Annotated in this window: 48 protein-coding genes, 1 tRNA gene and 1 pseudogene (1 of these 50 cut by a window edge); 30 read left to right on the top strand and 20 right to left on the bottom strand. The window is 68.5% G+C overall.

The genetic code is table 11. The annotated features are described in order from the left end of the window. The 3 genes in view from dusB to purH are tightly spaced (at most 17 nt apart) and all read left to right on the top strand, a layout consistent with a single transcriptional unit that may run on beyond the window. Window positions 1-668 carry the 3' portion of a tRNA dihydrouridine synthase DusB gene (gene dusB, locus WIX39_RS00250; protein WP_081271096.1) on the top strand. The gene continues 394 nt to the left of window position 1, outside the view, so the window shows 668 of its 1,062 coding nt (coding positions 395-1,062); the start codon falls outside the window, past its left edge; it ends in the stop codon at window positions 666-668. A 17-nt stretch (window positions 669-685) separates the two neighbouring features. Further along, complete coding sequence (locus tag WIX39_RS00245; RefSeq protein ID WP_007838304.1) at window positions 686-922, top strand: Fis family transcriptional regulator; 237 nt, start codon at window positions 686-688, stop codon at window positions 920-922. 15 nt (window positions 923-937) lie between these two features. After that, window positions 938-2,545, top strand: a complete 1,608-nt coding sequence (purH, locus tag WIX39_RS00240) for a bifunctional phosphoribosylaminoimidazolecarboxamide formyltransferase/IMP cyclohydrolase (RefSeq protein WP_409194304.1) — start codon at window positions 938-940, stop codon at window positions 2,543-2,545. A 31-nt stretch (window positions 2,546-2,576) separates the two neighbouring features. Here purH and WIX39_RS00235 read toward each other — a convergent pair whose 3' ends face one another. Genes WIX39_RS00235 through thiD form a run of 3 tightly spaced genes read right to left on the bottom strand, consistent with a single transcriptional unit; the run spans window position 2,577 to window position 5,323 of the window. Continuing rightward, entirely contained in the window at window positions 2,577-3,059 is a 483-nt protein-coding gene (locus WIX39_RS00235) for a hypothetical protein (RefSeq protein ID WP_409194303.1), read from the bottom strand. Window positions 3,060-3,062: 3 nt separating this feature from the next. Further along, window positions 3,063-4,343: a glutamate-1-semialdehyde 2,1-aminomutase gene (gene hemL / locus WIX39_RS00230; RefSeq protein ID WP_409194302.1), complete on the bottom strand. Its 1,281-nt coding sequence runs from the start codon at window positions 4,341-4,343 to the stop codon at window positions 3,063-3,065. A 17-nt stretch (window positions 4,344-4,360) separates the two neighbouring features. After that, on the bottom strand, window positions 4,361-5,323 hold the full coding sequence (gene thiD / locus WIX39_RS00225) for a bifunctional hydroxymethylpyrimidine kinase/phosphomethylpyrimidine kinase (protein ID WP_106936801.1): 963 nt from the start codon (window positions 5,321-5,323) through the stop codon (window positions 4,361-4,363). 111 nt (window positions 5,324-5,434) lie between these two features. Between thiD and WIX39_RS00220 the strand changes: the two genes are divergently transcribed. The 6 genes from WIX39_RS00220 (at window position 5,435) to WIX39_RS00195 (ending at window position 15,743) form a co-directional block, all read left to right on the top strand. Then, window positions 5,435-5,605, top strand: coding sequence for a rubredoxin (locus tag WIX39_RS00220; RefSeq protein ID WP_007838397.1), 171 nt, complete (start codon window positions 5,435-5,437; stop codon window positions 5,603-5,605). 84 nt (window positions 5,606-5,689) lie between these two features. Further along, window positions 5,690-6,088 carry a response regulator gene (locus WIX39_RS00215; protein ID WP_409194301.1) on the top strand — a complete coding sequence of 133 codons (399 nt, stop codon included), beginning with the start codon at window positions 5,690-5,692 and terminating at the stop codon, window positions 6,086-6,088. Continuing rightward, window positions 6,088-6,453, top strand: a complete 366-nt coding sequence (locus WIX39_RS00210; RefSeq protein ID WP_081271090.1) for a response regulator transcription factor — start codon at window positions 6,088-6,090, stop codon at window positions 6,451-6,453. Before WIX39_RS00215 ends, WIX39_RS00210 begins: the two co-directional genes overlap by 1 nt. 19 nt (window positions 6,454-6,472) lie before the next feature. After that, the gene (locus tag WIX39_RS00205) at window positions 6,473-7,006 is read left to right on the top strand and encodes a chemotaxis protein CheW (protein WP_409194300.1); all 534 of its coding nucleotides are present in this window, start codon (window positions 6,473-6,475) and stop codon (window positions 7,004-7,006) included. Between the two features lie 42 nt (window positions 7,007-7,048). After that, window positions 7,049-9,355, top strand: coding sequence for a methyl-accepting chemotaxis protein (locus WIX39_RS00200; RefSeq protein WP_409194299.1), 2,307 nt, complete (start codon window positions 7,049-7,051; stop codon window positions 9,353-9,355). A 184-nt stretch (window positions 9,356-9,539) separates the two neighbouring features. Beyond that, window positions 9,540-15,743, top strand: coding sequence for a hybrid sensor histidine kinase/response regulator (locus WIX39_RS00195; RefSeq protein ID WP_409194298.1), 6,204 nt, complete (start codon window positions 9,540-9,542; stop codon window positions 15,741-15,743). 46 nt (window positions 15,744-15,789) lie between these two features. Here WIX39_RS00195 and WIX39_RS00190 read toward each other — a convergent pair whose 3' ends face one another. Continuing rightward, window positions 15,790-17,289 (bottom strand): cryptochrome/photolyase family protein, encoded by a 1,500-nt coding sequence (locus tag WIX39_RS00190; protein ID WP_081268860.1) that lies wholly within the window; start codon window positions 17,287-17,289, stop codon window positions 15,790-15,792. Here WIX39_RS00190 and WIX39_RS00185 point away from each other — a divergent pair, their 5' ends adjacent. The 6 genes from WIX39_RS00185 to WIX39_RS00160 all read left to right on the top strand — a co-directional run bounded on the left by WIX39_RS00185 (window position 17,290) and on the right by WIX39_RS00160 (window position 22,122). Then, window positions 17,290-17,889, top strand: a complete 600-nt coding sequence (locus WIX39_RS00185) for a YqgE/AlgH family protein (protein WP_081268859.1) — start codon at window positions 17,290-17,292, stop codon at window positions 17,887-17,889. Between the two features lie 8 nt (window positions 17,890-17,897). Then, window positions 17,898-18,353, top strand: coding sequence for a Holliday junction resolvase RuvX (gene ruvX / locus WIX39_RS00180; protein ID WP_409194297.1), 456 nt, complete (start codon window positions 17,898-17,900; stop codon window positions 18,351-18,353). Beyond that, on the top strand, window positions 18,350-18,847 hold the full coding sequence (pyrR, locus tag WIX39_RS00175) for a bifunctional pyr operon transcriptional regulator/uracil phosphoribosyltransferase PyrR (protein WP_081268857.1): 498 nt from the start codon (window positions 18,350-18,352) through the stop codon (window positions 18,845-18,847). The genes ruvX and pyrR overlap by 4 nt, the downstream gene beginning before the upstream one ends. Then, window positions 18,847-19,809, top strand: a complete 963-nt coding sequence (locus WIX39_RS00170) for an aspartate carbamoyltransferase catalytic subunit (protein ID WP_409194296.1) — start codon at window positions 18,847-18,849, stop codon at window positions 19,807-19,809. Before pyrR ends, WIX39_RS00170 begins: the two co-directional genes overlap by 1 nt. 139 nt (window positions 19,810-19,948) lie before the next feature. Continuing rightward, window positions 19,949-21,235 carry a dihydroorotase gene (locus WIX39_RS00165; RefSeq protein ID WP_409194295.1) on the top strand — a complete coding sequence of 429 codons (1,287 nt, stop codon included), beginning with the start codon at window positions 19,949-19,951 and terminating at the stop codon, window positions 21,233-21,235. Between the two features lie 140 nt (window positions 21,236-21,375). Further along, entirely contained in the window at window positions 21,376-22,122 is a 747-nt protein-coding gene (locus WIX39_RS00160; protein ID WP_409194294.1) for a lysophospholipid acyltransferase family protein, read from the top strand. 292 nt (window positions 22,123-22,414) lie between these two features. On the opposite strand, the gene WIX39_RS00155 is transcribed toward WIX39_RS00160, so the two are convergent. Then, window positions 22,415-23,506, bottom strand: coding sequence for an AraC family transcriptional regulator (locus WIX39_RS00155; protein ID WP_409194293.1), 1,092 nt, complete (start codon window positions 23,504-23,506; stop codon window positions 22,415-22,417). 159 nt (window positions 23,507-23,665) lie between these two features. Further along, a complete protein-coding gene (locus WIX39_RS00150; RefSeq protein WP_081268852.1) occupies window positions 23,666-24,463 on the bottom strand; it encodes an IclR family transcriptional regulator in 798 nt (265 codons plus the stop codon). A 185-nt stretch (window positions 24,464-24,648) separates the two neighbouring features. Between WIX39_RS00150 and WIX39_RS00145 the strand changes: the two genes are divergently transcribed. From WIX39_RS00145 to WIX39_RS00090, 12 genes are all read left to right on the top strand, one after another. Beyond that, on the top strand, window positions 24,649-26,415 hold the full coding sequence (locus WIX39_RS00145; protein WP_106936807.1) for an FAD-dependent oxidoreductase: 1,767 nt from the start codon (window positions 24,649-24,651) through the stop codon (window positions 26,413-26,415). 54 nt (window positions 26,416-26,469) lie between these two features. After that, on the top strand, window positions 26,470-27,246 hold the full coding sequence (locus tag WIX39_RS00140; protein WP_285414118.1) for an SDR family NAD(P)-dependent oxidoreductase: 777 nt from the start codon (window positions 26,470-26,472) through the stop codon (window positions 27,244-27,246). A gap of 55 nt (window positions 27,247-27,301) precedes the next feature. Beyond that, entirely contained in the window at window positions 27,302-28,501 is a 1,200-nt protein-coding gene (locus WIX39_RS00135) for an ABC transporter substrate-binding protein (protein ID WP_106936809.1), read from the top strand. Window positions 28,502-28,532: 31 nt separating this feature from the next. Further along, window positions 28,533-29,456, top strand: coding sequence for a branched-chain amino acid ABC transporter permease (locus WIX39_RS00130; protein ID WP_081268848.1), 924 nt, complete (start codon window positions 28,533-28,535; stop codon window positions 29,454-29,456). Beyond that, the gene (locus WIX39_RS00125; RefSeq protein WP_106936810.1) at window positions 29,453-31,243 is read left to right on the top strand and encodes a branched-chain amino acid ABC transporter ATP-binding protein/permease; all 1,791 of its coding nucleotides are present in this window, start codon (window positions 29,453-29,455) and stop codon (window positions 31,241-31,243) included. The genes WIX39_RS00130 and WIX39_RS00125 overlap by 4 nt, the downstream gene beginning before the upstream one ends. Before the next feature lie 20 nt (window positions 31,244-31,263). Beyond that, the gene (locus WIX39_RS00120) at window positions 31,264-31,974 is read left to right on the top strand and encodes an ABC transporter ATP-binding protein (protein WP_106936811.1); all 711 of its coding nucleotides are present in this window, start codon (window positions 31,264-31,266) and stop codon (window positions 31,972-31,974) included. A 31-nt stretch (window positions 31,975-32,005) separates the two neighbouring features. Further along, window positions 32,006-32,980, top strand: coding sequence for an MBL fold metallo-hydrolase (locus WIX39_RS00115; RefSeq protein WP_106936812.1), 975 nt, complete (start codon window positions 32,006-32,008; stop codon window positions 32,978-32,980). 141 nt (window positions 32,981-33,121) lie between these two features. Next, window positions 33,122-34,048, top strand: coding sequence for a DMT family transporter (locus WIX39_RS00110; protein WP_409194292.1), 927 nt, complete (start codon window positions 33,122-33,124; stop codon window positions 34,046-34,048). Window positions 34,049-34,060: 12 nt separating this feature from the next. Further along, on the top strand, window positions 34,061-35,245 hold the full coding sequence (locus WIX39_RS00105) for an NADH:flavin oxidoreductase/NADH oxidase (RefSeq protein ID WP_409194291.1): 1,185 nt from the start codon (window positions 34,061-34,063) through the stop codon (window positions 35,243-35,245). Further along, window positions 35,242-35,967, top strand: a complete 726-nt coding sequence (locus tag WIX39_RS00100; protein WP_409194290.1) for an EthD family reductase — start codon at window positions 35,242-35,244, stop codon at window positions 35,965-35,967. The genes WIX39_RS00105 and WIX39_RS00100 overlap by 4 nt, the downstream gene beginning before the upstream one ends. 145 nt (window positions 35,968-36,112) lie before the next feature. Then, window positions 36,113-36,376: a hypothetical protein gene (locus WIX39_RS00095; RefSeq protein ID WP_409194289.1), complete on the top strand. Its 264-nt coding sequence runs from the start codon at window positions 36,113-36,115 to the stop codon at window positions 36,374-36,376. Between the two features lie 32 nt (window positions 36,377-36,408). Further along, window positions 36,409-36,726, top strand: coding sequence for a hypothetical protein (locus tag WIX39_RS00090; protein WP_106936816.1), 318 nt, complete (start codon window positions 36,409-36,411; stop codon window positions 36,724-36,726). Between the two features lie 17 nt (window positions 36,727-36,743). On the opposite strand, the gene WIX39_RS00085 is transcribed toward WIX39_RS00090, so the two are convergent. The 11 genes from WIX39_RS00085 to WIX39_RS00035 form a co-directional block, all read right to left on the bottom strand. After that, window positions 36,744-38,423, bottom strand: a complete 1,680-nt coding sequence (locus WIX39_RS00085; protein ID WP_409194288.1) for a methyl-accepting chemotaxis protein — start codon at window positions 38,421-38,423, stop codon at window positions 36,744-36,746. 122 nt (window positions 38,424-38,545) lie between these two features. Next, entirely contained in the window at window positions 38,546-39,217 is a 672-nt protein-coding gene (locus tag WIX39_RS00080) for a site-2 protease family protein (protein ID WP_409194287.1), read from the bottom strand. 82 nt (window positions 39,218-39,299) lie between these two features. Further along, window positions 39,300-39,548, bottom strand: a complete 249-nt coding sequence (locus WIX39_RS00075) for a hypothetical protein (protein ID WP_081268838.1) — start codon at window positions 39,546-39,548, stop codon at window positions 39,300-39,302. A gap of 360 nt (window positions 39,549-39,908) precedes the next feature. After that, window positions 39,909-39,983 (bottom strand) — tRNA-Arg (locus tag WIX39_RS00070). A gap of 78 nt (window positions 39,984-40,061) precedes the next feature. Continuing rightward, window positions 40,062-40,691 (bottom strand): hypothetical protein, encoded by a 630-nt coding sequence (locus tag WIX39_RS00065; RefSeq protein WP_409194286.1) that lies wholly within the window; start codon window positions 40,689-40,691, stop codon window positions 40,062-40,064. An 85-nt stretch (window positions 40,692-40,776) separates the two neighbouring features. Then, window positions 40,777-44,868 carry a translocation/assembly module TamB domain-containing protein gene (locus WIX39_RS00060; RefSeq protein WP_409194285.1) on the bottom strand — a complete coding sequence of 1,364 codons (4,092 nt, stop codon included), beginning with the start codon at window positions 44,866-44,868 and terminating at the stop codon, window positions 40,777-40,779. 10 nt (window positions 44,869-44,878) lie between these two features. Further along, window positions 44,879-46,816: an autotransporter assembly complex protein TamA gene (locus WIX39_RS00055; protein ID WP_409194284.1), complete on the bottom strand. Its 1,938-nt coding sequence runs from the start codon at window positions 46,814-46,816 to the stop codon at window positions 44,879-44,881. A gap of 67 nt (window positions 46,817-46,883) precedes the next feature. After that, window positions 46,884-48,071 carry a vWA domain-containing protein gene (locus tag WIX39_RS00050; protein WP_081268833.1) on the bottom strand — a complete coding sequence of 396 codons (1,188 nt, stop codon included), beginning with the start codon at window positions 48,069-48,071 and terminating at the stop codon, window positions 46,884-46,886. A 25-nt stretch (window positions 48,072-48,096) separates the two neighbouring features. Continuing rightward, window positions 48,097-48,684, bottom strand: coding sequence for a GNAT family N-acetyltransferase (locus tag WIX39_RS00045; protein WP_106937675.1), 588 nt, complete (start codon window positions 48,682-48,684; stop codon window positions 48,097-48,099). 26 nt (window positions 48,685-48,710) lie between these two features. Further along, a complete protein-coding gene (locus WIX39_RS00040; RefSeq protein ID WP_081268832.1) occupies window positions 48,711-48,956 on the bottom strand; it encodes a hypothetical protein in 246 nt (81 codons plus the stop codon). A gap of 4 nt (window positions 48,957-48,960) precedes the next feature. Then, window positions 48,961-49,815: an AAA family ATPase gene (locus WIX39_RS00035; protein ID WP_106936822.1), complete on the bottom strand. Its 855-nt coding sequence runs from the start codon at window positions 49,813-49,815 to the stop codon at window positions 48,961-48,963. A gap of 160 nt (window positions 49,816-49,975) precedes the next feature. On the opposite strand from WIX39_RS00035, the gene WIX39_RS00030 reads away from it, so the two are divergent. Further along, complete coding sequence (locus tag WIX39_RS00030; protein ID WP_081268830.1) at window positions 49,976-50,668, top strand: c-type cytochrome; 693 nt, start codon at window positions 49,976-49,978, stop codon at window positions 50,666-50,668. A 69-nt stretch (window positions 50,669-50,737) separates the two neighbouring features. Here WIX39_RS00030 and pcaG read toward each other — a convergent pair whose 3' ends face one another. Further along, window positions 50,738-51,346, bottom strand: a complete 609-nt coding sequence (pcaG, locus tag WIX39_RS00025) for a protocatechuate 3,4-dioxygenase subunit alpha (RefSeq protein ID WP_081268862.1) — start codon at window positions 51,344-51,346, stop codon at window positions 50,738-50,740. Window positions 51,347-51,363: 17 nt separating this feature from the next. Then, window positions 51,364-52,089, bottom strand: a complete 726-nt coding sequence (gene pcaH, locus WIX39_RS00020) for a protocatechuate 3,4-dioxygenase subunit beta (RefSeq protein WP_081268829.1) — start codon at window positions 52,087-52,089, stop codon at window positions 51,364-51,366. Window positions 52,090-52,193: 104 nt separating this feature from the next. Here pcaH and WIX39_RS00015 point away from each other — a divergent pair, with 104 nt between their 5' ends. Continuing rightward, on the top strand, window positions 52,194-53,183 hold the full coding sequence (locus tag WIX39_RS00015) for a LysR substrate-binding domain-containing protein (RefSeq protein ID WP_409194283.1): 990 nt from the start codon (window positions 52,194-52,196) through the stop codon (window positions 53,181-53,183). Window positions 53,184-53,288: 105 nt separating this feature from the next. Here the strand turns inward: WIX39_RS00015 and WIX39_RS00010 are convergent, their stop codons facing one another. Next, window positions 53,289-53,723: a DUF1841 family protein gene (locus WIX39_RS00010; RefSeq protein ID WP_081271722.1), complete on the bottom strand. Its 435-nt coding sequence runs from the start codon at window positions 53,721-53,723 to the stop codon at window positions 53,289-53,291. 301 nt (window positions 53,724-54,024) lie between these two features. Here WIX39_RS00010 and WIX39_RS00005 point away from each other — a divergent pair. Continuing rightward, window positions 54,025-57,157: pseudogene (locus tag WIX39_RS00005) on the top strand (hypothetical protein); the annotation flags it as partial.

Here is a 57,157-nt window from a genome sequence, read left to right as displayed (position 1 = left end):
ATGCAGCGCGGCCCTTCAATGTGCCGGTCACGCTGAAGATGCGCACCGGCTGGAGCCACGACCACCGCAACGCCGTGAAGCTGGCGCGCGACTTCGAGTCGGCCGGCGTGCAGATGCTCACGGTGCACGGCCGCACGCGGGAGCAGGGCTACAAGGGCCACGCCGAATACGACACCATCGCCGCCGTGAAGGCCGCGGTGCGCGTGCCGGTGGTGGCCAACGGCGACATCCGTTCGCCCGAGAAGGCGCGCGACGTGCTCGCGGCCACCGGCGCCGACGCGGTGATGGTCGGCCGCGCCGCGCAGGGCCGGCCGTGGATCTTCCGCGAGATCGCGCACTTCCTCGAAACCGGCACGCACCGCGCGCCGCCGCTGGTGGCGGAAGTGCGCCGCTTGCTGCTCGACCATCTCGTGGAGCACTATGCGCTGTACGGCGACTACAGCGGCGTGCGCACTGCGCGCAAGCACATCGGCTGGTACGTGCGCACCCTGCCTGAGGGCGAGGCGTTTCGCGCGCGCATGAACACCATCGAGGACTGCGGCGAGCAGCTGCGCGCGGTCGGCGACTATTTCGACGGGCTGGCGGACCGCATGGAACGCATGCCCGTGCAGCACGAGGCAGACAGCGAGCTGTCTGGTGAAGAGGAGGCGGCCTGCGCCGTCGATTGAGAAGAAGAGAAGAAGCAATGAGCAAGAAACACATCGAGGACTGCGTGCGCACCAGTCTGGACAGCTACTTTCGCGATCTGCGCGGCACCGAACCCGACGGCATGTACGAAATGCTCGTGCGCGTGGTCGAGAAACCCCTGCTCGATGTCGTGATGACGCGCGCCGAGGGCAACCAGTCGAAGGCCGCGCAATGGCTCGGCCTGAACAGAAACACGCTCCGCAAGAAATTGGTCGAGCACAAACTTTTGAAATAACTCCACGGCATATCCATGGCTCAGACTGCACTCATCTCCGTATCCGACAAGACCGGCATCCTCGAATTCGCCCAGGCGCTGCATGCGCTGGGCATCAAGCTGCTGTCCACCGGCGGCACCGCCAAGCTGCTGGCCGACGCCGGCCTGCCGGTGACCGAAGTCGCCGACCACACCGGCTTTCCCGAAATGCTCGACGGCCGCGTGAAGACGCTGCACCCGAAGATCCACGGCGGCCTGCTGGCGCGCCGCGACCTGCCGGCGCACGTGGCGGCCATCAAGGAACACGGCATCGACACCATCGACCTGCTGATCGTCAACCTCTATCCGTTCGAAGCCACCGTGGCCCAGCCCGGCTGCACGCTCGAGGACGCGATCGAGAACATCGACATCGGCGGCCCGGCCATGGTGCGCAGCGCGGCCAAGAACTGGAAGGACGTCGGCGTGCTGACCGACGCCTCGCAATACGCCGTGGCGCTTGCCGAGCTGAAGGCCGACGGCAAGCTCAGCGACAAGACCAAGTTCGCGTTCTCGGTGGCCGCGTTCAACCGCATCGCCGACTACGACGGCGCCATCAGCGACTACCTCTCGGCCATCGACTTCGACGCCAGCATCGGCCAGGGCGCGCCCAAGCGCTCGCTGTTCCCTGCGCAGAGCAACGGCCGCTTCGTGAAGGTGCAGGACCTGCGCTACGGCGAGAACCCGCACCAGCAGGCCGCGTTCTACCGCGACCTGCATCCGGCGCCCGGCTCGCTGGTGTCGGCGAAGCAGCTGCAGGGCAAGGAACTCAGCTACAACAACATCGCCGACGCCGATGCGGCGTGGGAATGCGTGAAGAGCTTCGACGTGCCGGCCTGCGTGATCGTGAAGCACGCCAACCCCTGCGGCGTGGCGGTTGGCAAGGACGCGGCCGAAGCCTACGGCAAGGCCTTCAAGACCGACCCCACCTCGGCCTTCGGCGGCATCATCGCCTTCAACCGCCCGGTCGACGGCGCCACCGCGCAAGAAATTGCCAAGCAGTTCGTCGAAGTGCTGATGGCGCCGGGCTACACCCCCGAGGCGCTCGAAGTGTTCCAGGCCACCAAGGCCAAGCTCAACGTGCGCGTGCTCGAAATCGCGCTGCCCAAGGGGGGAACCACCGACTGGGACAACGGCCGCAACGCCATGGACGTCAAGCGCGTCGGCTCGGGCCTGCTGATCCAGACCGCCGACAACCACGAGCTGTCGATCAACGACCTGAAGGTGGTCAGCAAGAAGCAACCCACGCCGCAGCAGCTGCAGGACCTGCTGTTCGCATGGAAGGTCGCGAAGTACGTGAAGAGCAACGCGATCGTCTTCTGCGCCAACGGCATGACGATGGGCGTGGGCGCCGGCCAGATGAGCCGCCTCGACTCCGCGCGCATCGCCAGCATCAAGGCCGAGCACGCCGGCCTCTCGCTGAAGGACACCGCAGTGGCCAGCGACGCCTTCTTCCCGTTCCGCGACGGCCTGGATGTGGTGGTGGACGCGGGCGCGAGCTGCGTCATCCAGCCGGGCGGCTCGATGCGCGACCAGGAAGTGATCGACGCAGCCGACGAGCGCGGCGTGGTGATGGTGCTGTCAGGCGTGCGCCACTTCAGGCACTGAGCGGCGGAAGCCGAGGTTCGGCGACCGCGGTTTACTCGTGGTTGCCGAACCGGTACTTCAATTGAAAAGTGACGGCGCCGTAGAGCCGGTTCTTGATCGTCGGTACGTAGGCGATGTTCAGGCCCCAGTTCTTGCCTTCGATGGCGGCCACCGGCAGGATGGCCGGGAACCAGTTGCCGTTGCGGTAGTTGGGGTAGCCGTCAAAGCCGCCGACCACGGCGCCGAACTTCACGCCGTAGAACTCGATGGGCAGCACATACAGCCCGAGGTAGTTCGACTGCCGGCGGTCGCTGTTGCGGAAGGTGCCCGCCGTGACACGGTACGTGTCGTTCAGCGGGTACTCGAAGCCCAGGCCCTGGTTGACGTTTTCCAAGCCCTTGCCGCCGTCGAAGTGCGCCGAGTAGAAGCCGGGGTTGATCCAGACGTTCTTCAGGTCGAAGGAGTCCTGCGCTGACGCGAGGCCGGGAATGAGAAGAGCGATGCTCAAGACCGGCAGCGTGCGCAGGGAGTTCATGGGCTAGGGGGTTCTGAAGATTTGTCTTGCGGCTTCGATGGTGGCGGCGATGTCGTCGTCGCTGTGGGCTGCGCTCACGAAGCCTGCCTCGTAAAGCGCGGGGGCAATATACACGCCGCGATCGAGCAAACCGTGAAACAACGCATTGAATTTCGCGTTGTCGGTTGTCATCACGGTGGCATAGTTTTGCGGCAGGTCTTTCATGAGGAAGAAGCCGAACATGCCGCCTTCGCTGTCGGCATTGAAGGGCTGTCCCTCGGCGGCCGCGGCGGCCTTCAGGCCGTCGACCAGAGAGCGCGTCTTCTTGCCCAGCGCTTCGTAGAAGCCGGGCTTGGCGATTTCCTTCAGCGTGGCGAGGCCGCAGGCCGTGGCCACCGGATTGCCCGACAGCGTGCCGGCCTGGTAGACCGGACCCAGCGGCGCGAGCTGTTCCATGATCGCGCGCGGCCCGCCGAAGGCCGCGAGCGGCATGCCGCCGCCGATGACCTTGCCCAGCACCGTGAGGTCGGGCTTGATGCCCAGCACGCCTTGCGCGCCATGCAGGCCCACGCGAAAGCCCGTCATCACTTCATCGAACACCAGCAGCGCGCCGTGCTGCGTGCACAGCTCGCGGCAGCGCCTGGCGAACTCGGGCGTCGCGCGCACGAAGTTCATGTTGCCGGCAATGGCCTCGATCATCAGGCAGGCGATGTCCTTGCCGTGCAGCGCGAAGGCTTCTTCCAGCTGCTGCAGATTGTTGTACTCCAGCACGATCGTGTGCTGCACCACCTCGGGCGGCACGCCGGCCGAGGTCGGGTTGCCGAAGGTGGCGAGGCCGGAGCCGGCCTTCACGAGCAGCGCATCGGCGTGGCCGTGATAGCAGCCCTCGAACTTGACGATGCTCTTGCGCCCGGTGGCGCCGCGCGCCATGCGCAGCGCGCTCATGGCGGCCTCGGTGCCCGAGCTGACCAGGCGAACCATTTCCATCGACGGCACCAGCGCAAGGATGGCCTCGGCCAGTTCGATCTCGCGCTCGGTCGGCGCGCCGTAGGAGAAGCCTTCGAGCACCGCCTTCTGCACCGCCTCGACCACGGCCGGGTGACCATGGCCCAGGATCATCGGACCCCAGGAGCCGATGTAGTCGATGTAGCGCTTGTCGTTGGCGTCCCAGAAATAGGCGCCTTGCGCGCGCTGGATGAAGCGGGGCGTGCCGCCCACGGCCTTGAAGGCGCGCACGGGCGAGTTCACGCCGCCGGGGATCACGGCGCGGGCGCGTTCGAAAAGGGTGTCGTTGCGGTCGGTCATCGGGTCGGGTTGATCAGTCAGTGTCGGGTGTCGTGGGGGGGAAGAGCGAAGTCGGGCGGCGCGTCCGGGTCTTCATCGTCTTCGTCGTCTTCCGGTTCGGCCCAGAAGAGGCGGTCGGGCAGCACGTGGCCCATGCCGGGGCGAAAGCCCGCGTCGAGGCAGCGGTCCATGTAGGCCAGCGCTTCCGTGGTCGCGGCCACGAGGTCGGTGCCGCTGGCCAGCAGGGCGGCCAGCGCGGCCGACAGGGTGTCGCCGGCGCCGGTGAACACGGCTTCGAGGCGCTCGTACTTTTCGCTCGTGAGCACCGACTGCGGCGAGGCCAGCACGTTGTCGATGAACTGGTCCGGCAGCACGAGGCCGGTCACCAGCGTGTAGGCCACGCCGAACTCGCCGGCGGCCTTGGCAATGTCGCGCGCGGTGGGCGGCCGCTCGCCGCTCCAGTCCGGCAGCAGCCAGCGCCACAGCGTGCTGTGGTTTCCTACCAACACGGTCGTCTGGGGCAGAACGAGTTCGCGGAAGGCGTCCAGGTAGGGCTCGATCAGGTTTTCGTCCCACCACGACAGGTTGGGCATGTAGGCCACCACGGGCACGTCGGGGTAGTCGGCGGCGGTCTCGGCGATGGTGCTCAGCGCGTCGGGCGTGCCGACGAAGCCCACCTTGATGAGCTGGACCTCGACGTCCTCGAGGATCGAGCGCGCCTGCTCGGCGATGGCTTCCTCGTCGAAGGCGAAGTGGTCGAAAATCTCGGCCGTGTCCCGGGCGTAGGCGCCGGTGACGACCGGCAGCACGTGCGCCCCCACCGAGGCCATGGCCAGGGCGTCCGCGCCCAGTCCGCCCGCGCCGCTGGGGTCGCTGGCGTTGAACACCAGCACGCAGGGCGGATTCAGGTCGCGCTCGGCGACCTCGTCCTCGGCCTGCGAGGGGTCGTTAAGATCGCCGGGTTTGCGGGCGTTATCTGCTGGAAGTAAGTAGATGGTCATACGCCGGGCTCCATCCCCTGGATGGTGGCATAGGCGCGACGTTTACAGTCCGCTAATGAGATACGCATAGATACACTCGTTGCATTTAATGAACAAGGACTTTAAGCTCCGATGAATACGAAAACTTGGATGTGCCTGATTTGTGGGTGGATCTATGACGAAGCTGTTGGTGTACCAGAGGACGGTATCGCGGCAGGCACGGCCTGGGCCGATGTTCCGATGAACTGGACCTGTCCCGAGTGCGGTGCGCGCAAGGAAGACTTCGAAATGGTGGAAATCTGAAAGCATGGCATAGATAGAGCTACGCGGTCTGCGTCGGTGTTCGGCGCGGCGGGCTTCCAAGTCTCATGAGCAGGAGCGTTTGCAATGGGCCCGAGTGGATCTGGTTACAAGGTGCTGGTCATCGACGACAGCAACACCATCCGGCGCAGTGCCGAGATTTTTCTGAAGCAGGGCGGGCACGAGGTTCTTCTCGCTGAAGACGGTTTCGATGCGCTCTCCAAGGTTAACGACCACAAGCCGCACCTGATTTTCTGCGACATCCTGATGCCGCGGCTCGACGGCTACCAGACCTGCGCCATCATCAAGCGCAACGCTCATTTCTCCAACGTCCCCGTCGTCATGCTGTCTTCGAAAGACGGTGTATTCGACAAGGCGCGCGGCCGCATGGTCGGCTCCCAGGACTACCTGACCAAGCCATTCACCAAAGACCAGCTGCTGCAGGCCGTGCAGCAGTTTGGCATCGTTCAACAGGAAGCGCAGTAATGCCCATTCGCAAAATCCTCGTCGTCGACGACTCCAAAACCGAGCTCGTCTTCCTCACCGACCTCCTCCAGAAGAATGGCTTTGCCGTCAAGACCGCCGAGAACGCGGACGACGCCATGCGCCGCCTCGAGGAAGAGCACCCCGACCTGATCCTGATGGACGTCGTGATGCCCGGCCAGAACGGCTTCCAGCTCACGCGCGCGATCGCACGCGACCCGAAGTACGCCGCCATCCCGATCATCCTGTGCACCAGCAAGAACCAGGAAACCGACCGCGTCTGGGGCATGCGCCAGGGCGCGCGCGACTACATCGTGAAGCCGGTCAACGCAGCCGACCTGATGTCCAAGATCAGCGCGCTGAACTGAGCGAAAGCCTGCCCAGTCCATGGCGAATCGCGATGCTCTGAGAGCCTTCCAGTCCCGGCTGGCGAGCCGCCTGCAGGCCGCCCGCACCACCGGCGTGGCCGCCACGTGGCTGGCGGTCGAGGCGGGCGAGGGCAAATACCTTTTCCCGCTGGGGCATGCCGGCGAGATCTTTCCCTGGACCCCGCCGCAGCCCGTGCCCTACACGGAGCCCTGGTTCCTCGGCGTGGCCAACCTGCGCGGCGGCCTCTACGGCGTGGTGCAGCTGTCGGCATTCGCCGCCGGCGGCCCGGGCACGCAGGCCGCCTCCGAGGCGGCGCGCATCCAGTCGCGGCTCGTTGCCTTCAACGAGCTGCTCGAAGTCAACTGCGCGTTGCTGGTCGATCGACTGGCGGGGTTGCGGGGCGCGGAAGCCTTCATGGCCTCCGAGCCTCCCGGCGCAGAAGCACCTGCCTGGCACGGGCATCTGTACACCGACGCGGCAGGGGAGCGCTGGCAGGAAGTCAACCTGCAGGCGCTTTCGCAGCAACCCCAGTTTTTGAGTATTGGTGCGTAGTGCCCCGGCACGCAGCACCCGAAACCACCTGAAGGACCGACCGTGAGCTCGATCGCCGACAAGTTCAAGAAATTACTGCCCGTGACCAACGGGAACGACAAGGCCCCCGTCGACGGCTCCGGTGCGATATCGCTCGACGATGTCGACACGGTCCAGGTTCCGGACGAAAAGACAGTGAGGCTCGCCAGGAAGAGCGGCACGGCCGACACCAGCTTCGGCGAGGTCGAGCTGCCCGGCGGCGGCGACGCCGCCAACGAGCCCGGCGCCGCCGCGCTCGACGCCGTGCCCGACGCCTCGGGCGGCCGCGTGGGCGCCGCCCCCGCCAGGCAGCAGCGCATCCTGGCGATCATGCTGGCGGTGGTGGTGCTGTTGCTGCTGCTGGTGGCCGGCTCCGCCATTCTTCGCGCCGAACGCCTGGCACAGCAGGTGGCGGCCACCGGCCAGGCGCTGATGCAGTCGCAGCGTCTTGCCAAGTCGATCTCGCAGGCCCTCGTCGGCAGCGCCTCGGCGTTCGTCGAAGTGAAGGACAGCGCGGACGACCTCACGCGCCGCGTGCAGGGCCTGACCAACGGCGACGATTCGCTGCGGCTGGAGCGCGTGGGCAACCAGTACGACGAGGAGATGAACAAGATCAATCCCCTCGTCGCCCGCGCCGACACCAGCGCCAAGGCCGTGCTGGCCCAGCGCCAGATCCTGACGCAGGTGGGCGCCGCCTTGCGCGACATCAACCAGCAGTCGTCCACGCTGCTCGAAATGACGGAAACCGTCGCGTCGCTGAAGATGCAGCAGAACGCCACGCTGCCTGAAATCTCGGCCGCCGGCCAGCTCGTGATGCTGACCCAGCGCATCGGCAAGTCGACCAACGAATTCTTCACCGTCGAGGGTGTGAACCCCGACGCCGTGTTCCTGCTCGGCAAGGACCTGAACACCTTCCAGGAAACCACCCGCGGCCTGCTCGACGGCAATGCGCAGCAGCGCTTCCCCGGCTCGAAGGACCCGCAGACGCGCGAGCAGCTCGAAGCCATCCTGAAGACCTACGAGCAGATGCGCACGCAGGCCTCCGCCATTCTGGGCAACCTGCAGGGCCTGGTGGCGGCGCGCGAAGCGCAGGCTTCCATCCTGACCGACAGCGAACCGCTGCGCAAGTCGCTCGGCGGCCTGCAGGACAAGCTCTCGGCGCGCACCGGCCTGGGCGCCGGCACCATCGTGCTGCTGTTCGTGCTGTCGCTGGCCGCCCTGGCACTGGCCGGCGCCATCGGTTTCGTGCAGGTGCGCGAAGGCCGCGAACGCGCCGCCGTCGCCGAACGCGAGCGTCTGGCCGCCGAGCAGGCTTCGGAAGAAGCCGGCCGCGTGAACAACGCCAACCAGGCCGCCATTCTTCGGCTGATGAACGAACTGCAGACAGTGGCCGAAGGCGACCTGACGCAGGAAGCCACCGTGACCGAGGACATCACTGGCGCCATCGCCGACTCGGTGAACTACACGGTGGAAGAACTGCGCCTGCTGGTGGGCAACGTGCAGAACACGGCGACCCGCGTGGCGCAGACGACGTCGCAGGTGGAAAGCACCTCGACCGAGCTGCTGGCCGCCTCGACCGAGCAGCTGCGCGAGATTCGCGAAACCGGCCAGTCGGTGCTGACCATGGCCGAGCGAATCAACGGCGTGTCTTCCCAGGCGCAAGAGTCCGCCACGGTGGCGCGCCAGTCGCTGCAGGCCGCATCGTCGGGCCTGCAGGCCGTGCAGAACGCCATCGGCGGCATGAACTCCATCCGCGACCAGATCCAGGAAACCTCCAAGCGGATCAAGCGCCTGGGCGAGTCGTCGCAGGAGATCGGTGAAATCACCGAACTGATCTCGGACATTACCGAACAGACCAACGTGCTGGCCCTGAACGCCGCCATCCAGGCCGCATCCGCCGGTGAAGCCGGCCGGGGCTTCTCGGTGGTGGCGGAAGAAGTTCAGCGACTGGCCGAACGCTCCGCGGACGCCACGCGCCAGATCTCGGCGCTGGTGAAGGCCATTCAGACCGACACGCAGGATGCCGTGGGCGCCATGGAGCGCTCCACGCAGGGTGTGGTCGAAGGGGCCAAGCTGTCCGACAACGCGGGTACCGCGCTGTCCGAGATCGACCGCGTGTCGCGCCGCCTCGCCGACCTGATCGAGCAGATTTCGCAATCCGCCTCACGCGAAGCCGATTCGGCCAACGTGGTGGCCGCGAACATCCAGCACATCTTTGCGGTGACGGAACAGACCGGAGAAGGTACGCGTACCACGGCCCAGCAGGTGCGCGAACTCTCGCAGATGGCCGAGGAACTGCGCCGCTCGGTAGCCCGCTTCAAGATTGCGTGATGACGCTCTCCCCCAGCCTTCGCGCACTTCGTGTCGCTTCGCCAACCCCCTTCCGGGGGCAACACCGGCGGCCCGGCAAAGCCGGTTCCGCGGTGTTCCTTGAAGTGGCCGCGATGGCTTTGTGCATTCAGGGCGCGCAGCGCCCTTCGGAAAACTGACAGCTAAAGAACGGCGAGCACCCAACGTGTCGATTCAAACCCCTGCCACGGCCCCCCTCGCCGGCAACGTGCCGGCCACCGAAGACCTCGGGCCGCTGGCCTGGGTGCTTGGAGAAATCCAGAAATCCCTCGACGGTGTCGGCAAGTCGTTGCGGCGCTTCGTGCGCGACCTGGGCTCGCCGGAGGAACCCGAGAGCGGCCCGCTGCAGATGGCCCGCCAGCAACTGCACCAGGCCGTCGGGGCGCTGCAGATGGTGGGGCATGCGTCGCCCGCGCTGGTGCTCGGCGCCATCGAGTTCGCGGTGCAGGGCTTCATTGCCGACCCGCGGCGCTGCACCGAAGCCGCGGTTCACAAGATCGAGCGTGCCGGCTTTGCCGTCACCGATTTCCTCAACGCCCTGCTGGCCGGCAAGCCGGTGTCGTCTGTGGCGCTGTTTCCGCAGTACCGCGACGTGCTGGAGTTGGTGGGCAACGAGCGCGTGCATCCCGCCGACCTCTGGGGCACGGCATGGCGCTGGGTCGAGATCAAGCCCGCGCTCACGCAGGCCGCGGTCGCCTACGACCCGTCCGTGCGTTCGCGGCTCGACCGCGAAGTGCTGCAGCTGGTCAAGTCCGGCGACACGCAGGCCGCGCGCCGGCTGCATGCGCTGTGCCTGGGGCTCGGCCGTGGCGCGCTGCTGCCGCGCGTCGCCAGCTTCTGGACGCTGGCCGCGGGCTTCTTCGAGGCGCTGGCGCTGGGCCTGATCCCGGCCGACGCCTACGTCAAGCGCGCCGCTTCGCGCGTGCTGCTGCAATACGCCACGCTCGCGCGCGGCGACAGCGTGGTGTCCGACCGCCTCGGGCAGGACCTGCTGTTCTTCTGCGCCCAGGCCGTACCCACCGCGCGCGATGAAGCGCCCACGCTGCGCACCGTGCGCAGCGCCTGGGGCATCGCCAACGAACCGCGCGTCGACTACACCGTCGAGCAGTTCGGCCGCTTCGATCCGCTGGTGCTCTCGCAGGCCCGCAAGCGCATCGAGACAGCCAAGGAAATGTGGTCGGCGCTCTCGGGCGGCGACGTATCGCGCACGCGCCAGGTGGCGGACACCTTCGCGCAGCTCGGCGAATCGCTGCAGAAGCTGCATCCTCCGAGCCTGCCGATGGTGCATGCGCTGACCCACGCGGTCGAGGCCTCGCTGCGCGCCGGCCGGCCGCCGGACACCGAACTGGCGATGGAAGTCGCCACCTCGGTGCTCTACCTGGAAGCCGCGCTCGAAGACCTCGACCCGAGCGACCCCCAGCTCACGGCCCGCACGCTGCAGCTGGCCGGCCGCATCGAGCGCGTGCAGGGCGGCGGCCATTCCGAGCCGCTCGAGCCGTGGATGGAAGACCTCTACCGCCGCGTGAGCGACCGCCAGACCATGGGCACCGTGGTCGACGAGCTGCGCAGCCACCTGAGCGAGCTCGAGAAGTCGCTCGACCAGTACTTCCGCCGGCCGGCCGAAAAAGGCCTGCTGCGCACCGTGCCGACGCAGCTCATGCAGATGCGCGGCGTGTTCTCGGTGCTCGGCCTCGACCAGGCCGCGCACACCGTGCAGCGCATGCGCGACGACGTCGAGGCGATGCTCGTCAGCGCCTCGCCGGCCGAGGAAATGGCCGGCTTCGACGCGCTGGGCAACAACCTCGGCGCGCTCGGCTTCCTGATCGACATGCTGGGCTACCAGCCCGCGCTGGCCAAGCGCCTGTTCGTGTTCGACGCCGAGGCGGGCGAGCTCAAGCCGCTGATGGGCCGCCAGGCCACCGACAGCCCGGCCGCCGACAGCGCCGCCGCCGGCCAGGCCCCGGCCGCCGAAGCCGTGCTGAGCATCGAGGAAGTCGACGCCCAGATCGCCTCGAAGCTGGCCGCGCTGGCCACGCCCAACCGCAAGGCCAAGGTCTCGCCGATCGAGGAATTCAGCAACAAGGCCGACAGCTGGACGAACAAGATCGCCGGCCCGTCGGCGTTGCCCGACACCGAAGTCACCGAGCTCGAAGAAGACGACCTGCAGAACATCTTCCTGGACGAGGCCCGCGAGGTGGTGCAGAACGGCCTGGAGGCCATTGCCGAACTCGCCAGCTATCCGGACGACACCGAAGAGCTCACCATCCTGCGCCGCGCCTTCCACACGCTGAAGGGCAGCTCGCGCATGGTCGGCCTCACCGAATTTGGCGATGCCGCCTGGTCGCTGGAACAGGTGCTCAACACCTGGCTGGCAGACCAGCGCGCGGCCACGCCCGAGCTGCTGTCCGGCACCGAAAGAACCCTGCGTGAATTCAGCGAATGGGTCGAGGCCATCGCGGCCGGCCAGCCGCATTCGTGGCAGGCCGCGCCGTTCAGCCGCGTGGCCAACGCTCTGCTGGCCGGCGAACCCGTACCGCCGCCGGTGCGCGTGGCCGATGCCGAGGCCCTGGCGGTCGCGGCGCGCCACATCGCCGCCGAGGCGCCCGTGGCGGCGCCGGCCGTGGCGCCGCTGCCGATGCCGGCGCTTCCGGACCTGCCCGACCTGTCGCTGACGCCGGAGCCGGTGTCGCCCGCGGCGCATGCGGCCCCCCAACCTGCACGGGACACCGCACAGGAACCCGCGCTCGAACCCCTCGATTGGGCCGAGCCCGCGCCGCCTCCCGAGGCCGACGACGATTTCGCGTCGACCGACTTCCTCGATTTCGAAACCCGGCAGACCACCGAACCCGCGCCGCTGCTGAGCCTGCCCAGCGGCGACGAGTTCGACTTCCTCGCGCCAGCCAAGACGCAGCCGCGCAGCGAGCCCGAACCGGTGGTGCCGCCGCCCGCCGAGCCCGAGCTGCAGGCCGAACCCGTGGCCGGCGTCGAGCCCGAATCGCCTGCGGCGCCCAGCCTGCCCGACCTCGCCTGGGAGCCCGAACTGGAGCCCGTGCCCGTTCAGGCTCGGGAGCCCGAAGTCATCGAAGCGGTGGAGCAGCCGCACGAAGAACAAGAAGCGCCGCAGCCGCAGTTGGCGGCCGAGCCCGAACACGAGCCTGCAGTTGCGGCTGAGCCGGAGCTCGTCGCAGTCGAGCCAGAGCCAGAGCCCGAGCCCGAAGCGGAGCCAACACCCGAGCCCGAGCCGGTCATCGCCGAAGTGCTCGCGCCCATCGTCGAGGCGCCTGCCGCGCCCGTCGAGCCGCAGATCCTCGTTGCCGACGAGCTGCCGGAGCCGGTCGAGGCCCAGGCTGCCCACGAGGTGCCACAGCCGCACCAGGCCGTCGAGGAAATCGCCGTCTCCTCGAGCGCCGAAGACCAGGTCAAGGTGATCGGTCCGCTGCGCATCGGCATCGCGCTCTACAACGTCTACCTCAACGAAGCCGACGAATGGTCCCGCCAGCTGGCGACCGATGTCGGGGAATGGGCGCTCGAATCGCACGAGCGCCTGCCCGACTCGACCGTCGCGCTGGCCCACTCGCTGGCCGGCAGCTCGGCCACCGTCGGCTTCCACAGCCTGTCGGGCATGGCCCGCCTGTTCGAATCCGCGCTGCAGCACCTGCAGATGCAGGGCAGCGGCACGCGCGAGCAGGGCATGGTGCTGGTGGCCGCGGCCGACGAGCTGCGCCGCCTGCTGCACCAGTTCGCGGTCGGCTTCCTGCGCGATCCGTCCGAAGGCACGCTGCAGGCGTTGCGCGACATCGCCAATTCGCCAATGCCGACCGAAGTCGCCATGCGCGCCGAAGCCCGGCCGCTGCAGCAGGTGGTTTCCACCGACAGCGTCGCCGACGTGGCGCTCGACGACTCCGAGGACGCCATCGACCTGGCCGACGCGGTCGACGTCGACCTGTTCCCGATCTTCGAGGAAGAGGCCGCCGAACTGCTGCCCCAGCTGGGCGAATCGCTGCGCCAGTGGGCGCACCACCCGGACGACAGCGCGCCCCGCGCCGCGGTGCTGCGCACGCTGCACACGCTCAAGGGCAGCGCCCGCCTCGCCGGCGCCATGCGCCTGGGCGAACGCGCGCACCGCATGGAGTCCGAGATCGAACTCCTGGGCTCGCAGGGCGCCGAGCGCGCCGACGTCGAGAAGCTGCTCGGCCGCCTCGACGCGCTGCAGGCCACATTCGACGCGCTGCGCGCGGCCGACGACGCCACGCAGGTCGAGCTGGCCCAGTTGGTGGCGAGCGCCAGCGCCTCCGCGCCGGCTGCCCAACTGGTGCAGGTCGCGCCCGAAGCCGGCGTGCCCGCCAACGACGAGAACGCGGCGCCCGTGCCGGGCGACGAGGACGACACCGCCGAAGACATCGCGCCGGCCACGGCGGCGTCCGCCCTGCAGCCGCGCCCGGCGCCCACGTTGCTCGCACCGCTGCGCGCCGTGTCGAGCCAGGCCGTGCGCATCCGCACCCAGCTGCTCGACCGCCTGGTCGCGCAGACCGGCGAGGTCATCATCACGCGCTCGCGCCTGGAGGCCGAACTGGGCCAGCTGCGCGGCTCGCTCGCCGACCTCACGGGCAACCTGGACCGCCTGCGCCAGCAGCTGCGCGACATCGAAGTGCAGGCCGAAAGCCAGATGCAGTCGCGCCTGGCGCAGGCCAAGGATTCGCAGCAGAGCTTCGACCCGCTGGAGTTCGACCGCTTCACCCGCGTGCAGGAGCTCACGCGCATGATGGCCGAGTCGGTGAACGACGTGGCCACCGTGCAGCGCACCCTGCAGAAGACGGTGCAGGCGACGGAAGACGACCTCAGCGTGCAGGCGCGCCAGACGCGTGAACTGCAGCGCGGCCTGCTGCGCACGCGCATGGTGGAGTTCGAGGGCATTTCCGACCGCCTCTACCGCGTGGTGCGCCAGGCCTCCAAGGACACCGGCAAGCAGGTGCGCCTGGACATCGTCGGCGGCTCCATCGAAATGGACCGCGGCGTGCTGGACCGCATGACGCCCGCCTTCGAGCACCTGCTGCGCAACTGCGTGGCCCACGGCATCGAGGACGCGGCTGCGCGCGAGAAGGCCGGCAAGGACGCCAGCGGGCTGATCGTCATCGACCTGCACCATGAGGGCAACGACGTCTCGGTGAGCTTCCGCGACGACGGCGCCGGCCTGGACAACAAGCGCATCGCCGAGCGCGCCCGCGTGCTGGGCCTGATCGGCGCCGACCAGGAGCTGTCCGCCGAGGAAGCCACCGAGCTGATCTTCAAGCCCGGCTTCTCGACGGCGGGGCAGGTCTCCGAGCTGGCCGGCCGCGGCATCGGCATGGACGTGGTTCGCGCGCAGATCGCCGCGCTCGGCGGCCGCATCGAAACGCACAGCACGCCGGGCCAGGGCACCACATTCAAGCTGGTGCTGCCGCTGACCACCGCCGTGACGCACGTGGTGATGCTGCGCGCGGGCGATGTGTCGATCGGCGTGCCGTCGAACCTGGTGGAACTGGTGCAGCGCGTGAGCGGCACCGACCTGGAAGCGGCCTACCTGCACAACAGCCATCCCTTCGGCAGCGAGCAGGTGCCGTTCTACTGGGCCGGCGCGCTGCTGCAGGCCTCCGCCCGCAGCGAACACGCGGCGGCCAAGAACAACACGCTCGTGGTCGTGCGAAGCGCGGCGCAGCGCGTGGCGCTGCACGTGGACGAAGTGCTGGGCAACCAGGAAGTCGTGGTGAAGAACCTCGGCCCGCAGCTCGCGCGGCTGCCCGGCCTGGCCGGCATCTCGGTGCTGGCCTCGGGCGCAGTGGCGCTGATCTACAACCCGGTGGCGCTGGCGGCGGTGCACGGCGAGCAGGCGCGCGAGCGCCAGGCTGCCGCGCTGGCGGCGGCACCGGCCCGCACGGGGTCGGCCGAGGCGCAGCAGGGCGTGCCGCAGGAGCCGGCGCTGCTGGCACCGGTGGCGCCGCAGATTCCGCTGGTGCTGGTGGTGGACGACTCCATCACCGTGCGCCGCGTCACGCAGCGCCTGCTGCAGCGCGAAGGCTACCGGGTGTCGCTCGCGGCCGACGGCCTGCAGGCGCTCGAACGGCTGCAGCAGGAGCGCCCGGCGGTGGTGCTGTCGGACATCGAGATGCCGCGCATGGACGGCTTCGACCTGGCCCGCAACATCCGCGCCGACGCCGGCCTGGCCGAGCTGCCGATCATCATGATCACCTCGCGCATCGCCGAGAAGCACCGCGACTACGCGCGCACGCTGGGCGTGAACCACTACCTGGGCAAGCCGTATTCGGAAGAAGAACTGCTGCGCCTGGTGCGTGCGTACACGAGCGAGCCGGCGCTGGTGGCGGCTGCCGCCTGAGGTTCGCGCCTGCCCGGAAACGGAAAGGGGCCTCGCGGCCCCTTTTTCATTTCTGCAGCGCCTTGGCCCGCGCCACGCCGTAGCGCTGCAGCGTCTTCTCGCGCGCCTCGGCGTGGTCGACCACCGGCTTGGGATAGGTCTCGCCGAGCTTGATGCCCGCCGCCTCCAGCTCCACCGGCGACGCCATCCACGGCGCGTGGATCGCCGCGTTCGACAGCCCCGCCAGCTGCGGCAGGTAGCGGCGGATGAACTTGCCTTCGGGGTCGAAGCGCTCGCTCTGCGTCACCGGGTTGAAGATGCGGAAGTAGGGCTGCGCGTCGCAGCCGCTCGAGCTGGCCCACTGCCAGCCGCCGTTGTTGGACGCCAGCTCGAAGTCGTTCAGGTGCAGCGCGAAGTAGGCCTCGCCGCGCCGCCAGTCCAGCCCCAGGTCCTTGCACAGGAAGCTCGCCACCACCATGCGCAGGCGGTTGTGCATGTAGCCGCTCTGGTTGATCTGCAGCATGGCCGCGTCCACCAGCGGGTAGCCGGTGCGGCCCTGGCACCAGGCGTCGAACAGCTGGTCGGCATGCTTGCCGTGGTGCCACTGGATCTTGTCGTACTCGGGGCGGAAGCTCTTCGACTCGCCGCCCGTGTGCACGTGCGGGAAGTGCGCCAGGATCTGGAAGTAGAAGTCGCGCCAGATCAGCTCGCTGAGCCAGGTCGCCGCCCCGGCATTGCCCTGCAGCGAGAGCTGGTGCGCCAGGCTCGCCATCTGCCGGATCGACACCGTGCCGAAGCGCAGGTGCACGCCCATGTAGCTGGGGCCGCGCACCGCCGGGAAGTTGCGGGCTTCGTCGTAGCGGTCGATGCGCTCGAAGAAATCTTCGAACAGCGCGCCGGCGCCCTTGGTGCCGGTCGGCATTTCCAGCGTCGACAGGTTGCTTTTCTCGAAGCCGATCTCGCGCAGCGTGGGCACCGGCTCGCGGTAGGCCTCGGGTGGCGGCGCCAGCGCGTCGGCATGGCCGCGCACCGGGTACGACTTGAGGAAGAACGAGTCGACCTTGGCCAGCCAGGCCCGCTTGTAGGGCGTGAACACCGTGTACGGCTGGCCGGTCTTGGTCATGACCTCGTCGCGGTCGAAGACGGTCGAGTCCTTGTAGGTGTGGAAGGTGACGCCCGCGTTGGCCAGCGCGCCGAACACCTTGGCGTCGCGTTCCAGCGCGTCGGGCTCGTCGTCGCGGTTGGCGAACACGGCCTGCACGTCGAGGTCGCGGGCCAGCGCCGGGATCTCATGCGCGGCCAGCCCGTGCCGCACGATGAGCCCCCCGCCCAGCGCGCGCAGCTCGGCTTCCAGCTCCACCAGGGATTCGCGGATGAATTCCACCCGCCGGTCGACGGTGGGCAGCGGATCCAGGATCGCCTTGTCGAATACGAAAACGCAGACGACCTGACGGCAGGCTCGCAGCGCGCGGTAGAGGGCGGCGTTGTCGTCCACGCGAAGGTCGCGGCGGAACCACATGAGCCCTTTGGGATAGGTCTTGTCGACGGCCAGTAAAATCGGAGGCATATGGCTGCCGATTCTGCCCCGATGAACCTCACGCATCACTTTTTGATAGCGATGCCCGGGATGGAAGACAAAACTTTCAACCGCAGCGTCGTGTACCTCTGCGAACACAGCGAGCGCGGCGCGCTCGGGCTGGTGATCAACAAACCCAGCGACATCAACCTCAAGGTGCTTTTCGAGAAGATCGAACTGCACCTGGCCCGCCCCGAGCTGGGCGAGGCCCCCGTCTTCCAGGGCGGCCCGGTCCAGACCGAGCGCGGCTTCGTGCTGCACGAGCCCGTCTTCACCCAGGCCGAGAAGCCCGAGGAATCGGTCTACGCCTCCACCATGACCATCCCCGGCGGCCTGGAGATGACCACCTCCAAGGACGTGCTGGAGGCCCTGGCCACCGGCGCCGGCCCGCGCAAGGTGCTGGTCTCGCTGGGCTATTCGGCCTGGGGCGAGGGCCAGCTCGAGTCGGAACTGGCCGAAAACAGCTGGCTCACCGTCGGCGCCGACCCGGCCGTGATCTTCGACACCCCGGTCGACCAGCGCTACGACAAGGCGCTGCTGCTGCTTGGCCTGGAGGCCTGGAAGCTCTCCCCGCTGGCCGGACACGCCTGAACGCCGTCATGCCAGACGCTCCCGCTCCCGGCGCTCCCGCTTCTTCCGTCCCTGCCGCCCCTGCCGCCGTCCCCGCCCATTTCCAGACCTTCCTTGCCTTCGACTACGGCCTGAAGCGCACCGGCGTGGCCAGCGGCAACCGGCTGCTGGGCACCGCCACCCCGCAGGCGACCATCAAGGCCGAGGGTGCCGACGCCCGCTTCGCGCAGGTCGAGGCGCGCATCAAGGAATGGCAGCCCGACGCGCTGGTGGTCGGCGTTCCCTATCACCCCGACGGCGCCCCGCACGAGAACACGCGCCGCGCGCAGAAGTTCGCGCGGCAGCTGCGGGGCCGTTTCAATCTCCAGGTGTTCGAGGTCGACGAGCGCTACAGCACCACGGAGGCCCTGTCGTCAGGCGCCCGCGATGCCGATGCCGCCTCCGCCTGCATCATCCTGGAGCAATTCCTGAGGAGTCTCACGTGAGTTCAATTCCCGATGCCGAAGCGCTTTACAAGACGCTGCTTGCCGGCGTAAAGACGCTGATGCGCCCTGAAACCAGGCTGGTCGGCATCACCTCCGGCGGCGCCTGGCTGGTCGAGCGGCTGCAGAAAGACCTGGGCCTGCCCGGTGCGCCGGGCGTCATCTCGTCGGCCATGCACCGCGACGACTTCGCCCGGCGCGGCCTGTCGGCCAGCGCGCAGACGGCGCTGCCCTTCGACGTGAACGGCACCGACGTGCTGCTGCTCGACGACGTGCTCTACACCGGCCGCACCATCCGCGCGGTGCTCAACGAGCTGTTCGACTTCGGCCGCCCGGCCTGCGTGCGGCTCGCGGTGCTGGTCGACCGCGGCGGGCGCGAGCTGCCGGTGGCCGCGGACTTTGCCGCCACCACGCTTACGCTGCCGGCCACCCAGCTGCTGGCACTGGCGCGAGCCGACAGCGGCGCATTCAGCCTCAAGGTGGAGGAAAGCAAGTAATGCTCTACAAGCGAAACCCCCAGCTCAACAAGCACGGCGAGCTGATCCACCTGCTGTCGATCGAGGGCCTGCCCAAGGACATCGTCACGCACATCCTCGACACCGCCGCCAACTTCACCAGCGTGAGCGACCGCGAGGTGAAGAAGGTGCCGCTGCTGCGCGGCAAGAGCGTGTTCAACCTGTTCTTCGAGAACAGCACGCGCACCCGCACCACCTTCGAGATCGCGGCCAAGCGCCTGTCGGCCGACGTCATCAACCTCGACATCGCGCGCTCCTCGGCCACCAAGGGCGAGTCGCTGCTCGACACCATCGCCAACCTGAGCGCGATGGCGGCCGACCTGTTCGTGGTGCGCCACAGCGAGTCGGGCGCGCCGTACCTGATCGCGCAGCACGTCGCGCCGCACGTGCACGTGGTGAACGCCGGCGACGGCCGCCACGCGCACCCGACGCAGGGGCTGCTCGACATGTACACGATCCGCCACTACAAGAAAGACTTCTCGAACCTCACGGTCGCGATCGTCGGCGACGTGCTGCATTCGCGCGTGGCGCGCTCCGACATCCATGCGCTCACCACGCTCGGCTGCGCCGAGGTGCGCGTGGTCGGCCCCAAGACGCTGGTGCCCGCCGACATGGCCGGCATGGGCGTGCGCGTGTTCCACACGCTCGAAGACGGCATCAGGGACTGCGACGTGGTCATCATGCTGCGCCTGCAGAACGAGCGCATGAGCGGCGCGCTGCTGCCGTCGTCGCAGGAGTTCTTCAAGACCTTCGGCCTCACGCCGGAGAAGCTGCAACTGGCCAAGCCCGACGCCATCGTGATGCACCCGGGCCCGATCAACCGCGGCGTGGAGATCGACTCCGCCGTGGTCGACGGCAAGCAGAGCGTGATCCTTCCGCAGGTCACTTTCGGCATCGCGGTCCGCATGGCCGTCATGAGCATCGTCGCTGGCAACGAAGCATAGACATGTTGCTCGCCCCCAGTCTTCGCGCACTTCGTGTCGCTTCGCCAACCCCCTGCCGGGGGCAACACCAGTGGCCCGGCGAAGCCGGTTCCACGGTGTTTCCCGAAAAGGCCATGACTGTCACCGGAAGCACAGACGCATGAACATCCTCATCACCAACGGCCGCGTCGTCGACCCCGCATCGCGCACTGACAAAAAAGCCGACATCGCCATCGCCGACGGAAAGATCGCCGGCATCGGCGCCGGCGTTCCCGCCGGCTTCAAGGCCGATCGCACCATCGACGCCGCGGGCTGCATCGTGGCGCCCGGCCTCGTCGACCTGGCCGCACGCCTGCGCGAGCCCGGCTACGAGCACGAAGGCATGCTCGAAAGCGAAATGGCCGCGGCCATCGCCGGCGGCGTGACCAGCCTCGTGTGCCCGCCCGACACCGACCCCGTGCTCGACGAGCCCGGCCTGGTCGAGATGCTCAAGTTTCGCGCCGAGAAGCTGCAGGGCGCCCGCCTGTTCCCGCTGGGCGCGCTCACGCGCAACCTGGCCGGCGGCGTGCTGACCGAGATGGCCGAGCTCACCGAGGCCGGCTGCATCGGCTTCGGCCAGGCCGACGTGCCGCTGGCCGACACGCAGGTGCTGCAGCGCGCGCTGTCGTACGCCAGCACCTTCGGCTACACCGTGTGGCTGCGCCCGCAGGACCGCGACCTGGGCAAGGGCGTCGCCGCCAGCGGCCCGCTGGCAACGCGGCTGGGCCTGGGCGGCGTGCCGGTGTCGGCCGAGACCATCGCCATCTTCACCATCGTCGAGCTGATGAAGGCCACCGGCGCCCGGGTGCACCTGTGCCGCATTTCCAGCGCGCGCGGCGTGGCGCTGGTGCGCGAGGCCAAGGCGCAGGGGCTGCCGCTGACCTGCGACGTGAGCATCAACTCGCTGCACCTGGCCGACACCGACATCGGCTACTTCGACAGTCGCGCGCGCCTGAACCCGCCGCTGCGCCAGCAGGGCGACCGCGATGCGCTCTCGGCCGCGCTGGCCGACGGCACCATCGACGCGCTGGTGTCCGACCACACGCCGGTCGAGGCCGACGCCAAGACGCTGCCGTTCGCCGAAGCCGAAGCGGGCGCCACCGGGCTCGAGCTGCTGCTGCCGCTCGCGCTGCTGTGGAGCGAGCGCAGCGGTGCCGGCATTGCGCGCGCCATCGAGGTCGTGACCTCGGCGCCCGCCCGCCTGCTGGCCGCGGCCGACGCGGGCACCGGCATCGGCCGCATCGTGGAGGGCGGCGTGGCCGACCTGTGCATCGTCGACCCGGCGCTCGAGTGGCAGGTGCGGCCCGACGCGCTCAAGAGCCAGGGCAAGCACACGCCGTTCTCGGGCTATCCGATGCAGGGCCGCGCGCGCCACACGCTGGTGGCGGGCCGCGTAGTCCACGGCTAGAAATGAAGCTCACCCCCAGTCTTCGCGCACTTCGTGTCGCTACGCCAACCCCCTTGCAGGGGGCAACACCGGCGGCCCGGCAAAGCCGGTTCCGCGGTGTTCCGCGATCACGCATTGAAAGCTGAGAGGACGCACGCCCTATGCTTCATTCCCTGAAGGCCTGCGCGCGCCTGCTGCACGCGGTGGCGCACGCGCTGGCGGGCTGGTGGACCATCCGCCACAAGTTCCCAAGTCTTCCGCAGGAAGAGCGCAACGCGCGCGTGCAGGCGTGGTCCCGGCGCATGCTGCAGATCATGGGCATCACGCTCAAGGTGCAGGGCACGCCGCCGGCCGGGGGGCCTGTGCTGCTCATCTGCAATCACCTGTCCTGGCTCGACATCACCTGCCTGCATGCCGCGCGCCACGTGCGCTTCGTGTCGAAGTCCGACGTCAAGCACTGGCCGCTGATCGGCACGCTTTCCACCGGCTCCGGCACGCTCTACATCGAACGTGAGCGCCGCCGCGACGCGCTGCGCGTGGTGCACCACATGACCGAGGCGCTTCGCGGTGGCGACCTGATCGGCGTGTTCCCCGAAGGCACCACCAGCGACGGGCGCGGCCTGCTGCCGTTCCATGCCAACCTGCTGCAGGCGGCCATTTCAGCGGGCGCGCCGGTGCTGCCGGCCGCGCTGCGCTTTGCCGATGCCGCCACCGGCGAGACCAGCCAGGCGCCGCGCTACATCGGCGACGACAACCTGCTCGCATCGCTGTGGAACACGCTGCGCGCGCCGCCGCTGCTGGCCATCGTGCGCTACGGCGAGCCGCAGCCGTCGCACGGCCGCGACCGCCGCGAATGGGCCGTGTCGCTGCACGAAGACGTGCAGCAGCTGCGCCGCGAAACCCACTGATCCGCCGGGCATGGCCCAAAAAAAGCGCTCCCGAAGGAGCGCTTAACGGCGCGGATGCGCCGCGAGGAGGAACTTTCTCTCGAGCAACCGGTAATGTGGGAAGTTTCCTTGGAGGGTCAGAGGATGCCGAAGATCTTCAGGCCGATGATCACGACCAGCGGCACGCCGCAAAGCCAGAGGATGATGCTTTTCATTGTTCAGGTCTCCAAAGCCAACTAAGTAAGGCTGAAGATTCGCCGCGGCAGCGGCGGGCACATGCGGGAGAAAGCTAGACAAGTGCGTGGGCGAGTGCCTACAGATGCTCGGGGTCGTCGTCCGGCGGCGCGCCTGCTGCCCGCTTCGGCCTGAAGTCGCCGGGCTGCCGGCTGGTCCAGCGCCTGAAGGCCTGGCGGAAGTTGGACCCGTCGCTGAAGCCCAGCCGCGCCGCGATTTCTTCCTGCGTCAGGTCGGTGTCGCGCAGGTAGGCAATGGCCTGGTCCTTCAGCACGTTCGAGCGAAGTCCGCGAAACGACGTGCCGGCTTCCTGCAGCCTGCGCCGCAAGGTGCGCGGATTCATCTGCAGCTCGCCCGCGATGTCGTCGATGTCCGGCGCGGGCTTTTCCGCGTACTGTGCCGCAAGCAGCTCGCGCACGCGCGCCTCGATGCTGCCCCGCAAGGAGAGTTTCTTCAGCAGCACTTCGCAGCCGGCGCGCACCATCGCCATGCTGACCGCATTGGCGTGCGGCAACCTGTGCTCGAGCAGGGCCGGATCGAAATGGAAGCCGTCGTGCGGCTGGCCGAAGTGCACCGGACAGCCGAAGAAATGCTCGTACAGCGAGGCATGCGCGGGCGCGTCGTAGCGCAGCGATATCGCGAGCGCCCTGAAGCCGGGGCCGAAGGCGATCTCGGACATCCGGTAGCCCATGCACAGGGCGAACTCCATGCTCATCTGGTATTCGGTGCTGTGCGGGTTCGAGACCAACAGCGGGGTGTAGGTCCACCAGGCGCTGCCGCCGGCCTCGTGCAACTCGAAGGCGACCATCGGGCCCAGCACCCACTGGTACCTGACCACGAACTCGGCCAGTTCCCGATAGGTGCGCGCGCTGCTCATGCCCATGCCCCATACGCCCAGCGAAGCCAGGCTGACGCGCCGGCCCGCCTCGAACGGCGCTTCGGGTCCCGGCGACAGCGCCACCGCATTGCGAAGAATGGTCTGCATCTGCGCATACGAGACCTTCCTCGAATGCGACATCAGCTCGCTTTCGTCGATTCCGGTGCCGTGCAACAGCTCCGATGCCGAGGCGCCGCTCTGCGTCAGCGCCATCACGCAGGCGGCCGTGCCGTGCATGGGATAGCAGCGGTCGTCGGGCGGGGCGACCAGGTTGCGGCGGGTTCCGAACCTCATGAGTGTGTTGGCGGATTCGTTGGTGGATGAACGACTCCGATTAAAGAAGACTTCGAACGGCCGCGTTCGATTCGCGGCTGCAGAAAGTCACACTCACGCTACCAATTGCGAAGAATTGGCGCTAAAAGTTGATCATTGGTAGTTAACGTGAGGTTAACTTCAGCTGGCCTCGTCGATCGGCACGAAGCCGAGCCTGCGCGAGATTTCGAGCGCGCAGGCTTTCAGCGGCACGGCCACGCGCCCGTTCCAGTCGCTGTCGAAGGTGGCTTCCGGCCCCATGGCCGTGATGCCAAGCACCAGGTTGTTGGTCGAGTCGAACACCGGCGCACAGAAAGCGTCGATGCCGGGAATCGGCTGGCCCAGCGTGCGCGACATGCCGTGCAGGCGGGTTTCGACCAGCAGCGCCTCGATCTGCGAGTGCGACAGCTCGGTGGTGGAGCCGCGGCCGTCGGCCGGGCGGGTGCGCGCCAGGTCTTCGAGCATCATCTTCTCGACCACCTTGGGCGGCAGGTAGGCCGCGAACAGCCGCCCGGTGGCCGTGTAGGCCAGCGACATGACGGTGCCGGTGCGCAGGTTCACGTGCAGCGGGTGGATGGGTTCCTCCAGCCGCACGACGGTCGGCCCGAAATTGCCCCATACGGCCACCGCGATGCTCTGTTCGGTTTCCGAGGCCAGCGCCTCGATGAGCGGCGACGCCTCCTTGATCGGGTCAAGCCGCTGCAGCTTGGCAAGACCCAACTGCAGGGCCAGCGGCCCCAGTTCGTAGCGGCCCGCGCCGTCCTGAACGACGAAGCCCACCTTCAGAAAACTGACGAGGTAGGGGTGTGCCTTGCCCACGGGCACGCCCGCGGCCTTGCCCAGGTCGCGCAGCGCCATCGGCGCGACGTGCCGACCCAGCGCCACGAGCAGCTGCGTTCCGATTTCGACTGACTGAATGCCACGTCTTGGCTTTTCCATAGGGCGCCCGGCGTGGGGAATGAGGGTGGGGGCGAGTATATCCATCAGGGTTTCTACTGATATTGTCACAGACAATCGATGATGACTGATCATCTGATAGTAACTAAACGACTTGACCATATCAATAACGCTGCCTAAACTCCGCCGCAACTTAAGTCGTACACAAACAGGCGAAACAGGCAGAGATGGAACAGAACACTTTTGAATGCGACGTGCTGGTCGTCGGCAGCGGCGCCTCGGGCATGTCCACCGCCATCACGGCGGCTTCGCAGGGGTTGAAGGTGCTGGTGGTCGACAAGGAGCCGCGCTTCGGCGGCACCACCGCGCGCTCGGGCGGCTGGCTTTGGATTCCGGGCACGCGCCTGGCCACGGAGCAGGGCATCCACGAGCCCGAGGGCGCCGCGCTCACCTACATGAAGCACGAGACCACCACGCACTTCGATGCGGCGCGCGTCGGTGCCTTCCTCGACATGGGCCCCAAGGCCATCGACTTCTTCACGCGCAACACCTGCGTGCAGTTCGACATGCCGCCCGTGTTCCCCGACTACCACGCCGAAGCGCCCGGCGGCCAGCAGGGCGGCCGCTCGATGGTCACGCGCCCGTTCGACGGCCGCGAGCTGGGCAAGCGCGTCAAGCTGCTGGCGCCGCCGCTGCCCGAGCTGACCGTGTTCGGAATGATGTTGGGCTCGGGCCCCGAGATCAAACACTTCATGCGGGCGTTCAAGTCGCCCACCTCGTTCTGGTACGTGACCAAGCGGCTGACCCGCCACTTCCTCGACGTGCTGGGCCACGGCCGCGGCATGACGCTGACCAACGGCAACGCGCTGGCCGGCCGCCTCGCCAAGGCCGCGATGGACCTGGACATTCCCGTGTGGCTTTCTTCGCCGGTGAAGAAGCTGGTGGTCGAGTACGACGGCGTCTCCGGTGCCGTGGTGCAGCACGAAGGCAAGAGCGTGCGCGTGGTCGCCAAGCGCGGCGTGGTGCTGGCCTGCGGCGGCTTCCCGTACGACGTGGAGCGCCGCAAGCAGCTGTTCCCGCACGCACCGACCGGCAAGGAGCACTACTCGCCTTCGCCTTCCACCAACACCGGCGACGGCCTGCGCCTGGCCGAAGCCGTGGGCGGCCGCGTCGACGGCACCATTCCGCATGCCGCCGCGTGGGTGCCGGCTTCGGTCACCACCCGCCCCGACGGCACCAAGGGCGTGATGCCGCACTTCATCGACCGCGCAAAGCCCGGCGTGATCGCGGTCACGCCCAAGGGCAGGCGCTTCGCCAACGAAGGCAACTCGTACCACGACTTCGTGCAGGCGATGGTCAAGGCCTGCGAAAGCGACGGCGAACCCGAAGTCACGGCCTGGCTGCTGTGCGACCACAAGGCGCTGCGCAACTACGGCCTGGGCTGCGTCGCGCCGGCGCCGCTGCCCATCGGCCGCCACCTGAAGAGCGGCTACCTCAAGCGCGGCGCCACCGTCGGCGAACTGGCCAGGGAAATCGGCATTGCGCCGGCCACGCTCGAAGCCACCGTGCAGGAGTTCAACAAGGGCGCGCGCACCGGCGACGACCCCGCCTTCGGCAAGGGCAGCAAGGCCTACAACCGCTACCAGGGCGACGCCAACGTCACGCCCAACCCGTGCGTCGCGCCGCTGGAGAACGGCCCGTACTACGCCATCAGGCTGGTGGTCGGCGACATCGGCACCTTCGCCGGCCTCGTCACCGACGAGAAGACCCGCGTGCTCGACGCCAACCGCCAGCCGATCAAGGGCCTCTACGCCGTCGGCAACGACGCGGCCAGCGTGATGGGCGGCAACTACCCCGGCGCGGGCATCACGCTCGGCCCGGCGCTGACCTTCGGCTACGTGGCGGGCCTGCAGCTCGCGCAGGCCGAGGCCGCCGCGGCGGTGCAGCTGAAGGTGGAGCAGCGCGAAGCCGTGCCCGTGAGCCGCAAGGCCTGAGCCCTCCCGCAATCGAAGCATCCGCATTCCGTACATACATAGAAGGAGACACCGATGGCCTTTCCCTCCAACGTCGCGCCGCGCCTGCTCGAAGGCCGCCTCGCCCTCGTCACCGGCGCGGGGCAGGGCAACGGCCGCGCGCTCGCGCTCGGCCTGGCGCAGGCCGGCGCGCGCGTGGTCGTGACCGACATGAACGAAGCCACCGTGCGCGAGACCGCGCAGCTGGTGCGCAACGAAGGCGGCGAAGCCTGGTCCTTCGTGCTCGACGTGACCGTGCCCGAGGCCTGCCATGCGCTCGCCGAGCGCGTGGGCAAGGAGATCGGCAACGTCGACCTGCTGGTGAACAACGCCGGCATCATCATCCGCGAGACCACCGCGAGCCCGAACGCCGCCGCCAACTGGAAGAAGACCATCGACGTGAACGTGCACGGCACCTTCAACACCACGCTGGCCTTCATTCCGGTGCTCAAGCAGACGAAGGGCTCGATCATCAACATCGCCTCCATCGCCGCCTATGCGGGGCAGGGCGCGAGCCTGGGCTACTCACCGTCCAAGGGCGCCATCAAGATGCTGACGCAGTCGCTCGCGCAAGAGCTGGCGCCGGCCGGCGTGCGCGTCAACGCGCTCGCGCCCGGCGTCATCGAAACGCCCATGACCGCCGCCACGCGCGACAACCCGGGCCGCCTCGAATCGTTCATGACGCGCATCCCCATGGGCCGCGTCGGCCAGACCGAAGACCTCGTCGGCCCGGTGATCTTCCTGGCCAGCGACATGTCGCGCTACGTCACCGGCATCGTGCTGCCGGTGGACGGCGGCTTCCTTGCCGTCTGAGCCGCCTGCGCTTTCCCTTCGCTTCCCCGTCCGTCAATCCATCAGGAGACAAAAAATGAAAACCCTTCGTCTGTACAAGACCCTGCTCGCCGCGGCTGCGTTCGCCGCCTTCACCGCCGGTGCGTCGGCGCAAGACATCAAGCTGGGCTACAACGGCGACCTGTCGGCATCGCCCTCGGCGCAGAGCGGCCAGGCCGCGGTGCTGGGCATGGAAGCGGCCATTGCCGACATCAACGCCGCCGGCGGCGTGCTGGGCAAGAAGCTGGCGCTGGTCACGCGCGACGACGTGTCGGCTCCGCCCAAGTCGATCCAGAACATGAGCGACCTGATCGACAACGAGAAGGTGGTCGCCGTGTTCGGCCCCACCAACTCGGGCAACGCGATGGCGTGGAAGCACATCGCCAACCAGAAGAAGATTCCGGTGCTGGGCAACGTGGGTTCGGGCACCGACATCACCAAGCCCATGAGCCCCGGCGCCGACAACTACATGTTCCGCGTCTCGATGGTCGACCGCGAACAGGTGGCCGCGCTCATGGCCTACGTGAAGAAGAACGCCGCCGGCTCCAAGGTGGTGGGCCTCATGGCCGAGACCACCGGCTACGGCCAGGGCGGCCTGAAGGACATGGAAGAAATCGCCAAGCTGCAGGACATCAAGATCGCGGCCACCGAGCGCTTCGGCGTCGGCGACACCGACATGACCTCGCAGCTGAGCAAGATGAAGGCCGCCAACGTCGACACCGTGGTGGTGTGGGCGCAGGGCACGCCCATCGCGCAGCTGGTGCGCAGCATGGAGAAGATCAACTACTTCCCGCTGACGCTCACCTCCTGGGCCGCCGACAACATCACCTTCTACGACGCGGCCGGCAAGGCGCTGGCCGAGAAGCCGATCTTCATGCGCACCGTGAGCGAGACCCGCACGCCCGCGCAGCAGAAGCTGTTCGACCGCATCGGCAGCAAGCTGAAGGCGCCGGGCTCGTTCTCCTTCGCGCTGCACGGCTATGACTCGATGCAGCTGCTGGCCCAGGCCATGAAGCAGGCCAACAGCACCGACGGCGCCGCCGTGCGTGCCGCGCTCGAAGACCTGAAGACGCCGGTGCAGGGCGTCCTCAAGACCTACGACAAGCCCTTCAGCAAGACCAACCACGAAGCCCTGACCGCCAAGGACCTGGTGTGGATCCGCTGGAAGGACGGCAAGCTGCTGCCCTACAGCGACGCGCTGATCGACGGCCTGAAGCCGGCCGACTTCAAGCAGTAAGCAAAGCAAGAAGCAAGAAGAGACACAGACCATGGTTGTAGCGCTCCTGCAGGCGCTCATCAGCGGGCTCGCCGTCGGCGGTGCCTATGCGCTGGTGGCGCTCGGATTCAGCATCACGTTCACGACGACCAAGACGCTGAACTTCTCGCACGGCGAGTTCGTCTCGGCCGGCGCGTTCATCGGCATGAGCGCTCTGTTCCTGGTGCTGGGCAAGCCTTTCGACTCCACCACCTTCGGCGACGCCATTCCCGGCGCGGGCGCGCAGCTCTTCGCGCTGGTGGCCGCGCTCGGCGTGATGGGGCTGCTGGGCTGGCTGCTCTACGTGCTGGGCGTGCGTCCGTTCGCGGGCCGCCCAGGCATGGCGTGGGTGATGAGCACGCTGGGCTTCGGCGTGATCCTGCAGAGCGTGGGCCTGGCCATCTGGGGCCCCAAGCCCGTGGTGGTGCCCGCGCCGGTGGGCGACACCGTGATCCGCATGTTCGGCGTGGGGGTACGCCCGCAGGAGCTGCTGACGCTGGGCGTGGCGGTGGTCGTGATGTTCGGCTTCGACCGCGTCATGAACCGCACCATGGTCGGCAAGGCCATGCGCGCGGTGGCGCAGAACGGCAACGTGGCCAGCCTGATGGGCATCAACACCAACGCGATGATGATCGGCGCCTTCGTCGTCAGCTCGGCGCTGGCGGGGCTCTCGGGCTTCCTGCTCGCGCCCATCGCGCAGGCATCGCTCTTCATGGGGCTGACCGTGGGGCTCAAGGGCTTCTCGGGCGCGATGATCGGCGGGCTGAGCAATCCGCGCGGCTGCGTGATCGGCGGCTTTTTGCTCGGCGTGCTCGAGTCGATGGTCAACCTGTGGCAGGCGCAGTGGCGTGAGGTGGCGGTGTTCGCGCTCGTCATCCTGGTGCTGGCCTTCCGGCCCACGGGCCTGTTCGGCCGCTCGACGGTGGAGAAGGTATGAAGCGCCTCGCCCACCCCGCCGGCGTGGTCGCGTTCGCGGCCGTGCTGATCGGCATCGTGTCGATGTCCGGCAACGACTACTACCTGCGCATCGCCTTCATGATGTGCGTCTACTACCTGTGCGCCGCCGGCATGAACGTGCTGGTGGGCTACGCGGGACAGAAATCGCTCGGCCAGGCCGGGCTGTTCGCGGCCGGCGCCTACGGCGTGGCGCTGCTGACTTCGCGCACCGACATGGACCCGTGGCTCGCGCTTGCGCTGGCCGCCGTCATCTCCGGCCTGTGCGGCGTGCTCATCGCGCTGCCTTCGCTGCGCGTGAAGGGGCCGTACCTGGCCATGGTCACGCTGGCCTTCGGCATCGTGGTGGAAAAGCTCGTGGGCGAATGGACCGACGTGTTCGGCGGCGCGCAGGGCATCTACGGCATCCGTCCGCTCACCTGGAAGGGCGCGCCGCTGGACACCACGCAGTGGGTCATCCTCGGCATCGTGCTGTGCGCGGCGCTGCACCTGCTGCTGCGCAACCTGCTGGGCGGGCGCTTCGGCCGCGCGCTGCTGTCGCTGCAGGCGGACGAGATCGCCTCGTCTTCGGTGGGCGTGCGCGTGTACCGCGCCAAGGTCATGGCCTTCGTGGTCGCGGCCGTCACCTGCGGCATCGCGGGCGCGCTGGTGGCGCAGCAGAACCAGTACATCAACTCCGACTTCATCACCTTCCACCTGTCGATCTTCATCCTGCTGCTGGTGCTGTTCGGCGGCGCGGGCTCGATGTACGGCCCGCTGGTGGGCGCGGTGCTGCTCACGCTGACCGACGCGCTGCTGGCGCGCTGGCCCTCGGCGCAGCACTTCCTCTACGGCTTCCTGCTGCTGTTCGCGCTGTACGTGATGCCGGGCGGCGTGGTGGGCCTGTTCAACAAGTGGTTCATGAAGTCGCGCCATCGCGGCGAAGGCGCGGGCGGCAAAGGCGTGCCCGGCCAGATCGGCCCCGGCGGCGAAGGCGAACTGCTGGTGGTGCAGGGCGTGACCAAGTCCTATGGCGGCGTGAAGCCGGCGCAGGACGTGTCGTTCCGCCTGCAGCGCGGCCACATCCATGCGCTGATCGGGCCCAACGGCGCGGGCAAGAGCACCATGATCAACATGCTCACCGGCGTGATCGAACCCGATGCGGGCGTGATCCGCTTCCTGGGCCAGAACATCGTGGGCCAGCCGGCGCACACCATCTGCTGCCTGGGCATGGGCCGCACCTTCCAGAACCTGCGCCTGTTCGCCGACCTGTCGGTGCTCGACAACGTCATGCTGGGCCGCCACAGCCGCATGAGCAACGGCTTCCTGTCGTCGCTGGTGGCGTGGCCCACGGCCGGCAGGCAGGAGCGCGAGACGCGTGAACGCGCGCTGCAGCTGCTCGACCTGGTCGGCCTCGGCCACCTGGCGCACTGGCCCGCCGGCAGCCTGCCCTACGGCCTGCAGCGCCGCGTGGAGCTGGCGCGCGCGCTGGCCACCGAGCCGCAACTGCTGCTGCTCGACGAGCCCGCCGCCGGCCTGAACCCGCAGGAGACGGCCGAGCTCGGCGAACTGCTGCTGCGCATCGGCAAATGCGGCGTGTCGATCCTGATGGTGGAGCACCACATGGACCTGGTGATGTCGATCTCCGACCACGTGATCGTGCTCGACTACGGCATCAAGATCGCCGAGGGCAAGCCCGCCGAGGTGCAGGCCAACCCGCGCGTGGTCGAGGCCTACCTGGGCGTGGACGACGAAGAAGAAGAGGCACTGGCCACGGCCATGCCCGCCTGAGCAGAAAGACCGAAACCATCATGCTGAAAATCGAATCGGTGAAGGTCTCGTACGGCGCCATCGAGGCCGTCAAGGGCGTGAGCCTGGAAGTGCGCGCGGGCGAGGTCGTCACCATCATCGGCGCCAACGGCGCCGGCAAGAGCACGCTGCTCAAGAGCATCGTCGGGCTGGAGCCCGTGGCCGAGGGCCGCGTGCTGATCGACGGCAACGACTGCACCCACGTGCCTTCGCACAAGCGCGTGGGCCTGGGCGTGGCGCTGTCGCCCGAAGGCCGGGGCGTTTTCCCCGACCAGACGGTGCGCGAGAACCTGATGCTCGGCGCCTACTCGCGCCGCAACGACAAGGCCTTCGTGGAGAGCGCCATCGAACGCGAGTTCGCGCGCTTCCCGCGGCTGAAGGAGCGCCAGCACCAGCCTTCGGGCACGCTGTCGGGCGGCGAGCAGCAGATGCTGGCCATTGCCCGCGCGCTCATGAGCGAGCCGCGCCTGCTGCTGCTCGACGAGCCCTCGCTGGGGCTCGCGCCGCTCATCATCAAGGACATCTTCGACGCCATCCGCCAGCTGCGCAGTTCGGGCCTGACCATCCTGCTGGTGGAGCAGATGGCCAAGCAGGCGCTGGGCGTGGCCGACCGCGCCTATGTGCTGGAAACCGGCTGCATCACGCTCGAAGGCTCCGGCCGCGAGCTGCTCGACAACCCCAAGGTGAAGTCCGCGTACCTCGGCACGCACTGACGCCACCGCTCACTTCAAAGGACCGCTTCCAATGACCGCCACCACCAAGAAATTCGCCAGCCAGGCCGACCTCGAAGAAAAGAAGGTCTCGTTCACCCGCCTCTCGGAGAACGCCTACGCCTACACCGCCGAAGGCGACCCCAACACCGGCATCTTCATCGGCGACGAGGCCGTGATGGTGGTCGACACCCAGGCCACGCCGGCCATGGCGCAGGACGTGATCCGCCGCATCCGCGAAGTGACGCCGCTGCCCATCAAGTACGTGCTGCTGAGCCACTACCACGCGGTGCGCGTGCTGGGCGCGTCGGCCTACTTCAAGGAAGGCGCCGAGCAGATCATTGCCAGCCGCGACACCTACGACCTGATCGTCGAGCGCGGCGAGCAGGACAAGGCCAGCGAGATCGGCCGCTTTCCGCGCCTGTTCCGCAATGTCGAGAGCGTGCCCGCGGGCCTGACCTGGCCCACCATGACCTTCGACGGCACCATGAGCGTGTGGCTGGGCAAGAAGCTCGAAGTGAAGATCGCGCAAGTCGGCCGCGGCCACACCAAGGGCGACACCATCGCCTACCTGGAAGACCAGAAGATCTGCTTTGCCGGCGACCTCGTCGAATACCAGAGCACCGCCTACGCCGGCGACTGCTACTTCCGCGACTGGCCCACCACGCTCGACCGCCTCGCGGGCTTCGGCTTCGAGAAGCTGGTGCCCGGCCGCGGCGCCGCGCTGGAGAACGCGAGCGACGTGCGCAAGGCCATCGCCTCCACGCGCGCCTTCATCTCCGACGTGTACACGCTGGTCAACAACGGCGTGGCCCAGGGCAAGACGCTGAACGCGATCTACAAGGAAACCGTGGCCGCGCTGCGCCCGACCTACGGCCACTGGGTGATCTTCGACCACTGCATGCCCTTCGACGTGACCCGCGCGTATGACGAAGCCACCGGTCACGTCCACCCGCGCATCTGGACCGCCGAGCGCGACATCGAGATGTGGAACGAACTGGAAGGTTGACCACCCCCAGCCTCGCCCACTTCGTGTGGCTCGGACACCCCCTCGCGGGGGCGCACCCTGCGGCCCGGCAGAGCCGGTTCCGCAGGCGCTCCCGAAAGGCCCACGCTTCGCGGGGCGCGCACTGCTCCTCGAACATCTGAAATGAAACAGTCCACACCGCCACCTGGCGCGACACCCGCCGCCGTGCAGGGCTGGATGCTCCTGGCGATGGTGCTGTGGGGCGTGAACGTGTCCGCCGTGAAGGCGCTCACCACGTCCTTCGAGTCGCTGCCGCTGGCCGCGCTGCGCATGGCGGTGGCTAGCCTGGCGCTGTCGGCCATCGTGCTCTGGCGCCGGGGCGGCGTGCCCGCGCTCGGCGCGCGGCAGCTCGCGGCCATGACGGGCTGCGCGTTCCTCATGGTCTATGCCAACCAGATCCTGTTCGCGCAGGGCCTGCTGCGCTCCACCGCCACCAACGGCGCGCTCATCATGGCGCTGAGCCCGCTGGTGTCGGCGCTGATGGCCGCGCTGGTGTTCCGTGAAAGCCTCACGCCCCGGCGCATGCTGGGCGTGGCGCTGGGCTTCGCGGGGGTGGCGGCGGTGGTGCTGAGCCACCCGGGCGCGGGGCTGTCGCGTGCCGGCATCGGCGACCTGATGCTGGCGCTGGGCGTGGTGAGCTTCGCGATCGGCGGCGTGGGCGTGCAGCGGCTGGCGCGGCAGATCGATCCGCTGTCGATCAGCTGGGTCATCTACATGATCGGCACCGCCATGCTGGTGCTGCACACCCTGCTCGGGCCTTCGCGGCTGGGCACGGCCGAGCTGTTTCCCGGCGCGTGGCCGTGGGCGCTGGTGCTGTTCTCCGGCATTGCCGCCACCGCGGCGGGCAACCTCATCTGGAACCGTGCGATCTCCGTCATCGGCGTGGCGCGCACGGCCGTCTTTCTTTACTGGGTGCCGGTGTTCGGCGTCGCGTTCGCGGCGCTGCTGCTGGGCGAAGCGCTCACGTGGTGGCACCTGCTCGGCTTCGTCGCCGTGATGAGCGGCACCTGGCTGGGCACGCGGCCCGCTGCTACGGCCGTCGCGCCCTGATCCCTGCCATTCATGTCCGAATCTCTTCCCCTGCTGTTCCAGCCTTTGCAACTGCGCGGCCTCACGCTGGCCAACCGTGTCGTCATCTCGCCCATGTGCCAGCACGCCGCCGACCGTGGCCATGCCACGCCGTGGCACATGGTGCACCTGGGCAAGTTCGCGCTCGGCGGTGCGGGGCTGATCCTCACCGAGAGCACCGCGGTCGATCCGCGCGGGCGCATCGGCACTGCCGACCTCGGGCTGTGGAACGACAGCCAGATCGCGCCGCTGAAGGCCGTGGTCGACTTCGTGCATGCGCAGGGCAGCGCCATCGGCGTGCAGCTGGCGCACGCGGGGCGCAAGGCCGGCAGCGAGCCGCTGTGGGAAGGCGGCGCGGCGCTGGATGACGCGCGCATGGCCGCCGACGAGGAACCCTGGGAGCGCCTGGGCCCGAGCGCGCTCGCGGCGGGACCTGGCTGGTCGGCGCCACGCGCGCTGGACGCGGACGGTGTCGCCTCGGTCGTGCAGCACTTCGTCGATGCGGCGGTGCGCGCGGACAAGGCGGGCTTCGACGTGGTCGAGCTGCACTTCGGGCACGGCTACCTCGTGGCGAGTTTTCTGTCGCCCAACGCCAACCACCGGGGCGACGCGCTCGGCGGCAGCCGCGACAACCGCATGTGGCTGGCGCTGGAAATCGCGCGGCGCGTGCGTGCCGCATGGCCTGCGCACAAGCCGCTGTTCTGCCGCCTGTCGGCGGTGGACGGCACGCTCGACGGCTGGGGCCTGGACGACTCGGTGGTGCTCGCGCGCGAGCTCAAGCGCTGCGGCGTCGACGTGATCGACTGTTCTTCCGGCGGTCTCACGGAAGAGACGCGCGCGCTGCCGGTGCCGCGCGGGCTGGGCTTCCAGGTGCCGTTCTCGGCGCGCATCCGGCGCGAGGCGCAGGTGCCCACGCAGGCCGTCGGCATGATCGTCGACGCGCAGCAGGCCGAGGCCGTGCTCGCCGCCGGCGATGCCGACCTGATCGCGCTGGGCCGCGAGGCGTTGTTCGACCCCTATTGGCCGCACCACGCGGCCGCCGCGCTCGGCGCGGACCCCGGCTACGAACGCTGGCCGGTGCGCCACGGCGTGTGGCTGGCCAAGCGCGCGCCGGGCCTGGCGCGCGCGCGGGCCGAAGCGGCGGCGGCATCCAGCGACAAGGAGACAGGCACCCAATGACCGAACCGACCAGCACCGCCGCAACCACCACCACCAGCCTGCGCATGGGCCTGATCCGCAAGAAGCCCGCGTGGACCGACGAAGCCTTCCGCACCCACTGGCGCGACAGGCACGGCCCGCTGGTGGCGCAGTTGCCCACGCTGCGCGCCTACCGGCAGAACCTGGTGGTCGACCGGCTGCAGCGCGGCATCGATTTCGCGCGCGGGCCGTGGGACTTCGACGGCTTCTCGCAACTGCGCTTCGACGAGGCCGCGCAGGCGTCGCAAGCCTTCGGCCACGGCGAACTGGCGGCCGCCATCCGCGCGGACGAAGAGCGCTTTCTGGGCGGCCTGCACATCGTGAGCGTCGCGCAGACCGAAGTGATCGCGCTGCCGCCCGAGCCCCATGGCCTGCTCAAGCGCATCTCGCTGCTGCGCCGGCCGGCCGCGCAATCCGAAGAAGACTTCCGCCGCGAATGGCGCGTGCATGCCGAGCATGTGCGCCGCATGCCGGGCGTGAGCGGCTACCGCCAGAACGTGGTGACCGCGCGCGAGTTCGTGAAGGGCACGCCCTGCGACTACCCGGAACTGCCCATCGACGGCATCGTCGAGCTGTGGTTCGAGAACACCGACACGCTGAACGCCGCCTTCGCGTCGCCGCAGGGGCAGGTGACGATGGCGCATGCGCTCACCTTCCTGGCGGAGATCACGGCCTTCGTGGTGGAAGAGCACCGGGTGGTTTGAGCGGGCGGCGCACGGCCGCGCGCCAGTTAACCCGTTCATGGGATTGACCCGGCCGGTGCCATGGCGACACTGGGCCGACAAAAACTCCAACCCACGGACATGCCCGCTCCGCACGATGGCAGGCAGTCTTCGAGCGCGCGCGCCCTTGACCTCACATCCCATTTCCGTCGACCTGAAGGGCGGCTGGTCCTGTTCGTTCCACTTCAAGCAGGGCGTGAGCGGCGGCTACGCCGGCGTGGCCGAGATCGCGCTGGACGGCCTGCGGCATGGCGAGGTCGTGATCATGGCCCAGCCCTCGCTCGACGCCGCCGTGGCGCGCATGAAGTTGCGGGCCAGCCAGTTCGTCAGCGTGCGGTCGGTCGACGGGGCGCACAAGCCGTGGCGGGAGCGGACGGAAGCGCAAAAGTAATATCCGGCCTCGACAACACCGGAGCAGCAGGCATGGGGCGGATCTTCTTCATCGGCATCGTCATGGCCGCCGCCGCGTGCGCGGCATCCGCCCAGACGCGCAAGCCGTTTCCACCCGGCGTGGTGGGCGTGATGCGCATCGACGCCGGCACCGAATACGTTTTTCTAGACCGGCCCACCACCGTGGGCGGCGCATGCAAGGGGTGGAAGGCGGTGTCGATCCAGGCGCCCGGCCCGGCGGGCTCGGGGCTGACCAACCTCATGTGCTGGAAGGAATCGAACGGGCAGCTGCTGACCGCGACAGAAGCCAAGGTCACGCCGCAGGTCGCGTCGATGGACCTGATTCGCTGATCCGCTGATGCGGCTGCTCAGGCCGGCAGCAGGCGGTCCTTGGGCGTTGCTGCGAACCGCGCCTTGGGAGCCGGCGTATTGCCCCGGGCCGGCAGCCATTGCGCATCTTGCCGCGCGGCCTCGCCGTCGCCCGGCAGCACGAACTGGCTGATCAGCGCCTCGAGGCTGCGTGCCTGGTCGCGCAGGCCTTGCGACGCGGCGGCCGACTCTTCCACCAGCGCCGAGTTCTGCTGCGTCATGCGGTCCAGCCGAGAGACGGCGGTGTTGATCTGGCCGATGTCGCGCGTCTGCGCATGCGTGGCCTCGGTGATGTCGTTCACCGTGCCCGCCACCTGCCGGATCGACGCCATGATGCGGCCCATCGTCTGCCCCGCGCTGTCGGCCAGCTGCGTGCCGGCCTCGATGCGCTGCACCGAGTTCTCGATCAGCCCCTTGATCTCGCGCGCCGCCGCCGCCGAGCGCGTGGCCAGCTGCCGCACCTCGGCCGCCACCACCGCGAAGCCCCGGCCCGAGTCGCCGGCGCGCGCGGCTTCCACTGCCGCGTTGAGCGCGAGGATGTTCGTCTGGAACGCGATGCCGTCGATCACGCCGATGATGTCCGCCATCTTGTGCGAGGCGCGGTGAATGTCCTGCATCGTGCCGACCACCTGCGACACCACCTCGCCGCCCTGCGCCGCCACCGTGGCCGCGGCGCCCGCCATCTGCTCTGCCCGGCCCGCGGCCTCGCTCGATTGCGCCACGTTGCGCATCACCAGCTCCAGCGCGGCGGCCGTCTGCTGCAGGCTCGACGCGGCTTCTTCAGTGCGCGACGAAAGTTCCGAATTGCCCTGCGCCATGTCGCCGGCCGCCACGCGCACGTTCTGCACCGACTCGCGCACGCGTTCGACCAGTTCGCGCAGCGCGCCCTGCATCGCGCCCAGCGCCTGCAGCATCTGCCCGGCCTCGTCGCGCGCGTGGCCCTCGATGTCCTGCCGCAGGTCGAGGCTGGCCACGCGCTGGGCCGTTTCGCCGGCCGCGCGGATCGGCCTGCTGATGCTGCGCACCAGCCACTGCGCCAGCACCGCGCCCACCAGCAGCGCCGCTGCGCAGAACACCACCAGCGCCAGCCGCGCCGAAGCGCTCAGGCCGTCGATGCGGGCGTCGGCTGCATCCATGGCGTCGCGCTGCGCCTGCGCGAGCCTGGAAACCGCCGCCAGCAGCGCGGCCGAGCCCGGCTGGAAGCGCTGCGAATAGACGTTGCGGATGCGCTCTGTCAGGCCCGAGTCGCGCGCCGCGATCAGCTCTTTCACGGCCGCCTTGAAGTCGGTGCCCGCGGTTTCGATCTGCGCGAGCAATGCGCGGTCGGGCTCGGACTTCAGGCGCTGGTCGACCTGCTGCATCAGCGCGCTGTATTGCTTCTCCGTCGCCTGGATGTCGGCCGCGAGGATCTCGCCGACCTCGGGTTCGGAGCTCAGCGCCATCGCCTTGTAGCGCTCGGCATTGATCGCCTGCAGGCGATAGGCGTCGACCACCAGGCGTTCGGACACGCCGTTGTGCTGGATGGCTTCATGCGTGGCACCGGTCACCTTGGCCAGCGACCAGATGCCGATGCCCGAGCCCGCAAGGGTCAGCAGCAGCACGACGCTGAAAGTGGCCAGCAGCCGGCGGCCGAGGATGTTGAGGGGGCGGGGAGGGCGCGGGTCGGTGGCGGAAGTCACGGGGGCTGCGATGAAGAAGAAGGCTGGGAACGTTCCCGCGCCCGATTGGAGCCGTGCCGTGTTACCGGGAATTAACAGTTGGGGCCGCAGGGCTTTGCGGCCTTGCTTTCTTCGTCTTTGCTTCAGCGTGCGAGGAACACGCCGATGGCCACGATCCATGCCGCGCCCAGCGCGATCGCCAGCCACGCGGACCATTGCATCAGCAGCTCCTTCCAGCGCGGCTGATCGTGCGGACACGGGTCGAGCAACGCCAGCAAGGCCTGGCCGCCGCCCATCGTCGGCAGCGGAAGCAGGTTCAACGCGGCGAACTTCGCTGCGAGCATGCCGAGCAGCGCTGCGAAGCCGAGCGACCCTGCATGCGTCGCGCCGCCAAGCAGATGCTGCGCGGTGGAGAGCGGCGAGAGCGCGCCCGTGGCGATCTGCGCAAAGCCGTTGACGAGGCTGCCCCAAGCCGCGTCGGGCCGCAACACGAAGGCCACGGCGATGAGCGCTGCAATGCCCGACAGCGGCAGCAGCACGCGCACCGCGCGCGGCTGGGTGTCGAAGGCGTCGTCGGCCCAATCGGGCGCGGCGTCGTGCGGCTTGGTGTCGGTGAGCGTGTTCTTGAGCATGACCGCGCCGCCGAACGGCAGCGCGCGCAGGCGGAAGATGCCCATGGACAGCAGAGTCGGGCCGAAGCCCAGCGACACCTCGCGAACCGTGATGCCGAGCAAGCGGGCGAGCATGGCCATCACGGTGGTGTGAAGCGCGGCCAGCAGGGCGATGGCGGCGATGAACTGCAGGGCAAGGGACATGGCGGAACGAAGGCAGGGAACACAAGCGGGTGCTTGCGGTGCGGGCGATGTTAGCTTTGGGATCGCCGCTGCTGCCTGTCCCTTATCGCTCGCGCGGGATGCAGACCTGGATCAGGTTCATCACTTCTCTCGCCAATTCGGAGGCGAGCCAGAACACGTTGCCGCGATGTTCGGGGCCTGCGTCTTCCTGCTGCGGCGGGCCGTTGCCGTGGCAGTAGCAGAGCAGCGAATAGAGCTGCGTGCTCTTTTCCTCCAGGAGCGTTGCTGCGTCTGGCGGGGCCTCTGCGTGAGCCAGGGGCGTGGAGGGGCGGGCTATATTTGGGGTAGCCATTTGGGGTGCATCCTTTTAGAGGGTTGAGCACTTCGCTTGGTCAGACGGCTGGGGTGTTGACGCATCCCGGCCGTCGCCTTTTGAGACCTCGCATTTGCATCGATGCGGCGGCGCGCCGATGACCCGCTGCGAGGCGGTGCGGTTCATTCGTTCGGGTGCTTGAGGGGGATGCGCTCCTTGCCCACTTGGTGGGGTGTTGGGGGACGAGGGCGTTTACTTTAGAGAGGAACGGGGCTGTTCAGGCAACGGGAAATGCCCAGTAGTTCTCGGATTGCGCGGGTATGTGGGGGCAGACCGTAGCGACTGCGTGGGCCGTCTTGTCCCGGACGAAAAAAAACCTGTTGAATATCAACAGGTTTCTGGTGCCTTCGACAGGAATCGAACCTGTATCTGAGTCTTAGGAGGACCCCGTTCTATCCATTGAACTACGAAGACGCTAGGACGCCGGCAGGAGCCGAACGACGCGGCGCAGTTTATCGCGTCTGGAACCGGTCTCGCTTGGACGTGTGTTGTTTACCTGATATTCGACAGAAGATCTTGCTCCAACAGTCCAGTCGACCGGCAATTGACGGCCTCCATATTCTCAGGACGCGGGAAACTGGCTGCGGTGTTCGTGTTGAATGCAATGCTGTTGGATGTGTTGACGGAGCGTCCATTGACGTCGCGCACGGTATGGTCAAGCTTCAAGACATAGCGCGTGTTGGCCGAGACACGTGTCTGCTCTGGGCCAACTTCTTCGAAGATCAGATTGACGCGTCCGTCGAGATTCATCTGCCTGCTCAGAAAGAACAGATTGGACGTCATGACCTCATATTCCATTTGCTGCTTCGCTGCCGGGAAGTCATAAGTGCGTTCACCGCGCGCGTTCTTGACGTAGGAGATGATGCGGCCGCAGTCCACATACTTTTCCGGGTCACCCGAATAGCTGATGTTGATCAGACCCGACGACTTGTCCAGGTTGTTGATCACGAAAAATTCCTTGCCCAATTGGGGCACGGCTGCATCCCAGACGGCTTGGCGCGACTTGTTGATGATCTTCGTGTTTTCCACGGCCGTTGGAGCCTGGGGGCGTACGTAATCAATCTTTCCGGCGCAGCCAGCGATAACAGCCAGGGAAATGACTGCGGTAGCGACTCTGATCATTTTTTCTCCTCGTTGAGCCGTTACTGTAACAAGAGCTCACCTTTGACTCGACGGGAATAACGCCAAGTCCGTGGGGCTCTCGCTCTCAGTCGTACTTCACCGTATAGATCAGATCCAGCCCGCTCGTCTGCCCCGCCTGCCCCCGCAGCGTGAGCCTGGTGGTGAGGTCGTAGAAGATGAACAGCGTGCCGAAGGTCCCGCCGATGCTGCGCTCGTAGGTGATGTAGAAGTCTTTCGACAGCCGCTTGCCCAGCGTCACCGCCGATTCGCGCAGGTCGCCGCCGCTGCCCGGGCCCTTGAAGCCCAGTTCGTCCAGCCCGAAGCGGCTGGCCAGGCTGCCGCCGGAGCCACTGCCGCCGATCTTGCCGAGCAGCGACAGCGCGGCCTGCTGCAGCAGCGCCGATTCGCCGCCGCTGGTGGCCGATGCGCGTCCCAAAATCACCCATGACAGGGTTTCGGCGTCCGACAGGGCGGGCTCTGAATACAGCTTCACGCGCGGCGATTGCGCGGTGCCGGTGATCTGCACGCCCGCGCGCTGCGACAGGTTCGGGCGAATGGCCAGGATGTCCAGCGCGGGGTTGTCGAAGGGGCCGTTGAAGCGGGCCACGCCGGTTTCCACGTCGAGCTGCTGGCCGTAGGCGCGGTACTGGCCCTTCACGGTCTTCACCTCGCCGGTGATGCGCGGCGGGGCGTTCAGCCGGGTGCTGCGGATTTCCAGGTCGCCTTCCAGGCGGGTGGTGATGCCGCGGCCCTGCACCGCGAAGTCGTCGCCAAGGTCGAAGTTGACGACGATGTCAGGCGGCTTGGCGGTCTGCGGTTTCGCGGCCTGGGCGTCGGCGCGCTCGGATTCGCGTTTCGCCGCCTCGGCGGCCTCGCGGTCCTTGGCGGCGGAGCGCACGACGACGTCGCTGCCCAGGCTGGGCGCGGTTTCGTCGGGCAGGATGATGACGGCGCGGTCGGTCCTGAGCTTGCCGCGCACGGTGAACTGGCCGTTGTCCAGTTTGGCCTGCAGGTCGCCCGAGAGCGTGACCTGCCGGTCGGTGCGCACCAGCACGCGCAGCGCGCGTAGTTGGCCCTGCATGGCCATGCGCACGCCCGATGCGGTGCCGCTGGCCGGGCCCCAGCTGAGGTCGCCGGTGGCCGACAGCGTGCCGCCGTCGGACCGGGCCTCGCTGGCCGCGGTGCTGCGGTTGCCGCTCTGGCCGGCAATGCGCGCGGAGCTGCCAGCGCCGCCCTTGAGCGTGAATTCGGTGATTTCCACGCGCTCGCCGTTCAGCGAGGCGCGCAGCCGGCCGTCGCGCAGGTCCAGCCCTTCGACAGGCGCGCGCAGCGCGAGCTTGTCGGCGCCCAGCGTGCCGTTCCAGCGCGGCACGGCGCGGTTGCCCGACAGGGTGGCGGCGGCGTCGAGCGTGCCGGCAATGCGCCAGCCCGGCGGCGCGAGCATCGACCACACGCCCAGGTTGGGCAGGCTGGCCTTGATGGTGCCGCCCAGAGGCGCGTCGGGCGCCCACTGCCAGCCGCCGGCGCGCTGCTGCACGCGGGTGTCGATGTCGGCGTTGATCTTGCCGGCGCGTTCGCTGTCCCACGCCAGGGTGGCGCGCACGGCGTCGCCCTGCGCGTCGAGCCGCAGCTCGGCCTGGCGCAGGCCGGCCGGGGTGCTGGGGGCCTCCACGCCGTTGGGGGCGGTGGCGGAGTTCATGGTGCGTTCGCTGGCGGTGCCCGTGCCGGTGCTCACGATGCGCGTGACCAGCGCGGCCTCGCCGGCCTGCACGCGGATGTCGCCGCTCTGGCGCGCGATGCGGGCCTTGGCGCGCAGCGTGTCGCCGGCGTCTATGTCCCAGTCGCCGTCGAACATCAGGTCGCCGCTGATGCCGTATTCGCCCAGCGTGGTGTTGGCGCCGAGCGCGCCGGCCCAGGCCATGGGCAGGCCCTGCAGCTGGCCCTTGGACTGCACGCGGAACACGCGGTTGGGCGCCGCGCCGCTCTGGCTGAAGCGCAGCGGCTGCCAGTCGATGCGCACGGTGCCGGGCACGGGGCCGCGCAGGGTGGCCGCGGCGGCGGAGGCTTCGACATCCAGCCGCGCGGCGTTGCCGCTGGTGCTGCGGATGGTGGCCGTCACCTCGCGGCTCAGCTCCAGCACCCAGGGGGCGCCGGGGCGGGCGCTGTCCTGGGCCTGCAGGCGCAGGCTGGCGAGCGCGGCGCGCCACTGGTCGGTGCCCGCGAGGCCGCCGCTGGCGCGGGTGTCGATGGTGAATTTCTGGGTGCCGGTGGTGGCTTCGCCCTGCAGCGTGAGGCTGGCTTGCGCAAGGCTGCCCGCGAGTTCGGCGCGCAGGCCGTTCAGCTGCACGGCGGTGGCGGCGGCACCGGGCGCCGAGGCCGGCAGGAGAAGGTCGAGCCGGGGCACGCCGAGCATGGCCTTGAGCGTGGGCTCGGCGATGCCGCGCTGCGCCGGCGCGTTCGCGTTCTGCAGGCGGCGCTGGATGGTCTGCCAGCCGCCCTGCCAGCTTGCATCGAGCCTGGCGGAGCCCTTGGCGCTGGCGTTCGCGAACACGTTCGACAGCCCCGGCAGGCCCTGCACCCAGCGCTGCACGGCGTCGGCATCGTCGATGCTGGCCTTGATGTCGCCGCCGCCGGTGGTGGGCGCGATGCGGCCGTCGACCTGCGCGCTGCCGCCCGGCAGCACGAGGTTGAGCTTGCCGCTGCCGGCCTGGTCGGCCACGCGCACCTGCAGCTTGCCGTCGAGGCTGGCGCGCTGGGCTTCGATGCGCAGGGTGCGCAGGTCGAGCACCTGGTCTTTCCACTGGCCCTGGGCCAGCGCGCGGTCGAGCGCGAAGCCGGGCAGCGCCTTGCTGCCGGCGCCGCCTTCGGCGCGCAGCGCGGCGTCGAAGCTGATGGTGCTTTCCTTCTGCTCGGCCTTGATCGTGCCGCTCACCGGCGCGCCGGAAAGCTCGCTGTACAGCGCGCCGGGCCGCACGCCGCGCACGGTGGCCTGGGCCTGCCACGGGGCGGGCGCGGGGCTCCACTTGCCGGCCGCGTCGATGCGGCCGCCGCCCGCGCGCACGGTGGCTTCGGGAATGGTCCAGCTGGTGCCGTCGAAGCCGACGCGGGCCTGCACCTGTTCGACCGGGAGCTTTTCTTCGTCCCACGGGCCGGCCACGCTGTTGCGGATGTCGGCCGATGCCTTCCATGCGGCCGGGCCGGTGTCGGCGTCGGGCGTGAGTTCGACGGTGCCGGTGAGCCGGGTCTGCGGCGCGCCGGGCCACAGGCTGGAGGCGTCCACGTTGCGCAGGTCGGCCTTGGCGTCGATCACCGGCTGCGGCAGCCACGGCGCGATCTGCGCCTGCAGCCTGGCTTCCATCAGGGCGTCGGCGTTTTCCTCGGCGGGCTTGAGCTCGGCGGCCACCTGCAGGCGGGCTTCGGTGCCTGCGAGCGTGCCCTTGACGTTGGCTTCGGCCAGCACGTCGATGTCGCGGTCCTCGGCCAGCGGGGCCTTCACGCGGCCGTTGAGCGAGGCGTCGATCGCCATCGGCGCGGGGCCCTGCAGCTTGACGCGCGCGCTGTAGTGGCCGTCGGCAATGTCCACGCCCTTCACTTCGAGCGCATGCTCGGCGGCCTTGTAGCTGTAGCTGCCCGACAGGTTGAGCGCCTGCAGCGCGGGCGGGCCGGCCCAGCGCACTTCGTCGATGCGAAAGGGCACGTCGACATCGACCGGCAGCGCCAGCTGCTGCAGCGGCTCCGCGGGCTTGTCGCTCGGCGGGCCGCGCTTTTCGATCAGTACCTGCTTGGCATGCACCTCGCCGAGCTGCACCTTGCGCCGGAACAGCGGCGCGAGCTGCCAGCCGATGGTGGCGTCGTTCACCTCGACCGCGATGCTCTCGCTCTGGTACTTGAGCCGGCCGATGTGGCCGCCGGTGCGCAGCGAGCCGGTGACGTCGCGGCTTTCCAGCGTCTGCCCGGCGGGCAGGCGCTGCGCCGCCTGGGCGAGCGCGAAGGCCAGCGACTTGTTGGAGCCCAGCCACCACCACGCGCCCGCACCCAGCAGCAGCACGGCCACGAACAGGCCGAGCACGGTCCAGGCGAACGCGCGCAGCGCGCGGCGCGTGCGCGAGCGCCTTGCGGCGGGGGGCGTATGCGTCGGTGCGCCGGCGGGATCGGTGTGGTTGGCTTCGGTCTGCATCGGCGGGCAATCAGAAGGTGAAGCCGAGGCGCAGGTGCAGGCGGAACTTCTTGCTGTCCACGCCGTAGGCAAGGTCGGCCTGCACCGGCCCCACCGGGCTGCGCCAGCGCGCGCCCACGCCCACGCCCACCTTGGGCTTGAGCTCGGCGGGCTTGTCGGCCACGGCGCCGGCATCGACGAACATCACGCTCTCCCAGTCGGTGAGCTTGTTGTTGTAGACGAAGGGGCGCTGCCACTCGACGCTCGCCACGCCCAGGTAGCGGCCGGCCACGGTGGTGCCGTCGGCGCGCACGGTGCCGATCTGCTTGTAGCTGTAGCCGCGCACGGTGGTGTCGCCGCCGGTCAGGAACATCAGCGTGGAGGGGATCTGCGCGCTGTCCTTGGCCGCCACCGCGCCGCCTTCGAGCCGCAGTTGCAGGCGGCTGCGGCGCGCGTTGGTTTCCTTGTCGTCGCTCGAGCCCAGCGGCAACACGCCGAGCCAGCGCGCGTAGGTGCGGGTGAAGGGCGTCTGCTCGCCGGTGAGCGTGTAGCCCGCGGCCACTTCCAGCGCAAGGCCGAAGCCGCGCGTGGGCGCGGAGTTGTTGTCGAAGTAGCGCCCGGTCCAGCCCCAGTTGGCGGTGACGGCGGAGGCCGAGGGGGGCGCGTTGGTGCCGCGGTTCTGCGCGTAGTCGTACTGCAGGAAGTAGCTGCGGTCGATGTGGTCGCTCGACTTGTTGCGCCCGCCGCGCAGGCGTCCGCTGTCGACCACGTAGCTGCCCGACTGCTCGCTTTTCAGCTCCGCGCCGGAGAACCAGCGCCAGCCGTGGTCGTCGGGAATGGCGTTGAGCTCGGTGCTCAGCGACTTGATGTCGCGGTCGACCGACAGCCGCGACACCGCGCGCCAGCCGAGCAGCGGCACCTGGTTGTGGATGTGGTCGACCGACAGGCGCGGGCCGTTGTCGGTGGTGAACCCGACGCCCAGCACCACCTTCTGCAACGGCGCCTCGCGCAGCTGCGCAATGACGGGCGCGGCCAGCGGGTTGCCGCTCTCGGTGTCGAGCGTGAGGAACACCGAGTCGTAGTAGCCGCTGCTGGCCAGCCGCTGCTGGGCGTCGAGCAGCTTCTGCTGGTCGTAGTCCTGGCCGCTGGGCAGGCGGGCGATGCGGCGCGCGCCGTCGGGGTCGTAGCGCTGGATGCCGCGCAGCACCAGCGGACCGAACTTGTACGCCGGCCCCGACTGGTAGGTGACGCTCAGGCGCGCCTCCTGGCGGTCGGCATCGATCTCGGCGCGGCTGATCTCGATGTTGCCGGTGGGAAAGCGCTTGGCCGTGAGGCTGCGCAGCGCGGTGGTCTTGGCCGCGTCCCAGGCCTCCTGGGTGAAGGGCTGGCCGGCGCGCAGGGCCCAGCCGGTGCGGATCGAGTCGCGCTGGGCCTCGGCCGTGGCGTCATCGGCAATCAGGCCGCCGTAGCTGATCTGCACGTTGCTCACCTTGGTGATCTCGCCGGGCGAGACGCTGATGACGATCTCGCGCGGGGCCTTGGCGCCCTGGGGCGTTTCGTTGAGTTCGAGCGTCAGCGTGGGCGTGAAGTAGCCGAGGGTGCCCAGCAGCTCGCGGGCATTGGCCTCTGCGGCCACCATGAGGCGGGAGATTTCGGTGGCTCCCAGGTCGTCCAGCTCGCGGTAGCGCTGGATTTCGAGGTGCAGCGCGAGGTAGTCGCGCACTGCCTCGGGGCCGCGCACGTCGACGGTGAAGGCGTCGCGTTTGTCCGCGTTGTCCTTCTTGCCGTCTGCGTTTTTGTCGTCTTTGGTGGTACTTGCGGTGCTGTCGCCGCGCACGAGGCCGGCCACGGGCTTGCCTTCGGACGGCTCCTTCTTCGGCAGCAGGCTGCAGCCTTGCAGAAGCAGGACGCCGGAAAAAAGCAAAGCCGGCCACCACGCCGGCGAGGAAACTGGAACCACCCTGACCATGGGCGGATTCTGACAGCAAGCCCGGCCGGTTCCTGAAGGCCCCGCCAGATCGCCGGCTTCGTCCTACTTACTTCGACAGCATGCGCATGGCTTCTTCGAGGCCGCGCAAGGTCAGCGGATACATGCGGTTGGACATGAGCTGCTGCATCACCGCGATGCTCTGGCGGTATTGCCACACGCCCTGCGGCTCGGGGTTGATCCACGCGAACTTGGGGAAGGTGTGCGTGAGGCGCTGGATCCATTCGGCGCCGGCTTCCTCGTTGTTGTATTCGACGCTGCCGCCGGGCTGCAGGATCTCGTAGGGGCTCATGGTCGCGTCGCCGACGAAGATGAGCTTGTAGTCCTTGTTGTATTTGCGCAGGATGTCCCAGGTCGCGAACTTCTCGGAGAAGCGGCGCTTGTTGTTCTTCCACATGAAGTCGTACACGCAGTTGTGGAAGTAGAAGAACTCCAGGTGCTTGAACTCGGTCTTCACGGCCGAGAACAGCTCTTCCACGCGCTGGATGTGCTCGTCCATGGTGCCGCCCACGTCCATCAGCAGCAGCACCTTGACGTTGTTGTGGCGCTCGGGCCGCATCTTGATGTCGAGGAAGCCGGCGTTGGCCGCGGTGGAGTGGATGGTGTCGTCGAGGTCCAGCTCTTCGTCGTGCCCCTCGCGCGCGAACTTGCGCAGCCGGCGCAGCGCGACCTTGATGTTGCGCGTGCCCAGCTCCTGCGTGTCGTCGTAGTCCTTGTAGGCGCGCTGGTCCCACACCTTCACCGCGCTCTTGTTCTTGCCAGCGCCGCCGATGCGGATGCCCTGCGGGTTGTAGCCGCCGTTGCCGAAGGGCGAGGTGCCGCCGGTGCCGATCCACTTGCTGCCGCCCTCGTGGCGTTCTTTCTGCTCCTCGAAGCGCTTCTTGAGCGTTTCCATGAGCTCGTCCCAGCCCATCTTCTCGATCTTGGCTTTTTCTTCAGCCGTGAACTCGCGCTCCAGCGTCTTCTTGAGCCAGTCGAGCGGCACTTCCTTGGTGAAGTCGGTCAGCATCTCCACGCCCTTGAAGTAGGCGGCGAAGGCGCGGTCGAACTTGTCGTAGTGCTTCTCGTCCTTCACCAGCGCGGTGCGCGAGAGGTAGTAGAAGTCGTCGATGCCGTAGGCGCCGTCGGAGTTCGGGCCCACCACGTCGGCCTGCAGGGCCTCCAGCAGCGTGAGGTATTCCTTGACCGACACCGGCAACTTGGCCGAGCGCAGGGTGTAGAAGAAGTCGATGAGCATGGGGCGCTCCTTGTGTGTCTGTCAGTCAGCCGCGCGGCTTGTCGAGCAGGTACAGCAGCTGTGCCTTCACCTCGGGCCATTCGCCCGCGCGCAGGCTGTACATGACGGTGTCGCGGATGGTGCCGTCGCGGCGCATCGCGTGGCCGCGGATCACGCCGTCTCTCTTGGCGCCCAGGCGTTCGATGGCGCGCTGCGACGCGAAGTTGAAGTTGTCGGTGCGCCAGCCCACCACGTTGCAGCCCAGCGCATCGAAGGCATGCGTGAGCATCAGCAGCTTGCAGGTGGTGTTGACGTGGGTGCGCTGGCAGCGCGCGGCGTACCACGTGTAGCCGATCTCCACGCGCTTCACCGCTGGCAGGATGTCGTGGAAGCTGGTGCTGCCGAGCACGGTGCCGGTGGCCTCGTCGGTCACCGCGAAGGCGAAGCGGTCGGCGGTCTTGAGCGCGGTCTCGATGTAGGCGCGGGTGTCCTGCGGCTCGGGCACGGAGGTGACGCGCAGCTTCCACAGCTCGCCGTCGGCGGCCGCGGCGCGCAGGCCTTCTTCGTGTTCGAGCGAGAGCGGCACCAGCGCGAGGCCGCGTGCCTTCAGCGCGACAGGTTCGACGAACGCCATCTTCAGCACTTTCTCTTCGTGAGTCTTCAGCCGCGCGGATCGCCGTACTTGTGCACGTACCAGACGCGCGCGGCCTGTGCACCGGCACCGCCGCCCAGGCCGATCAGCGCAATGCCGAAGAGCTCGCGCTTGTTGTATTCGCCGCTGCCGAAGGCGTCGAGGCCGAGCAGCAGCCCGAGCCCGCGACCGAGCATCGCGCCCACCATGAAGAGCACCGCCTGGGCGATGCCCAGCTTCATGAGCTGCCTGGTGGAGTGTTTCTGGCCGCTCATGGGTTCAGCGGTTGTTGCGTTGCATGAAGACGAGCTTCTCGAAGAGCGTCACGTCCTGTTCGTTCTTGAGCAGCGCGCCCACCAGCGGCGGCACGGCGACGTTGTCGTCCTTGCTCTGCAGTGCTTCGAGCGGAATGTCCTCGGCCACCAGCAGCTTGAGCCAGTCGAGCAGCTCGGAGGTGGAGGGCTTCTTCTTCAGGCCGGGCAGGTTGCGCACGTCGTAGAAGGTCTTCATCGCGGCGGTGAGCAGCTCCTGCTTGAGGCCGGGGAAGTGCACCGCGACGATGTGCTTCATCGTCTCCGCGTCGGGGAACTTGATGTAGTGGAAGAAGCAGCGGCGCAGGAAGGCGTCGGGCAGCTCCTTCTCGTTGTTCGAGGTGATGAACACCACGGGCCGGTGCTTGGCGCGGATGAGCTCGCGCGTCTCGTAGCAGTAGAACTCCATGCGGTCGATTTCGCGCAGCAGGTCGTTCGGGAATTCGATGTCGGCCTTGTCGATCTCGTCGATGAGCAGCGCCACCGGCTGGTCGGCCGTGAAGGCCTGCCAGAGCACGCCCTTGATGATGTAGTTGTTGATGTCGCTGACGCGCTCGCCGCCGTCCAGGTCCTTGAGCTGCGAGTCGCGCAGGCGGCTCACGGCGTCGTATTCATACAGGCCCTGCTGCGCCTTGGTGGTCGACTTGATGTGCCACTGCAGCAGCGGCAGGCCGAGCGACTGGGCCACTTCCTCGGCCAGCATGGTCTTGCCGGTGCCGGGTTCGCCCTTGACGAGCAGCGGGCGCTTGAGGGTGATGGCCGCGTTGACCGCGAGCATCAGGTCTTGCGTGGCGACGTAATTGTCTGAGCCCTGGAATTTCATGAGTGAGATGAGTGGGACTGAGGCTGGGGTGGAGAAAAGAACACACTCGATCTGCGTCGTGCGGCCTCAGGGTTGGCCTGCACAGGGTTCCAGGGGACCCCTGCATATAATCGAATGTTGATCCGAAAAACTGTACTCTCCACGAGATTGTGCGCGCAAAATGAACAAGTTGTTGACCACGATGTTTGCCCTTGCTGTCGCTTGCGTGACGGTCTCGGCTGAAGCCCAACAAGTCACTGGCAAGGCCCAGGACGGAGCAAAGAAGGTGGCCATGTGCGTGGGCTGCCACGGCATCATCGGCTACCAGGCCAGCTTCCCGGAGATCCACAAGGTGCCGATGATCGCCGGCCAGAGCGCCACCTACATCACGGCAGCGCTCACCGCGTACAAGGGCGGCGACCGCAAGCACCCCACCATGCGTGCCATTGCCGACACGCTCACCGAGCAGGACATCGCCGACCTCGCTGCCTACTACAGCCAGCTCGGCCTGAAGGACGGCGGCGCACCGCCCGCCACGCTGGCCAAGGCCACGCCGGCCAACGTCGAGGCGCTCATCACCCGCAACGCCGACAACAGCTGCACCAAGTGCCACGGCGCCAACTTCAACACGCCCAACGACGGCACCGTGCCCAAGCTGGCCGGCCAGCATGCCGACTACCTGTTCGTCGCGCTCAAGTCTTACCGCGTGAAGAACAACCCGCACCTCGGCCGCTCCAACGCGGTGATGGGCCAGCAGGTCGAAGAGAAGAAGTTCACCACGGCCGAGCTCAAGACGCTGGCCAGCTACATCAGCTCGCTGCCCGGCGAACTGAAGACGGTGCCCGAGTCGCGCATCCACCACGGCGCCGAATAAGCAGCCCCGCTGCAAAAACAGAAATGCCCGCTGCGAGCGGGCATTTTCTTGTCCGGGATTTCCCTGAGATCAGATGTCGAAGAAGGCCGTCTCGTCCGCGCCCTGCATGCGGATGTCGAAGCGGTAGGTCACCGCGCCGCCTTGCTCCACGCGCTCCGCGATCAGCGTCTGGCGGCGCTCGGCCGGCACGCTCTGCAGCACGGCGTCCTTTGCGTTGGCCTCGGCTTCATCGCTGAAGTACACGCGCGTGAACGCATGCAGCAGCAGCCCGCGCATCAGCACGATCACGTTGATGTGCGGTGCCTCGCCGGGCGACTCGGCGCCGGGCTTCACGGTGTGGAACACGAAGCGGTTGCCCTCGGTGGTGCCGGTGCCGACGCGGCCGAAGGCGCGAAAGCCGATGGCGCGTGCTTCTTCGGGCGTCTGCGGATAGCGGCCTTCGCCGTCGGGCTGGCTGATCTCGACCAGCGCGTCGTTGATCGGGTTGCCGTCGCCGTCGATCACGCGGCCTTCGAGGCGGATGCGCTGGCCGCTGGCGTTGTCGAGCGCGAGCACGGCGTCGAAGGGCTGGTCGAAGTCGTAGCCGTACTGCGTGGCGGTGAGGCCGTAGGCGAAGTAGGGGCCCACGGTCTGCGAGGGGGTCTGGCCGAAGTCGGCTTCCTGTGCGGTCATCAACATGGTTTGCGTCTCCTGGCTCATCGATTTTCGAAAGGCGTTTCGTCCGCGCCGCGCAGCACGATGTCGAACTGGTAGCCCAGTGCGTAGCCTTCTTCGGTGATGTCGAGGCTGAAGTCGGCGATCAGGCGGTTGCGGTAGCGCTCGGGCGTGCCGGTGACCATGGGGTCGTACTGCAGCAGCGGGTCGCCGGGGAAGTACATCTGCGTGACCAGGCGGCTCGCGAAGCTCTGGCCGAACAGCGACAGGTGGATGTGCTGCGGACGCCAGGCGTTCGGATGGTTGCCCCAGGGGTAGGCGCCGGGCTTGATGGTGAGGAAGCGGTAGCGGCCTTCGCTGTCGGTCAGGCAACGGCCCGCGCCCAGGAAGTTGGGGTCGAGCGGGGCGTCGTGCTGGTCGACCTTGTGCACGTAGCGGCCCGAGGCGTTGGCCTGCCAGAGTTCGACCAGCGTGTTGGCCACCGGGCGGCGGCGGTCGTCGAGCACGCGGCCCGTGAGGATCATGCGTTCGCCCAGCGGCTCGCCGTTCTTGCGCGCGTTGCGCGTGAGGTCGTGGTCGAACTCGCCGATGCTGTCGTGGCCGTACACCGGCTGCTGCAGCTCGCCGAGCGAGGCCTTCAGCGGAATCAGCGGCTTCTGCGGGCCGCGCTTCATGGTGGACTTGTAGCCGGGGTACACGTAGCTGGGATGGGCTTCCCAGTCGCGCGGGGTGAGGATGGGCGAGCTGCCCTTGGTCTTGGTCAACATGAACGTTGTCTCCTGTCGTGGGACGAATCCGGAAGCGCAGATTCTCGAAGCACCGTTCGATGATGTAAATTGAAGATTGCTCCGTTATCAATAACCAACAGGCATTGAAAACCGCCGCCGATCTTCGCCAGGACTTCTTGCGCAACGTGCAGCTGCGCCATCTGCGCTGCCTCGTCGCCGTGGCGCAGGAGCGGCACCTCGCGCGCGCGGCCGAGCGGCTGGCGCTGAGCCAGCCGGCGGTGTCGAAGACGCTGTCCGAGCTCGAGGCCATCGTCGGCACGCGGCTGGTCGACCGCAGCAAGGCCGGCCGGCGCGGCGTGCAGGGGCTCACGGCCGCCGGCGAGCAACTGCTGGCGCATGCGCTGCGCGTGCTCGAGGCGCTCGACGCCAGCGCGCAGGCGGTGGCGCCGGCGGCGGGCGGGCGCATCGAGCGGCTGCGCATCGGCGCGCTGCCTAGCGTGGCACCGGCCCTGCTGCCGATTGCGCTGGCGCGGTTGCGCGACGGCTGGCCGCAGGTGCAGATCATGGTGAAGAGCGCCGCCAACGGCGTGCTGCTCGACGAGCTGCGCGCCGGCGAGCTCGACCTGGTGGTCGGCCGCATGAGCGACCCGCGCCTGATGGGCGGCCTGAGCTTCGAGCTGCTGCACACCGAGCCGCTGGTGTTCGCGGTGCGGGCGGGGCATCCGCTGGCGCTGAAGGCGGCGTCGGTGCAGGCGGTGCTGGGCTATCCGCTGGTGGTGTACGGCGAAGGCACGAGCCCGCGGCACAACACCGAGAGCTTCCTGTCGGCCCGTGGCCTGGTGCTGCCGACCAATGCGCTGCAGACGCTAGACGTGGCGGTGGCGCGCGCGCTGGTGGCGGTGTCCGATGCGGTGTGGATCACGCCGCTGGGCGCGGCGCGTGGCGAGCTGGCCGACGGCCGGCTGGTGCAGCTGCGCATCGAGACGGCGGGCACCGAGGAGCCGGTCGGCTTGCTGCAGCGCAGCGATGCCGAGCCCTCGGCATTGCGCGCCGCGATGGCCGCGCTGCTGCGCGAGGCGGCCAGGGAGCAGGGCGCGGTGCCGCCAGCGGCCCGACCGAAGCGCGGCGGCTAGCCGGTATTCGCCAGGAACGCCGCGGAACCGGCTTTGCCGGGCCGCTGGCGTTGCCCCCTGCAAGGGGGGTTGGCGAAGCGACACGAAGTGCGCGCAGCCTGGGGGTTAGTCTTTTGTCGCGCGGCGCTGCACGCAGGCCACGTAGCCTTCGCCGTCCGGCGGCCGGCCGGCGCGCTGGCTCTCCCACATCATCTGGCCCAGGCAGTCCATGGCCTCGTGGTGCGCATGCAGCAGCGAGCCGCGCCGCGCGGCCAGCAGCTCGACGGCCTGGCGGATGCCGCGCGGCTGGTCGATGGAGCATTGCTCGCTGATCGACAGGTGCATCGACAGATGAAGGAACGGGTTCTCGCGCCCGTTCGACCCGTCGTAGACCCGCGCGACCGCCGCGTCGGCGTCGGCCAGGTCCTCGTGGTATTCGGGGTGCTGGTCGATCCAGCCGGCGGCGATGGTCTCGAGCGCTTCCATCGGCAAGCCCTGCCGGTGCTTGGCGTACACGTCGCAGAAGAAGCGGCGCACGTCTTCCTGGGAGGGGTTGAACATATATAGATAAGGCGAGAAGGGTAGGAAAGGCGAAAAAGGGGAAAAACGTCAGCCGAAAGACCGCTTTTGCGGGGGCTCGATGTGTCCGGCGTTCCGGTGACGAAGCGTTACGCCGTAACGTAACGAATCGCGAAATGGCCTGCTTACGAGCTGTTTCCACACATGGCCGGCAGGCCGTCAAAAAGAAAAATATCCATACAAATCAACAGGTTGCGTCATCTGCAAGCAGCTTGGCACGGCGCTGGCCCAAAGCGGCACGCTAGTTGCCCCTGAGTAGGCATCTTTTGTCACAGAGGCTGCCATGAACGCTCCACAAGCATCGACCGTTTCGTCCGAAGGACTTGCCGCCGCCAACGGCGCAGCTCCTGTTGTCATTGCCCAGGCCACCGTTACTCCGCTCGGTACTCCCGGCGCGATGAGTTCGGCGGCGCCCGCTGCTGCTGCCGGCCCGGCCAGCATCGGGACATTATCGAATGCCACGCCCGGCGTCGCAGTGATGCGCGACGGTGTCCGCATTCCGGTCGATGGCAATCAGACCCTGATTGCCGGTGACCGCGTGATCGTGCCGCAGGACGGCCACGCCAACGTGCTGTTCCCCGGCTCGGCCACCAACAAGGCGCCGCTGGCCGGCGTCTTCACCGGCGGCACCGACGCCACCATCGGCTCGACCAAGCTGCCGGGCGGCCTCGAACAAGTGAATGTGGATGTCGCCTCGGGCGACCTCCAAGTGACCCCGCCCGACAGCGACGCCGACGCGGCCGCGCTGGCCGTGACCAAGAAGCTCGCCGCCGGCAGCGGCATCGGCCTGGGCGAATTCGCGCTGGGCGCGCTGGGTGCCGCGGCGCTGGGTGCCGCGCTCGGCGGCGGCGGCGGCGGCGGCACGTCCGGCATCCCGCTGCTCGTGTCTTCCGGCGATCCGAACACCCCCACGACCCCGACGACGCCCACCACCCCCGACTCCGATGCGGACGCCGACGCCGATGCCGACGCGGATGCCGATGCCGACGGCGACGCGGATGCGGATGCCGACTCGGATGCGGACGCCGATGCCGATGCCGACTCGGATGCCGATGCCGACGCCGACGCTGATTCGGATGCCGACGCGGATGCCGACTCCGACTCGGATGCAGACGCAGATGCCGACTCAGACGCAGATGCCGACTCCGACGCAGACGCTGACGCGGACGCCGATTCGGATGCCGACGCAGACGCCGACGCCGATTCGGACGCCGATGCCGATGCGGATGCCGACTCGGATGCGGACGCCGACGCGGACGCCGACGCCGACGCCGATGGCGACCACCTCCTCGACCCGGGCGACGGCCTCATCGGCCATGTCATCGACGACGTGAGCGGCGCGCTCGGCCTCGGCGGTGCGCTCACCCCCGTGACCAACGCGATCGACGGCGTGACCGACGTGGTCGACAACGTGCTGTCCCCGCTGCTCGGCAGCACCTTCACGCCCAACAACCCCAACGAGTTCGACCCGGTCGACAACACCGTCGCCGACGTCACTCACCTGGTGGGCGGCGCGCTGAGCCCGGCGCTCGACGGCCTGCTGGGTGCGGGCGCCACCAACCAGATCCTCGGCTCGCTGAACCAGCAGGTCGACTACCTGACCGACGCCGTGCACAACGGCCTGGAGAACCTCATCGGCGACCACGGCATCGTGACCGGCCTGACCGGCGCCCTGGGCCTCGGCGCGGTCACCGGCCAGCTGCTGGGCGATGACGGCGTCATCGGCGACGTGCTCGGCAACGTGCTGGGCGAAGGCAGCCTCGTGTCCGGCCTGCTCGACGACCAGGGCCTGGTCGGCGGCCTGCTCGGCCAGGACGGCCTGGTCGGCGGCCTGCTGGGCGACGACGGCGCCGTCGGCGGTTTGCTCGGCAACGTGCTGGGCAGCGACGGCCTCGTGGGCGGCCTGCTCGGCAGCACGGGCGCCGTTGGCGGCCTCACCGGCGGCCTGCTGGGTGAACAGGGCCTGCTGGGCGGCCTGCTCGGCGATGGCAGCGCGGTGGGTGGCCTGCTCGGTGACGACGGCCTTGTCGGCGGCCTGCTCGGCGAGGACGGCGCGCTCTCCAACCTGCTGGGCAGCGACGGCCTCACCGGCCAGCTGCTGGGCCACGGCGGCCTGGTCGACAGCCTGCTCGGCGAGCACGGCGTGGTGTCCGGCCTGATCACCGACAGCCCGCTCGGCGGCCTGCTCGGCGGCGACAACGGCCTGCTGGGCGGTGCCGTCGGCGGCCTGCTCGGTGACAACGGCGTGGTCGGCGGCCTGCTGGGCGACGACGGTGCGCTGGGCGGCCTGCTCAGCAACGACGGCCTGCTGGGTGGCCTGCTCGGCGACAACGGCCCGGTCGGCGGCCTCCTGGGCGGCGACGGCCTGCTCGGCGGTGTGCTCGGCGATGACGGCTTGCTGGGTGGCGTGCTCGGCAACGACGGGCTCCTGGGCGGCGTGGTCGGCGACAACGGCCTGGTTGGCGGCCTCCTGGGCGGCAACGGCCCGGTGGGCGGCCTGCTCGGCAACGACGGTCTCCTCGGCGGCCTGCTGGGCGACGGCGGCCTGGGCGGCGTGCTCGGCGCCGACGGCCTCGGCGGCGGGCTGCTCGGCTCTGACGGCCTGGTTGGCGGCCTGCTGGGCGACGACGGTCTGGTCGGTGGCGTGCTGGGCAACGACGGCCTGCTGGGTGGCGTGCTCGGCGGTGTGGTGGGCGGCATCGGCAACGGCGGCACGCCGGGCACCGGCGCGGCGCTGCTCGACCCGGTCGACAGCATTGTCGGCAGCGTGGCCAACGGCCTGAACCACGGCGTTCTCGGCGACCTGGGCCTGGGCGACGTGCTCGCGCCGGTGGTGGGCCTCACGGACAGCGTGACGGACACGGTCGACGGCCTGCTCGGACCGGTGCTCGGCACCTCCTTCAACTCGAACAGCCCCAACGTGCTCGACCCGGTCGATGGCGTGGTGAGCCAGGTGACCGACGGCGTCGGCGGCCTGCTGAGCCCGCTGGCCGACCAGGTGCTCGGCGCGGGCACGACGACCGCGGTGCTGAATGCCGTCGATACGCAAGTGGACTACCTCACGGACGGCGTGGCGAACCTGCTGAACGGCGGCGTGCTGGGTGGTGTGCTCGGCGGCGACGGTGGCCTGCTCGGCGGCGTGCTCGGTGGTGACGGTGGCCTGCTCGGCGGTGTGCTGGGTGACGACGGCCTGCTGGGCGGCGTGCTCGGCGGTGACGGTGGCCTGCTGGGCGGTGTGCTGGGTGACAACGGCCTGCTGGGCGGTGTGCTCGGCGGCGACGGCGGCCTGCTCGGCGGTGTGCTGGGTGACGACGGCCTGCTGGGTGGCGTGCTCGGCGGCGACGGTGGCCTGCTCGGCGGCGTGCTGGGTGACGACGGCCTGCTGGGCGGCGTGCTCGGCGGTGACGGTGGCCTGC

It is taken from the genome of Variovorax sp. AB1(2024) (genome assembly GCF_037482385.2).
Classification (GTDB): Bacteria; Pseudomonadota; Gammaproteobacteria; order Burkholderiales; family Burkholderiaceae_C; genus Variovorax.
The sequence above is the reverse complement of the archived record's forward strand: the minus strand, read 5'-3'. Positions and strand labels throughout refer to the sequence as shown.

Bases quoted from the DNA above. Each gene is read 5' to 3' on its own strand.
- WIX39_RS00150 (WP_081268852.1), bottom strand. From the start codon at position 24,463: ATGGAAAAGCCAAGACGTGGCATTCAGTCAGTCGAAATCGGAACGCAG.
- WIX39_RS00185 (WP_081268859.1), top strand. From the start codon at position 17,290: ATGGCTGCCGATTCTGCCCCGATGAACCTCACGCATCACTTTTTGATA.
- purH (WP_409194304.1), top strand. From the start codon at position 938: ATGGCTCAGACTGCACTCATCTCCGTATCCGACAAGACCGGCATCCTC.
- WIX39_RS00040 (WP_081268832.1), bottom strand. From the start codon at position 48,956: ATGAGCGGCCAGAAACACTCCACCAGGCAGCTCATGAAGCTGGGCATC.
- thiD (WP_106936801.1), bottom strand. From the start codon at position 5,323: ATGACCATCTACTTACTTCCAGCAGATAACGCCCGCAAACCCGGCGAT.
- WIX39_RS00130 (WP_081268848.1), top strand. From the start codon at position 28,533: ATGGTTGTAGCGCTCCTGCAGGCGCTCATCAGCGGGCTCGCCGTCGGC.
- WIX39_RS00235 (WP_409194303.1), bottom strand. From the start codon at position 3,059: ATGAACTCCCTGCGCACGCTGCCGGTCTTGAGCATCGCTCTTCTCATT.
- WIX39_RS00100 (WP_409194290.1), top strand. From the start codon at position 35,242: ATGACCGAACCGACCAGCACCGCCGCAACCACCACCACCAGCCTGCGC.
- WIX39_RS00140 (WP_285414118.1), top strand. From the start codon at position 26,470: ATGGCCTTTCCCTCCAACGTCGCGCCGCGCCTGCTCGAAGGCCGCCTC.
- WIX39_RS00165 (WP_409194295.1), top strand. From the start codon at position 19,949: ATGAACATCCTCATCACCAACGGCCGCGTCGTCGACCCCGCATCGCGC.
- WIX39_RS00120 (WP_106936811.1), top strand. From the start codon at position 31,264: ATGCTGAAAATCGAATCGGTGAAGGTCTCGTACGGCGCCATCGAGGCC.
- WIX39_RS00145 (WP_106936807.1), top strand. From the start codon at position 24,649: ATGGAACAGAACACTTTTGAATGCGACGTGCTGGTCGTCGGCAGCGGC.
- WIX39_RS00050 (WP_081268833.1), bottom strand. From the start codon at position 48,071: ATGCTCATCGACTTCTTCTACACCCTGCGCTCGGCCAAGTTGCCGGTG.
- WIX39_RS00045 (WP_106937675.1), bottom strand. From the start codon at position 48,684: ATGGCGTTCGTCGAACCTGTCGCGCTGAAGGCACGCGGCCTCGCGCTG.
- WIX39_RS00170 (WP_409194296.1), top strand. From the start codon at position 18,847: ATGCTCTACAAGCGAAACCCCCAGCTCAACAAGCACGGCGAGCTGATC.
- pcaG (WP_081268862.1), bottom strand. From the start codon at position 51,346: ATGTTGATGACCGCACAGGAAGCCGACTTCGGCCAGACCCCCTCGCAG.
- WIX39_RS00190 (WP_081268860.1), bottom strand. From the start codon at position 17,289: ATGCCTCCGATTTTACTGGCCGTCGACAAGACCTATCCCAAAGGGCTC.
- WIX39_RS00080 (WP_409194287.1), bottom strand. From the start codon at position 39,217: ATGTCCCTTGCCCTGCAGTTCATCGCCGCCATCGCCCTGCTGGCCGCG.
- WIX39_RS00010 (WP_081271722.1), bottom strand. From the start codon at position 53,723: ATGTTCAACCCCTCCCAGGAAGACGTGCGCCGCTTCTTCTGCGACGTG.
- WIX39_RS00115 (WP_106936812.1), top strand. From the start codon at position 32,006: ATGACCGCCACCACCAAGAAATTCGCCAGCCAGGCCGACCTCGAAGAA.
- WIX39_RS00220 (WP_007838397.1), top strand. From the start codon at position 5,435: ATGAATACGAAAACTTGGATGTGCCTGATTTGTGGGTGGATCTATGAC.
- WIX39_RS00060 (WP_409194285.1), bottom strand. From the start codon at position 44,868: ATGCAGACCGAAGCCAACCACACCGATCCCGCCGGCGCACCGACGCAT.
- WIX39_RS00075 (WP_081268838.1), bottom strand. From the start codon at position 39,548: ATGGCTACCCCAAATATAGCCCGCCCCTCCACGCCCCTGGCTCACGCA.
- WIX39_RS00030 (WP_081268830.1), top strand. From the start codon at position 49,976: ATGAACAAGTTGTTGACCACGATGTTTGCCCTTGCTGTCGCTTGCGTG.
- WIX39_RS00035 (WP_106936822.1), bottom strand. From the start codon at position 49,815: ATGAAATTCCAGGGCTCAGACAATTACGTCGCCACGCAAGACCTGATG.
- WIX39_RS00245 (WP_007838304.1), top strand. From the start codon at position 686: ATGAGCAAGAAACACATCGAGGACTGCGTGCGCACCAGTCTGGACAGC.
- WIX39_RS00125 (WP_106936810.1), top strand. From the start codon at position 29,453: ATGAAGCGCCTCGCCCACCCCGCCGGCGTGGTCGCGTTCGCGGCCGTG.
- WIX39_RS00215 (WP_409194301.1), top strand. From the start codon at position 5,690: ATGGGCCCGAGTGGATCTGGTTACAAGGTGCTGGTCATCGACGACAGC.
- WIX39_RS00160 (WP_409194294.1), top strand. From the start codon at position 21,376: ATGCTTCATTCCCTGAAGGCCTGCGCGCGCCTGCTGCACGCGGTGGCG.
- WIX39_RS00210 (WP_081271090.1), top strand. From the start codon at position 6,088: ATGCCCATTCGCAAAATCCTCGTCGTCGACGACTCCAAAACCGAGCTC.
- WIX39_RS00155 (WP_409194293.1), bottom strand. From the start codon at position 23,506: ATGAGGTTCGGAACCCGCCGCAACCTGGTCGCCCCGCCCGACGACCGC.
- WIX39_RS00135 (WP_106936809.1), top strand. From the start codon at position 27,302: ATGAAAACCCTTCGTCTGTACAAGACCCTGCTCGCCGCGGCTGCGTTC.
- WIX39_RS00110 (WP_409194292.1), top strand. From the start codon at position 33,122: ATGAAACAGTCCACACCGCCACCTGGCGCGACACCCGCCGCCGTGCAG.
- WIX39_RS00055 (WP_409194284.1), bottom strand. From the start codon at position 46,816: ATGGTCAGGGTGGTTCCAGTTTCCTCGCCGGCGTGGTGGCCGGCTTTG.
- pcaH (WP_081268829.1), bottom strand. From the start codon at position 52,089: ATGTTGACCAAGACCAAGGGCAGCTCGCCCATCCTCACCCCGCGCGAC.
- WIX39_RS00090 (WP_106936816.1), top strand. From the start codon at position 36,409: ATGGGGCGGATCTTCTTCATCGGCATCGTCATGGCCGCCGCCGCGTGC.
- WIX39_RS00105 (WP_409194291.1), top strand. From the start codon at position 34,061: ATGTCCGAATCTCTTCCCCTGCTGTTCCAGCCTTTGCAACTGCGCGGC.
- WIX39_RS00065 (WP_409194286.1), bottom strand. From the start codon at position 40,691: ATGATCAGAGTCGCTACCGCAGTCATTTCCCTGGCTGTTATCGCTGGC.
- WIX39_RS00205 (WP_409194300.1), top strand. From the start codon at position 6,473: ATGGCGAATCGCGATGCTCTGAGAGCCTTCCAGTCCCGGCTGGCGAGC.
- ruvX (WP_409194297.1), top strand. From the start codon at position 17,898: ATGCCAGACGCTCCCGCTCCCGGCGCTCCCGCTTCTTCCGTCCCTGCC.
- hemL (WP_409194302.1), bottom strand. From the start codon at position 4,343: ATGACCGACCGCAACGACACCCTTTTCGAACGCGCCCGCGCCGTGATC.